This window comes from Acrocarpospora phusangensis, from assembly GCF_016862995.1.
GTDB lineage: Bacteria > Actinomycetota > Actinomycetes > Streptosporangiales > Streptosporangiaceae > Acrocarpospora > Acrocarpospora phusangensis.
In genome coordinates, this window is sequence record NZ_BOOA01000030.1 from 1 (window position 1) to 56,986 (window position 56,986).

Here is a 56,986-nt window from a genome sequence, read left to right on the forward strand (position 1 = left end):
ACGGCATGGGGGCTGGGCGGTCAGGTGATTTCGGTGCGGATGGTTTTGGCGGCTTTGACCATGTTGCGGAGGGTGGTTGCGGTTTCGGGGTAGGTGCGGGTTTTGAGGCCGTAGTCGGGGTTGACCCAGAGGTGGTGGGGTTCGACTGCTGAGGCGGCCTGTCGGAGGGATGTGGTCAGTTCGGTGGTGGAGGGGATGCGGGGGGAGTGGATGTCCCAGACGCCGGGGCCGATGCCTCGGTTGAAGGCGGTGGCGCGCAGGTCGGTGAGGAGGGCCATGCATGAGCGGGCGGCTTCGACGCTGGTGACGTCGGCGTCGAGGTCGGCGATGGCGGTGATGATGTCGCCGAACTCGGCGTAGCACATGTGGGTGTGGATCTGGGTGGTGTCGGCGGCTCCGCCGGTGGCCAGGCGGAAGGCGTTCACGGCCCAGGCCAGGTAGGGGGGCCGGTCGGCGGCGCGGAGGGGCAGGAGTTCGCGCAGGGCGGGCTCGTCGACCTGGATGACGCGGATGCCTGCGGCCTCAAGGTCGCGGATCTCGTCGCGGAGGGCGAGGGCGACCTGGCGGGCGGTGTCGGCGAGCGGTTGGTCGTCGCGTACGAAGGACCAGGCGAGCATGGTGGTCGGGCCGGTGAGCATGCCCTTGACCGGCTTGCTGGTCAACGACTGCGCGTACGCGGTCCATTCGACCGTCATGGGGTGGGGGCGGGAGACGTCGCCGTACAGGATGGGCGGGCGGACGCAGCGGCTGCCGTAGGACTGGACCCAGCCGTTGCGGGTGGTGGCGTATCCGTCGAGGAGTTCGGCGAAATACTGCACCATGTCGTTGCGTTCCGGCTCGCCGTGGACCAGCACGTCCAGGCCGACCTCCTCCTGGAGGGCGACCACACGAGCGATCTCCGCCCGCATCCGGCGATCGTATTCGGGCTGGTCAATGGTCCCTGCACGCAGGGCCGCACGCGCCTGGCGCACCTCGGCCGTCTGCGGAAACGATCCGATGGTCGTGGTGGCCAGCGGAGGCAGGCCGAGCGTGGCCTGCTGGACTGCCTGCCGGTCGGCGTGAGGAGCACGACAAGAAGCGTCGCCGAGAGCGTCGAGCCGAGCCCGGACTCGGTCATCACGGAAGCTATGCGATGCACCGACCCATTCGCCCACGTCACCGCTGAAGTCCGCACGAGTCTTCTGCGGGCCGCCGCCCGTGTCGCCAGCGGCGGTCGGTGCGCCAGATGTTGCGGCCGTCGATCACGCCGGCGACCAGGGTTTCGCCGGGGAGGCCACCGATCGCGGACAGAGCGTCGAGGTTGCCGGGACCGGCGACGAAGTCGAGGGCGATGGCTTCGGCGCGGGTGGCGGCGAGGATCTCCAGCGCGGGGCCGATCTCGCCGAAGTAGGTGGCGACCAGGATCGAGGGACGGCAACTGAGGTCAGCGAGGCGCTGGTACGCCCGGGCGAGGGCCGCGAGTTCTTCGCCGGTACGGTCCCCCGCCGGCACCGGCTCATCCAGCTGAACCTCGGCGACCCCCGGCGGCGGCCAGCCTTTCGAGCAGTTCGGCGTACACCTCGACCAGGCCGTCGAGCAGGCGCAGCGGTACGAACCCCGAGACGACGGGCTTACCGAGCAGCAGGAACGAGAGCGGCCCGAGGAACACCGGCCGGGTCTCCAGGCCGAGCTCTTTCGCCTCCAGGTACTCGGAGAGCGGTTTGCTCCAGTCGAGCCGGAACCGGATGTCCGGCCCGAGTTCGGGCACCAGGTAGTGGTAAACCACTTGGTCATCTCCAGCGGCGCGACGTCGGCGGCGCCCCGGGCCATCGTGAAGTACGGATCCGGCGTCCCGCAGAACCGCCCGGGCACCGCGCCGACCATGACGATGGTGTCGAGTACGTGGTCGTACAGGGAGAAGGTGTTGGACGGGACGGTGCCGAGCCCGGCTGACGACAGGTCGCGCCAGACGTCGGCGCGCAGGCCGGCGCTGATCTAGCCGAGGCGCGCGGCGTCGATGCGCCCAGCCCAGAGGGCCTCGGTGGCGTGTTCGAGTTCGCGGTCGGGGCCGATTCTCCGGTAACCCAGGATGGTGGTGCTCACAGCGGAGTTCACGGTGGAGCTCATGGCGTCCTTCCCTCGGCTCGTGCCATGGACGGCCGCGGCCACGGAGAGAAGGAACGGCGAAGCCGGCCCCTGGCCCTCCCACGAGGCCGTGGACCACCGCACACCGGACGGCGTACGGGCGGAGGGCAGGTCTTCGGACTCGTGGGCGCCGTGCACGCTCCTACCGGCCGCCGCTTCCCAGATGCCAGGCATCCAGTGCTGTTGACGGCTTTCGTTCCCACTCACCGCTGCGGGGCAGTCCCGGATTTCCACCGGGTTCCCTCTTACGACGCCCATCCCCGGCAGGGACGGGCGAACCAACCGCGCCGGCAGCATACCCACAGCGCGAGCGGCCCCGCCCCGAAGCGGAGTTTTCCCTTCCCGTGGTCTTTCCGTTGACCGCATGGGGGGACGAGGAGCCCGGGGAGCGCGCGCTGCCCGGCACTGGCAGGGCACAGAGAAGAGCACAAAACGGGTAAACGACAGCGAAATCCCAAGGGGGTGCGTTTATTTGACCGCTCTTATCAGCAAATTTCCGACCTAGCCCCACTTCTATGAATATTTCCGAATTCGGGTGATGAGTAGGGCTATATGGACGTCAACGTCGTGTTGCTGGCGGTTGTGATCATTACCGCGTTGTGTTTTGACTTTACCAATGGGTTTCATGACACCGCGAACGCGATGGCGACGTCGATCGCGACGGAAGCGCTGCGGCCGAAGATAGCCGTCGGCCTGGCGGCGCTGCTGAACTTCGCCGGCGCGTTCCTCTCCCTGAAAGTCGCCGCGACGATCGCGACAGGCATCGTGGAAACAGGCGCGATCACGCTCACCGTCGTCTTCGCCGGCCTGATCGGCGGCCTCGCCTGGAACCTGGCCACCTGGTATTTCGGCATCCCGTCGAGCTCGTCCCACGCCCTGATCGGCGGCGTCGTCGGCGCGACCCTGATCGCCGCCGGCCCCTCCGCCGTCAAAGCCGGCCAGCTGGTCTCCCACGTCCTGATCCCCGCCGTCCTCGCCCCGCTGACCGCCATCCTGGTCGCCACCGCCGGCACCTTCCTCGTCTACACCATCACCAGAAAGGTCCCCGAAAACGTCCGCGGACGCGGCTTCAGGCTCGGCCAGATCGGCTCCGCGTCCCTCGTCTCACTCGCCCACGGCACCAACGACGCGCAGAAGACGATGGGCGTCATCACCCTGGCCCTCATCACCGGCGGCGTGATCGGCAAGGACGCCGGAGTCCCGTTCTGGGTGATCGTCACCAGCGCCACCGCGATCTCCCTGGGCACCTACATGGGCGGCTGGCGCGTGATCCGTACCATGGGCAAGGGCCTGACGGAGATCGAGACGCCGCAGGGGTTCGCGGCCGAGGGCTCCTCGGCGGCGGTGATCTTCTCCTCCTCGCACTTCGGCTTCCCCCTGTCCACGACCCACGTGTGCGCCGGCTCCGTGATCGGCTCCGGCCTCGGCAAACGGCTGGCCGAGGTCCGCTGGGGCGTCGCGGCCCGGATGGGCGTGGCCTGGCTCATCACCCTTCCGGCGGCGGCGCTGGCCGGCGCGCTGGCCTGGTTCGGCACCGACAGCATCGGCGGCGACCTGGGCGTGCTGACCGTCTTCGGCGTCGCCGCCGTCCTGTCCGGCGGCCTCTACCTGATCTCCCGCCGTACGCCGGTCAACGCCGGCAACGTCAACGACGAGTGGAAGACCCCGATACGGGAGCGAGCGTGAGATGAGCGACTGGCTGGATCTGACCGCGTTCGGGCAGGTGGTGCTCGGCTCCCTGGCGGCCGGGGTGGGCCTGGCCCTCTGCTTCTCCCTGGCATTGGCCGGCTTCGCCTCGCCCCGGCCGGTCGCGAAGGCCGCGGGCGTGCTCTGCCTGCTGGTCGTCGCGGCCGGCGCCGTCCTCAGCCTGTACGTGATGCTCCGCAAGTAAGACGGAAGTGACTCAGTCCTCGTAGAACACCCGCTCCACCACGAGCCTGGCCCGGCGGGTGGCGCGCCGGTAGTCGTCGATGAAGTCCTCGGACCCGTCCGGCGGGTAGCCCAGCGTGCGGGAGATGAGAGCGCGCTCCTTGACCAGCCCGGGGATGCTGTCGGCCGCCCGCCCCCTGACCAGCATGATGGCGTCCCTGACCCGGGAAGCGAAACGCCAGGCGTCCACCAGCGTGGCCTCGTCGCCGGCGTCCAGCAGGTCGGCGGCGACCGCGGCCCGCAGCGTGTCCAGCGTGGTCGTGGTGCGCAGCGCGGGAACCTTCCCGGCGTGCCGGAGCTGGATGAGCTGGGCGACCCATTCCACGTCGGAGAGCCCGCCCCGGCCGAGCTTGGTGTGCAGGGTCGGGTCGGCGCCGCGCGGCAGCCGCTCGGCCTCCATCCGGGCCTTGAGCTTGCGGATCTGCAGCACGGCCTCGCCGGAGATGCCGTCGGCGGGGTAGCGGATCGGGTCGACGAGGTCGCTGAACTCGGCGCCGAGGGCCGGGTCCCCGGCGCAGAACCGGGCGCGCAGCAGCGCCTGCGCCTCCCAGTGCGACGACCAGCGCTCGTAGTAGGCCCGGTACGAGGAGATCGTCCGGACCAGCGGACCTTGGCGGCCCTCGGGGCGCAGTCCGGCGTCGATGCCGAGGGGCGGGTCGGGGGCCGGGAGGGAGAGCATGCGGCGGAGTTCCTCGGCGACCGCGTGGGCGGCGTCGGTGGCGTCCTTCTCCTCGGCGCCGGGCAGCGGCGAGTGCACGAACATGACGTCGGCGTCGCTGCTGTAGGAGCATTCGAAGCCGCCCAGCCGGCCCATCGCGATCACCGCGATCCGGGTCGGGAACTCGCCCCGCCGCTCCACCGCGACCTTGTTGACGGCCGCGTCCAGCGCGCCCTGGATGGTGACGTCGTTGAGCGCCGACAGGGCCTGGCCGACGGTCTCGATGTCGATGTATCCGGCCAGGTCGGCGCAGGCCGTACGGAAGAGTTCGCGGCGGCGGAGGGCGCGGACGGAGGCGACGGCGGTCTCGGCGTCGGAGCCGTGGCGGGTGACGGCGGCGGCGGTCTCGGCCAGCAGCGCCTCGACGGGGCGGACGGCGAGGTCGGTGGCGGAGCCGAGCATGGCGACCGCGTCCGGGGCGTGCAGGAGCAGGCCGGTGATGTAGCGGCTGGTGCCGAGCAGGCGGGCCAGCTGTTCGGCGACGGCGGTCTCGTCCCGGAGCAGCCGCAGGTACCAGGGCGTGGTGCCGAGCTTGTCGCTGATCTGACGGAAGCCGAGCAGGCCCGCGTCGGGGTCGGGAGCGTTGGCGAACCAGCCGAGCATGACCGGGAGCAGCGTGCGCTGGATCGCGGCCCGGCGGGAGACGCCGCTGGTCAGCGCGCTGATGTGGCGCAGCGCGCCGGACGGGTCCGCGTAGCCGAGGGCTTCCAGGCGGGCGTGCGCGGCGGTGGTGGACAGGCGGGTCTCCTCGGAGGGCAGGCGCGCGGCGGCCTGCAGCAGCGGGCGGTAGAAGAGCTTCTCGTGCAGCCGCCGGACTTCGAGCGCGTGCCGCTTCCAGGTGGTGGTGAACTGGCCGACCGGGTCGGCGGTCATGCCGAGCCCGCGCCCGATCCGGCGCAGGTCCGCGACGTCGGACGGCACGACGTGGGTACGGCGCAGCCGGTGCAGCTGGATCAGATGCTCCACCTGCCGCAGGAACGTGTACGCCTCCGCCAGCGCCTTCGCGTCGTCCCTGCCGACGTATCCCCCGCGGGACAGGGCGGCCAGCGCCGACAGGGTGGCCCGGCGGCGCAGCAGCGGGTCCGAGCGCCCGTGCACGAGCTGCAGCAGCTGCACCGCGAACTCGATGTCGCGCAGCCCGCCCGGACCGAGCTTGATCTGGCGTTCCGCCTCGTCCACCCGGACGTGCGCCTCGACCCGGCGGCGCATGGCCTGCACGTCCTCGACGAAGTTCTCGCGGGCGGCGGCCTGCCACACCATCGCGTTGACCGACTCCACGTAGGCCCCGCCGAGCTCCAGGTCGCCCGCGACCGGGCGCGCCTTCAGCAGGGCCTGGAACTCCCAGGTCTTGGCCCAGCGGCGGTAGTAGGCGAGGTGGCTGTCGAGCGTACGGACCAGGGGGCCCAGCTTGCCTTCGGGGCGAAGGCCCGCGTCGACCTCCCAGAGGGTGCCCTCCGGGGTGGTGGTGGAGCAGGCCCGCATCATGGCCTGCGCGAGCTTGGTGGCGATCTGGATGGCGCGGTTCTCCTCGACGCCCTCCTTCGGTTCGGCCACGAAGATGACGTCGACGTCGGAGATGTAGTTGAGCTCGCGCGCCCCGCACTTGCCCATGCCGATCACCGCGAGCCGTACGTCGAGCGCGTCGGGCACCTCGGCCCTGGCGATGGCCAGGCCGGCTTCGAGGGCGGCCCCGGCCAGGTCGGCGAGGGCGGCGGCGGTCTCGGCGAGCGTGGTCTGGCCGGTGGCGTCCTGCCCGGCGAGGTGGAGCAGCCGGCCCCGGTAGCCGGCGCGCAGCGCGTCCATGGCGGCGGGCGCGGGCAGGCCGGCGACGGGTTCCGGGAGGTACGCGTCCGCGCCCACCGCGAACAGCAGCTCCTCGCGGGCGCCGGGGCGGTCGTCGAGTACGCGCAGGTGGTCGGGGTGGCGCGCCGCGTGGTCCCCGAGGGCGGCGCTGAGGCCGAAGACGGCGATCATCCGGTGGCGCAGGGCGGGGTCGGCGCGGAAGTCGCCGAGCACGCTCGGGTCCTGCTCGACCAGGCGGGTGAGGGAGGTCAGCGCGAGGTCGGGGTCGGCGGCGGCGATCAGGTCCGCGAGCAGGTCGAGATCACCGACCGCCTCGGGTCCGAGTTCGTCCAGCAGCCGCTCGGCCCTGGCCCCGTCGGCGAAGCCGAGCCGGGCCAGGCGCCCGGCCGTGGTCTGCATCCGGGACGCGGTGTTCACCGCCCCTTCTCCTACCTCGATGTCCGCGACGTCAACCTGCACCTATTTTTCCTTCTTGGAGAGGAACCACCGCAACATGGCGCGCCCCGTTTGGGCCATGTCGTTGACTTCGCACACGGTAACCCGCTGAGTTGTGCGCGTCGTTAGTGGTTTCTGTCCGTAATCAGGTCATCACGCGGTTTGGCCACGCACCCGTGCCGCGTGCTCGGTCACGACCGCGGCGAACGCCTCCGCGAGCGGGCGCCAGTTCGCCTCCAGCCGGGGTCCCGCGGCGTCGACCTGGGAATTCAACTCGCCGGCGGGATGGCCGGTCAAGCCGTTCGTCCATTCGCGGAAGATGTCCGGAGTGGCCTCCGGGTGGAACTGCACCGCCCAGGCGTTGCCGCCGAGGCGGTAGGCCTGGTTCGGGTAGTGGTCGCCGGTGGCCAGCGGCACCGCTCCCGGGGGCGGCGTGGCCATGACGTCGTAGTGGTACTGCACCGCGACCGGCTCGGCCTCGGGCACTCCCGCGAACAGCCGGTCGTCGCGGGCTTCGGGCAGCAGCCGTACCGTGCCCGCGCCGATCTCCAGGCCGTGGTCGCCCCGGCGTACCTCGCCGCCGCAGGCGAGGGTCATGAGCTGCGCGCCGAGGCAGATGCCGAGCACGGGCACGCCCTCCTCGACGGCGGCCTTGAGCAGGTCGCGGGTGGCGGGCAGCCACGGATACTGCTCGTCCTCCCACGCGGCGGCGGCCCCGCCGAGCACCAGCAGCCCGTCCCCGGCCCGATCCGGTACGGGTTCCCCCAGGTAAGGCCGGACGACCAGGACGTCCACCCCGGCCAGCCAGTCCGCGAAGTACCCCAGTCCCGCCTCGGCCTCATGCTCGATGACCACCACGCGCGCACCCATGGAGAGAGCATAAAGAATCCCGACATTCAGGCCGAGGGTGGCATCGAATCGCCCTGTCCCGCCCAGTAAGGTCGTCGCAGATCGAGCGTGAGGGAGACGGCCATGGAGTTCGACCACGTTTCCGTGCCCGGCGGCGACCTGCGGATCGCGCGGTTCGGGAAGGGGCCCCGGCTGATCATCGCGGTGCACGGAATCACGGCGTCGCTGATGGCCTGGCAGAAGATCGGCTCGTCGCTGCCGGAGGACTGGTCCATGGTCGCCATGGACCTGCGCGGGCGCGGCCACAGCGCGAACCTCCCCGGCCCGTACGGGCTGCGCCGCCACGCGGAGGACGTCGAGCGGGTGGCCGCCCACGTGGGGGCGGACGAGACGACGGTCCTGACCGGCCATTCCATGGGCGCCTACGTGGCGGTCCTGCACGCGACCGAGCGGCGGTACGCCCGTACGGTGCTGGTGGACGGCGGCCTGCCGTTGCCGGTGCCGCCGGGGATCACGGTGGACGACCTGCTGGAGCTGAGCCTGGGCCCGGCCATCGCGCGGCTCAGCCAGACCTTCACCGACGTGGAGGACTATGTCGGGTTCTTCCGGCAGCACCCGGCGCTGTCGGACTGGTCCCCGGCCATGGAGGAGTACGTCCGCTACGACGCGCTGGAGACCGCCGACGGGGTCCGCTCCCGCGTACGGGAGGACGCGGTCCGCACGGACGGCCGGGAGCTGCTCACCGAGGCGGACACGATCGGCGCGGCCCTGGCCGGCGTCAAGTCGCCGCTGCTCCTGCTGCGGGCTCCGCGCGGCCTGCTGAACCAGCCGATCGGCCTGCTGCCCGACGACCTCGCCGCGACCTGGACCGCGCGGGTGCCGGAGCTGCGCGACGAGGTGGTCCCGGACTGCAACCACTACACGATCGCGTTCGACGACCGCTGCGCCCGGATCGTGATTGATCGGCTGACTCTTTGACTTAACTACATAAGTCGGCAAACGATATTGTTTAGCTGATATAAGTCGGGATGTGGCGAGCGATCCGGAACTCATCAATGTGCTGCTCGATCATCTGGAGGATGTGCGCGCACGGGTGAGCGCGGCCCGGCGGACCCGGCTCGACGCCCTCGTCCGGGACCTGCGCGCGGCGGGCGGGGACACCGCGGCCATCAGCGACCTCGCCGTCGAACTGCGCATCGAGCTCCAGCTGGCCGGCCTCCCCCAGGACCATCCGGTCCGGCGCGCCCTTCCCACCGGCACGCGCCTGAACCCGGCGTTCCCCGTCGTGGACTGGGGCGACGTGATCGCGCGGCTCCAGCCCGAGGATCTGCGGCGGGTCATCCAGCGGCGGCTGCTGGGCGCCCCGGCGTACGGAGTGGACGAGGTGCCCGAACCGGACGAACCCGACCTAATCCGGCTGGAACGGGCGGACGGCGAGGTACGGCTGCCCGCCTTCCAGTTCCAGGAGTCGCGGCAGGCCCGGCCGCTGGTGCTGCGCATCAACCGTCTGCTGGAGGCGGACGAGGATCCGTGGGGGGTCGCGGGCTGGTGGCTCGGGCCCAACGCCTGGCTGGGGGCCGTACCGGCCGACCTGCTGGACCAGCCGAGGGAACTGGATCTGATGCCGGCCGCCCGCGCGATCTTCGAGGGAGCCTGATGCCGGTCCCGATGCCGCCGACACGCTGCCCGAACACGCCGCGGGCCCAGGTCGTGCCGGCCGGGACGCGCCTGTGGCGGGTGCACGACGCCGCGTACTCCAGCGCCGCCTTCAACCCGACCCAGACCGACCCGCACTGGGGCGGCGGCCGCTTCGACAGCACGAAGCTCTGCGAACCGCCCTACTCCTACCTGTACGCGGCGCACGATCGCGGCACCGCCCTGGCCGAGACGGTCATGCGGGCGATCCCCTTCTCGGACCGGGGCCACTGCCCGGTGCCGCGTAAGGCGATCAAGGGGCGGAAGCTGTCCCGGATCGAGCTGGTCCGGGACGTCACCGTGCTGGATCTGGTCAAACCCGAGGACTTCACCGGGGTGTGCGCGAAGATCTCCCTGATCCGCGCGGAGGCCGCCGAGTACGGGCAGACCCGCCGGTGGGCGGACTGGCTGCGCCGCCACCAGGCATGGGCGGAGGGCCTGCGCTGGCAGTCCAACCCCAGCATGACCAACCTGGTCCTGGTCCTCTTCGGCGACCGCTGCGACGCCGTACGGCCGGTGCCGGGCGAGGACGCCGCCCTGGACGATCCCGGCTTCCTGGATGAGCTCAACGACGCTCTGCGGCCGTACGGGGGTTATGTGCATCCGCCTAGGAGACGCCCTGGTGGGTGAAGGCGGCCCAGATCGCCGGGTCGGCGAAGTCGAGTTCGCCGAGCACGTCGGCGAGGTCCCCGCGTAGGTCCTCCGGGATACGCCGCCCCGGGTCCAGCATCCAGCGCTGGGTCCGGGCGAGTGCCGCGCCGGGCTCCGCCTCGCTCAGGAAACGGTGGAACATCAGCATCATCACCGCGGTGCGCACGTCGTCGCCGATGGCCCATCGCGACCCGACGACCCCGCGCGCGCCGGTCGCCTGGAAGGCCGTGGCCAGGGTCAGCGCCTCGTCGTGGTCGCCGTCGGACAGGTCGCTCGTACAGGCGGAGAGGACCACGAGGCCGCCGCCCTTCCCCGCCCTGCCCAGCAGCCGCTGGACGGGCAGTTTCTCGCCGTCCGCGACCACCAGCGCGGAGTCCGCCGAGACCACGGAGGAGGTGGCGTGCCCGGCGAAGTGCAGCACCGAGTAGCCGCCCGTGGCGACGCCCAGGACCGCCTCGGCGGACGCGGCCGGGACCTCGTCGCCGCCGAGCCACTTGCCCAGCCGTCTCGCGGCCGGGTAGCGGTGGCCGAACAGCTGGGCGCACTCCCAGATCGCCCACGCCAGGTCCGGGTTGGAGATCAGCACGGGCGCCTGCCCCGGGGGTGACCACTGCCGCTCCGCGGCGGCGGCGAACTGCCGGGCGGACGCCGCGTACGAGATGGTCGCCCGCTGGCAGGCACGCACCTGCCCGTCCCGGGACCCCAGGGTGGCGGGCACGTACGCGGCGTGCCAGGGCACGATGCCGAGGGTTCCGGCCGGGACCAGCACGATTGACGGCTCGGGCTCGCCGATCTCCGCCAGGATCGTGGTCAGCGCGGCCTCGCCGGCCCAGTCGCACAGCTCCTCCAGCGCGTGCCGCCAGCGGAGCTCGCCCAGCTCCACGCCGCTGACCAGCTCGTTCTGGGCGCGCTGGTAGCGGTCGAGGCGGCTGCCCCGGCCCACGTCGAGGCCGGGCAGGACGGTGGTCGTGACGGTCACGTCCGGGCGCACGATCAGGGCCAGGCCGGGACAGAACTCGCCGCGCGGGAGCAGGTAGACCAGAGCGTGGCGGCCGGCGCCGCGCAGGGCGCGGGCGATCTCGGCGGGAGTCGGCGGGGTGAGCAGCTCGGCGAGGGGGGTGCCCTCGATGGCGGCCAGGACGCGGTGGCGGAGGTCGCCGGGGATCATCAGGCCGGAGATGCGGACGCGGCCCTCCGGGCCCAACTCGACGGCGGCGCTCTCCCAGGGTGAGGCGGCCGTCTCCGTGGCCAGGTGGGTCTCCCACTCCAGGGCCAGGGCGTCGCGGCCCCGGGCGTGGAGCAGGGCGGGCAGGGCGTCGGCGGCCGTGGCGGCGTGCAGGACCATGGCGCGGCCGAGTTCGAGGGCTTCCACGGCCGCCTCGGGCCAGCCGTCGGCGAGCGCCCAGCCCATGGTCTCCAGCGCGTCGTCGCGTACGGCCTTGGACATGGCCAGGCCGCGTTCCGCGCCGGTCTGGAGGAGCACGTCGGCGAGGCGTTCGCGCAGGGCGCGCAGGCCGGTGTCCACGGCGCGCGGGTCCCCCTTGAGCCGGTACGCCTGCGCCAGGTCCACCAGGAGGATCGGGTAGACGCCGTCGAGGGGCCCGGTGGCGCGGTCGCGGATGACCGCCTCCAGGTGGGCGATGCCCCGGTCCAGGTCGTCCGGCCGGCCGCCGGTGCGGTGGCGCTGGATGAGCGCGCTGCCGAGGACGTAGCGGTGTGCCCCGGTCTCGCCCAGGTAGGTGTCGGGCGCGGCGACGACCTCGGTGAGGGTCTGGATGCCCTGGTCGAGCAGGTGGCGGTCGCCGGCCGTCAGGCCCTTCGTGACGGCCGCGAGACCGGCCTGGCCGCGCAGCGCCCTGCCGTACAGGTCGTCCGTCGTGACGCCGGCGCCGGCGGCCATCAGCTGGTCGAGCGCGCCCGACATGGCCCGGGGGTCGCCGCTGTGCAGCGCGCGCACGCCGTGCGCCCAGGCCCGCAGCGAGTGCACCAGGCGCAGGTCCGGATGGCCCGCGGGGGTGAGCGCGACGATCCGCTCCAGGTCGGCGAGGAGTCGGTCGGCGGTGACGGGGTCCTGCCGCTGGAGGTACTGGCCGAAGCGGACCATGACCCGCAGCAGCCAGACCGCCCGCCGGTCGAGCGTGCCGGGCGCGTACTCCGGCGCGCCGCTGGCCGCGAGTACGACGTCCACCTCGTCCAGGTAGTGCCCGGCCGCGTCGAGGAGCGCGAGGTCGCGGGTGGTGCCGTACCGGTCGGTCATGGCGGTGGCGGCGATGAAGAGCAGCGGGACGCGCAGGGGGTTCTCCCGGCCGTACGCGTCGACGGCGACGCGCAGGTGCTCGATGCCCCGGTCGTAGTCGGCGCCGGAGCTGTCCCTGGCCGCCCGCGCCACGTACGCGCTGCCGAACACCACGTGCGCGGCGGCGGCGTCGAGCCCGGGAGCCGGCACGGCCGGGTTCACCACGGCGGGCAGGTCGGTGAGGATGCGGTCCAGGTCGGCGCCCATCGGGTCCACCCGGAGCGCGGTGAGGACCGCGCCGGACAGGAACACGAACGTGCGGGCCCGGAGCGGGTCCCCCTCGGGCATCCCGGCCAGGGCCGCGACCAGCAGCTCGACGGCCTCCGCGCAGTCGGCCTTCGCGCCGAGGGCCCCGGCGCGCTGCCCGACGGACGCGCCGAGGCGGCTCAGCAGCCACGGCCGCAGCATGTGCCCGTCGGGCAGGTCCGCGAGGACGCCTCGCAGTTCGGCGATCCGCGCGTCCAGCTCGGGGCCCGCGCCCAGTACCGGGTCCGACTCCTCCTGGAGCACGGCGGACAGGCTGGACAGCTGCGCCCGCCGGGGGTCGCCGGCGGGCAGGCGGTCCGCCGCGGCGCGCACGGCCGCCGTCGTCCCGGAGGAGCTCCCGCCGTTGAGGCCGGACTCGGCGAGCGTGACCATCGACAGCAGCGCGGCGATGTCCTGGTCCTGGGGGGTCAGCTCGGCGGCGCGGGCCAGGTGCCGCCGCGCCTCGGTGATCCGGTCCAGGTTCGCGGCCAGGTCCGCCGACTGCGCGAACCGCAGCGCCGCGCCGAGATCCAGCTCCCCCGGCGGCGCGAAGCCGCGTAACAGCAGTTCGGCGATGAAGCCGTGGGCCCTGGCCTCCAGCGGGGTGCCCGCCACGGCAGGCTCGGCGATGGTCCGGCGCGCCCAGTCGGCCGCCGCCGCCACGTCCCCCCGGGCTTCGTGCAGCGAGGCCAGGTTACGGCTGAGATCGATCCGCAGCCCCTCGTCCTCGATCTGCCCGTGCGCCGAGGTCATCAGCTCGGCCGCCCGCCCGGTCTCCGCCGCGTACGCCGGGTCGGTGGCCGCCCGGAAGCCGAGCGCCAAGCCGAGCCGTGCCCTGACCTCGGGCTCGTCCTGGACGTCGAGCAGTTCCTCCAGGCAGGCGATGATCCGGCCGAGCGGCCCCGGCGCGGGATGCTCGCCCTCCTGGGTGAGGTACTCGATCGCGAGCTGGTACAGCAGCTCGGCCCGGCCGTCGTCGCCGGGAGGAAGCAGGGTGAGCGCCTCCTCCAGGTAGCCGGTGGCGTGCGCGCCGTCGGCGGGGTCGTGGGTGAGCGCGAACGAGCAGGAGCGGGCCAGCCCGGCCAGTTGGAGCGCTCCGGCGTCCCGGTCGCGCGCCAGGAGCCAGTCGGCGTGCTCCAGCAGCTCCCGTACGTCCTCGGGCTCCAGGTCCTCGGTCTCGGCGAGCAGGTCCACCAGCGCCCAGGCGAGGTCCCACCGCCACACCGCCTCGTCAGCGGTCCCGCGCCGGCTCCGCAGGGCCGCCACCCGCGCCGCGAATTCACTCACCGTCCGCCCCCTCACGATATAGAGCGAACTATAGTGCTTGATCCACACAAAGGCATGGGTAACTAAAATTGACTTATCCGCTATATGCGACTAATCCATATTGCGCGTGGTCGGGAAATTGCTGACACTTGCGCCGTGGTGTCCCCGAGGATCAGGACCCGGCATGCTGCCTGAGCAGGACCAGGAAGTTGATCTAGAGAACAGCCTGGCCCGGCTGGCCGAACAGGTCGCCCGCGAGCACGAGCGCGCCGCGCACCGCGAACAGATCATCGACCGCCTGCACGCGGAGAACCAGGACCTGCGCCGCGGCCTGCTCCAGGAGGCCCTCACCCCGGTCCGCTCCGGCCTCTACCGCCTGTACGACACCGTCACCCGCGAAGCCGCCCGCCGCGCCACGCTGGACCGGGGCGACGACGTGGTCCCGCTGCTGGAGGCCCTCGCCGAGGAGGTGGCCGAGGTGCTCGCCCGTACCGGGGCGGAGCGCCTGGAGGTCTCCCCCGGCGACCCGTACGACCCGGCCCTGCACCGCCCGCTGCGCACCGAGCCGGGCGAGGACGGCCGCGTCACGGCGGTGGTCTCGGACGGCTTCCGCCTGGCCGAACAGGACCGGGTGCTCCGCAAGGCGGCGGTGGCCATCGGCAAGGCGCCCGAGCAGACGGGCGAAAGCGACACCCCGGACAGCGAGGAGAACGCCTGATGGCCGTGCACGGGATAGACCTGGGCACCACCTACTCCTGCATCGCCAGCGTGGACGACGTGAGCCGCCCGACGGTGCACCGCAACCAGGAGGACACCGACACCACGCCCTCGGTGGTCTTCTTCGAGACGCCCGACAACGTGGTGGTCGGCCAGACGGCCAAGGACAGCGCGGTCATCGAGCCCGATCTGGTGGTGAGCCGGATCAAGCGCGACATGGGCCACGAGGTCACCAGGACCATGCACGGCAGGCCGTACACGCCGGAGGAGATCTCCGCGTTCGTGCTGCGCAAGCTGGCCGCGGACGCCCGGACGGCGACCGGGATCCCGGTGGACGACGTGGTCATCACCGTGCCGGCGTACTTCGGCGCGGCCGAGCGGGACGCCACCCGCAAGGCGGGGCGGATCGCCGGGCTGAACGTGATCGACATCATCTCCGAGCCGATCGCGGCGGCGATCACCTACGGCGTGCTCAACCCGGGCCAGGACGCCCGCATCCTCGTGTACGACCTGGGCGGCGGCACCTTCGACACCACGGTCATCACGCTCAGCGGCGGCGACATCGAGGTGGTCTGCACCGACGGCGACCACGAGCTCGGGGGCGCGGACTGGGACGACCGCCTGGTGGAGCATCTGGCCGAGCGGTTCCGCCAGGAGCACCCGGACGTGGCCGACCCGCTCGACGACAAGCAGACCGAGCAGCAGCTGCGCCGCGACAGCGAGGAGCTGAAGAAGACCCTCTCCACCCGGACCCGGCACGTGGTGCGGGTCATGCACGAGGGCCGGGTGGCCAAGGTGGAGATCACCCGGGAGGAGTTCGAGGCGCTCACCCGCGACCTGCTGGACCGCACGATCGACATCACCCGCAAGACGCTGAACACCGCGCGCGGCAAAGGCGTGGCGGGTTTCGACCATTTAGTCCTGGTCGGCGGCTCGGCCAAGATGCCCGCGGTGACCGAGGCGCTGACCAAGGAGCTCGGCGTCACGCCGCGCCTCCAGGACCCGGACCTGGCCGTGGCGAAGGGCGCCGCCCTGTACGCCTTCGAGGAGACCTACCGCCGCCTGCTGGACTCCGGCGACCGGGCCGGCGCGGAGGAGATGGCCGCCAGGGCGGGCCTGTCCGACGGCCAGCGGCAGGAGATCGCCGGGCGCACGATCAGGACGGTCGCCTCCCGCGCGTTCGGCATCAAGGCCACCGCCAGCAACACCCGCCGCGAGTACGTGGCGCACCTGGTCAACGCCAACGACCCGCTGCCCGCCGACGTCACCGAGGGCTTCGCCACCCTGGACGACTTCCAGACCCGGGTGGCCATCGAGGTGATGGAGCAGGCGGGCGCGGTCGCCTCCGACCTGATCGAGGACAACAACAAGATCGCCGAAGGGGACCTGAAGATCCCGCCGGACAAACCGGCCGGTTTCCCGATCGAGGTCACCTTCACCCTGGACACCTCGGGCCTGCTGCACGTCACCGCCAGGGAGAACGAGACCGGGGAGCGGCTGGAGCTGAGCGTGCAGATCGGCGGCATGTCCGAGGAGGAAGTGGCGGAGTCGCGGGCGGCGCTGTCCCGCGTCCAGGTGAGCTGAGCGATGCCCTTCGACGAGCGGCGCTATCTGCGGGAGGTGCTCGACCCGGCCCGCCAGGCCGGTTCGCCCCCCGAGGACCTGCGGGTTCGTTACCAGCTGCGCCAGGACATGACCCCGGCCCAGGTGGCGGAGACCGTCCGCGAGGTGCGCCAGTGCTGGCGCCGGCAGCGGCAGCTGCTCAAGTTCCGCAAGCTCGTCGACCGGCTGGAGGCCGACCACGCCGGGTACAGCCCGATCTTCGAGGCGGCCGCGAACGGCGACACCGGGCCGCTGCTCGCGGCTCTCCGCCAGGCCGGTGAGCAGGATCGGCGGCGTCTCTCGGACCTGCGGCGGCGGCTGGACGACGCGGCGGGCGCGCTGCGGCTGCTGGCGCCGGAGGTGGTGGCGGCGATCGCCCGGTCCGCGGGGGTCGGCCGGGAGGAGGCGGAGGCGCTGGCCGCCGGGCTCGGCATCGAGATCCGCGAGCCCGACCTGCTCCCCGGCCTGCCTCCCTATCCGGGGTACGGCCGCGCCCGCGAGGCCCTGGACACCCTGCGGAAACGGCACCTCGCGGAATTCGTCCAAGGCGACCGACAATTCCCGATATTTGCCCCGTCGGGGGATTTATCCGAGCAGGTTCGGGAGGTCGAGGCGGACTGGCAGCGGCGTACCCGGGGGCCGTGGACGATCTCGGCGGACACGGTGCTGGCCGCCCTGCGCGGCGTGGACGACCCCGCCGCCCTGCTCCGGTACGACCTGGTGGCCCGGGTGCGCGAACGCGTACGCGAGCACCCCGGCGACCAGACGCTGCTGCGCTACGCCGTGGAGGACCTCGGGCTCGACCCCGGCGAGGCGCGGCGGGTGGTCTTCGCGGTCCGGCAGGAGACCGGCGGACCCAGCGGCCCCCAGGCTCGGCTGCGCGAGCTGGTGGACGCCGGGGAGATCCAGGCCGCCGCCGACCTCGCGGCGACCCTGCCGGAGGCCGGCGACCTGGGCGAGGAGATCGCCGCCCGGCTCGCCGCGGCCGTCCGGCTGCGGGACCAGGCCCTGACCGCCACCGACCCGGACGAGGCGTGGCTCCTGCTGGCCGACGCGCTCCGCCGGGTCCCCGACCTGCCGGGCGCGGCCGGCCTCCTGGCCCGCCTGTCCCCCCACCCCGCCCGCGACACCCACGCCGAACCCCACGACGAGACAGTCGTGATCACCTGGTCCCCGTCCCCGTCCAAGGCGGGCGAAATCACCTACGAAATCCACCGCAACGGCGCCCCCCTCCGCGACCAGCCCGGCCCCAACTCCGGATCCAGCTCGGGCTCCGGATCCAGCTCGGGCTCCGGGTCCGGATCCAGCTCTGGTCCGGGCTCCGGTTCTGGGCCCGGCTCCGGATCTAGCTCTGGGTCCGGATCCGGCGCTGGGTCCGGATCTGGCTCGGGCTCAGGTTTTGGGTCCAGCTCGGGCTCCGGGTCCGGCTCAGGCTTTGGCCGCGTAGTGGACCGCGCGCCCCCCGTCAACGTCCCGCTGACCTACGCGGTGGTCGCCCGCCGTGGTGAGGCCACCGCCAACCCGGCCCCGGCCGCGCCCGTCGTCGTCCTGCCCGAGCCGCGCGACCTGCGGATCACCGCCGGGGACGGCGTCGTCACCGGCCGCTGGACCACCCCGCGCGGGGCGATCGGCGTGGTCGTGCTCCGCGACGGCCGGCCCGTGGCCGTGGACGGCTCCGGCTTCCGCGACCTGGCCGTGCGCAACGGCGCCGGCCACCACTACCTCGTCCGCGCGGTCTACCCCACCCCTGACGGAGCCGGCGTGAGCACGCCGGGACTGCACCGCACGGTCACCCCGCACGCGCGGCCCGAACCCGTGCCCGAGCTGGCGATCACCCCGGCCCCGGACGGACGGCTCCTGCTCAGCTGCCCCCAACCGGCCACTGGCCTGCTGGAGTTCCGGCTGTTCAAGGGCGCGCCGCCGTGGCCGTACGGGACGACGCTGGCGCTGGGCGAGATCCACCGGTCCGGGAGGGCGCTGGCGGCGACGCCGGTCAGGGAGGGGCACCTGATCAAGCCGGAGACCGGGGTGGTGCTGGCGCTGACCGTGGCGGGTGAGCTGGTCACCGTCGGGGCGTACCGGGAGTATGTCAACCTGACCGCGCCGAAGCGGGTCACGGCCGAGCGGCGGGGCGGCACCGTGCTGGTCGGGCTGGACTGGCCGCCCGACGTGCCCGAGGTGGAGATCGCCTGGGCGTCGCGGCGGGAGCTGGTGAGCGCCGCCGCGTACCGGGCGCAGGGCGGCGTGCGGCTGGACGCGCCCGAGGACGAGCCGCTCACGATCGAGGTGGTGCCCAGCGCGCTGCTGCGCGGGGAGCGGGCGCGCGGCCCGGCCGTCCGGGTGGAGCTGCCCGCCGCCGTGCCCGTCCGGTACGACCTGGCCACCGAGGGCCCGCTCTGGCGGCGGAACCTGGTCGTGGCGGTGAGCGCCGACCGCCCGGCCACCGTGGCGCGCCTGGTCCTTGTGCTCAAGCCGGGGCTCATCCAGCCGCTCGGCGCCGCCGACGGGCGGGTGCTCGGCGAGTGGACCGACCTGGCCACGCCCGCCCGCCTGACGCTGCCCGTGCCCCGCCAGGCCAAGCCCTACTGGCTGCGATGTTTCGCCGAGGGAGACGTCGCGCTGCTCGACCCGCCGGTCCGCCGCATGAAGATGGGGTGAATCTTGATCACCTGCCCGTACTGCTTCGCGCGCGTCGCGGAGAACCGCGTCGCCTTCCGGTGCTCCGGCGGCCGGGGCGGGTGCGAGGCGCGGGCGGACGAGGTGCTCGGCCGGCATCGGGGCGGCACGCCGCCGTCGCTGCCGCCGGTCTTCTCGGTGCGCAGGCCGGGACGGCGGGCGGCCTGCCCGGGGTGCGCCAGGGAGACCAGCCGCCGGGCCTGCCCGGAGTGCCACAGCAGGCTGGCCGCCGAGTACTGCGCCAACCCCGGCAGGATCGTGGCGCTGGTGGGGGCGAAGGGGTCGGGCAAGAGCACGTACATCGCGGTCCTGCTGCACGAGCTGATGAACCGGGTGGGCGCCGAGCTGGACGCCTCGCTGACCCCGTGCGACGACCGCACCATCGAACGCTACCGCCAGGAGTTCGCCCGCCCCCTGTACGGCGAGCACCGCCTGCTGCGCGCCACCCAGTCCGCCGTCACCGACCTCAACCGGGACCCCCTCGTCTACCTGCTCACCCGGACCATACGGGGACGGCTGCGCACCCGGGCCGAGTCACTCACGCTGGTGCTGTTCGACACGGCGGGCGAGGACCTGCGCAGCCGCGACGTGAGCGAGCTGCACCTGCGCTACCTGCGGGCGGCGGACGCGATCGTCTTCCTGGTGGACCCGCTGGAGCTGCCGGGCGCGCGGGCGGCGCTGAACGGGACCGCGCTGGCGCGCAGCGGCGGCCTGGACGACGACCCGGACAGCGACCCGCTGAACGTGATCGCCAGGGTGACCGAGCTGCTGCGCCGGACCGGCGGGCCGCTGAAGGTGCCGGTGGCGGTCGCGCTGAGCAAGATCGACGCGCTGCGGCCGTCGCTGGCCCGGCAGTCGGCGCTGCACCGGGCCAGGAGGCCGTCCGGGGCGCTCGACCTGGACGACCGCGAGGCCGTGCACGAGCAGGTGCTGGCGCTGCTGGAGGAGTGGCAGGCCGGGATGGTCGGCCGCTACCTGCGGCAGAACTACACCGACTTCGCGCTGTTCGGGCTGTCCGCGCTGGGCGCGGTCCCGGAGGCCGAGTCGGTCGGCGCGGGCGGGGTCCGGCCCTACCGGGTCGAGGATCCCCTGCTGTGGTTGCTCTACCGGTTCAAGATGCTCGACGGAGTCCGGGGGTAGTCGCATGGCCTGGCAGCTCCACTACACCTCGGCCGAGTCCGGGCCGACCGGCCGGTCGGGTTTCCAGTTCGTCGCGGAGACGCGGGACACCGGCCGGCCGGGCCTGCACGACCTGGCCGCCCCCCACATGACCTACCGCCCGCCGCCCAGCGCCCCCCTCGCCCCCACGCCAGCCGAGATCACGACATTTCCGGTCTCGCTGACGTACGAGCCCGGGCTGCTGTCCCGCTGCGTCTACCTGGGCCGGGACTACTCCGGCCGGTACGGCAACTTCCTGGGGCACGCGCTGGTGCTGGGCGAGGGCGACCTGGTCGGCTCCCGCCCGATCGAGTTCTGGGCCGCGCCGTTCTGGTCGGACGCGCCCGCGAACGGCGCGCTGGACGAGCTGACCGAGCTGACCCCCGGCTCCGCCGTCGACCCGGAGGCGCTCGGCGGCTGGCTGTCGGCCGGCGGCCCCGGCTCCTACGAACGCCTCGCCGAACTGCTGGAGACCGTGCGCAGGTCGCTCACCCGCGGGTACGGCCGGCTGGTCCTGGTCGCCGAGGACGTCGAGGAGGTGGTCCGCTGGATCGCGGTCATCTCGTTCTCGCTGCCCTGGGCGGCGGCGGCGCGGCTGTCGTTCGCCACCTACAGCGCCGACCCGGCCGCCTGCCGGCAGCTGATCGTCGGCACCACCCCGGACGTGTGGATCCCCTCCGACATCGACGCCAGCGTGATCCGCCTGGACGAACCCCCCGCGCCCGTACGGACCGGGCGGTTCGCGGCCACCGCGGTCGGGTTCTGGCGCCGTACGGACCTGGACGGGCTGGACGCGCTCGGCGAGCTCGGCGACGCGGAGCCGGAGACGGCGGCGGCGCTGATCGCGCTCTGCCGGGGGGACGGCACGGTGGGGCCGGAGGAGCAGCGGGCGGTCATCCCGCTGGTCGAGCGGGGGCTGCCCGACTGGGCCTGGCGCATGCTCGGGCGGTGGGCGGGGCTGCTCGGCCGGGAACTGGCCGCCGCCGTCGCCGAGCACGGTCCGCCGGAGGCCGCCGATCCGTGCGCGGCGCGCTGCGCGGCGTTGGCCATGCGCGATCCGGCGCTGCCGATTCCGTCGCGGCTGATGCGGGCGCCGTACCTGGCCGCGCTGACGACGGCGGCGGGTTCGGCGCTGGGCGAGGCGGACACGCCGCCGCTGGTGGTCGCGGTGCTCCGCGTCGCCGACGTGTACGGCCTGCGGCTCGACCCTCGGGCCGTGGAGGACGCGGCGACGGCCGCCATCCAGCCGGACTCCGCCGAACTGGCCGAAGCCATCGAACGCACTCCTTCCGACTGGCGAGAAACCCTTTTAGCCGGATTTATCGGTGGATTGGAGGAAGCATCCCCGGAGTTGCGCGAGCGGCTGCTCACGCCCGAGGTGAGCGCGCTGATCGCCGGCCGCGACTGGACGACCGCGCCCAGGACCGGCGCCCTCGTGCTCCGCCTGGAGGCCGCCGCCGGACGCCGCGACCGCGTGGACGCCACGATCGAGCTGCTCGGTTTCGCCGAGGACCGGGAGGAGACCCTCAAGGCGCTCTGGCGGGCGCAGCCCACCGCCGCCGAGTGCGCCCGCCTGATCGAGGCGCTCGGCCCGGAGATGGACGCCTCCCCGCAGCTCAGCGAACTCCCCGCGCGGGCGTTCCTGACCGGCGGCCTGAAGGGCCCGGACGTGCTGAAACTGGCCGAGAAGGTCAGGGACGGCCTGTCCGGCTACCCGGCCGACGACGCCGAGGCCACCCTGATCGCCGCCCGCCTCGCCCAGGCCCCCACCCCGGTTGAGGCCGCCCGCGCGGTAGACGCCCTGACCGAGCTGACCCGCGAGGGCCACCCCGACCTGATGCCGATGACCCGGACCACCGCCGCCAAGGCCCTCGCCGGGAAGGACCCCCGGTTCAGGACCACGGTGGTGAAATCGGTGACCGAGCACGCCCGCCGCTGGCTGATCGACGCCTGGCTCACCGCCAACCGCAACCGCGACCAGCAGATCGCCCTGCTGGAGGTGGCGATCCGGCTCCGGACGGCCGGGGTGATCATTCCCCGGCTGGACGAGTGGGCCCGCTCCCAGGTGAGCAACTGGTCGATGTTCGGCTCGGTCGAGGCCCACTTCAAACGGGACGCGGAACTCGCGGCGGGGCTGCGCGAGCTGACCGGCCAGAAACGCCGCCGCATCTTCGGCCGGGGCGACGGCTGATGCCGTTCCTCGCCTTCGTGGTGTGGGTCGCCGCGATGTGGCTCGGGTTCGTCGCGTTTCCCGTCGTGTTCGCGCTCGCCCTGGCGGCCACCGTGCTGGCGGCGGCCGGGATCTACTTCCGGCAGGCCGGCCGGGTGCTGCTGCCGGATGTGACCGACGGGCACTCCCCCATAGGACTTCCCGGCCAGGGCGGGGACCCCGCGTACCGGCACTATCTGGTGACCCAGGTCTGGCGGGACTGGTGGGCGATCACGCGCGGCGCGTACCCGAAGATCGTGATCACCGCCGCCGACGCGGTCAGGGCCACCACCAAGGCGCTCATCGGCGACGCGCGCGGGGTCTTCCTGTTCCCGATCTGGCTGGCCGTCTGCGCCGGCGTGATCCTCGCCGCGCTGCCGCTGGCCGCGCTCGGCCTGCTGATCACCGGTGTGTACGCGCTGACCGTCGCCGCGGGCATGCTGGCCTGGCTGGCCTGCGTCACCGTGCTGCGCGCCGTGGAGCAGGTCTTCACGCTGGTCCGGCGCATCCTGCAGGCCTGCCCGTACCCGGGCTGCTACGCGAGGATCACGCTGCCGGCGTACGCCTGCCCGGCCTGCGGCGAACGCCACCGCGCCCTCACCCCCAACCTCAACGGCGCCGTACGGCACGCCTGCCGGTGCGGGGCCCGGCTGCCCACCACGATCCTGCTGGGGCGGCACCGGCTGCAGGCGCACTGCCCGGAGTGCGACCGGCTCCTGCCCGCCAGGATCGGCCGCGTACGGGTGGAGCCGCTGCCCTTCGTGGGCGGGCCCGACGCGGGGAAGACCACCTTCATGGCGCTGGCCGTGGACGCGCTGCTGGGCGCCTCCGGCCTGCGCGCCGAGTTCGTGGACCAGGGCGACGAGCTCACCTTCCACCAGCTCAAACGGCAGCTCGCCGACGGGCGCATGATCAAGACGGGGACGCAGCTGCCGAAGGCGGTGATGCTGGACGTGACCCTGCCCCGGGAGGGGAGCCGGATCCTCTACCTGTTCGATCCGTCGGGGGAGCATTACACGGGGGCGAGCGAGGTGGAGGCGATGAGTTATCTGGCGCACGGGGAGGCGCTGCTCATTCTGGTGGATCCGTTCGCGCTGCCCGCCGTACAGGACAGTCTGGTGAGCGGGGATCGGGAGCTGCTGGCCGCGAACGGGCTGCGGCCGTCGCGGGAGGATCCCGCCGACACCGTGCACCGGGTGCGGAACGAGCTGGCCGGGCGGGCGGACGGCGGGCGGCAGCGGCGGATCGCGGTCGTGGTCACCAAGGCCGACCTGCTGCGGCAGACGGCGACCGGCGGGGGCGCACAGGATGATCCGGCCGGGTGGCTGGCCGGCATGGGCATGGGCAATCTGACGCGGGCGCTGGCGGCCTCCGGCGCCAAGGTCCGTTACTTCCTGTCCGGCATACCGGCGGACGCCGCCGAGATCCTGGACCTGCTCACCTGGCTGATCGGCCTGCGTCCCGGCGCCAAGCAGCCCGCCGGCGAGACCCGGCCGCGGCGGCCGTGGATTCCCCGGAGCCGGCCGCCGGAGCGTCCTCCGCTCAGTTACACAGTCGCCCGCCGCCTCATCTTCGGGGTCACCGTCGTGCTGTCGCTCGCGGCCGTGGTCCTGCTCGCGCTCGCCGGGTGGGCCTGGCTCAGATAGGCAATTCCCGTAATTCTGATTTATCGCGATTAATTGTGGCGGTATTCGCGCTGTTTGACCGGAGTGCGTTTTGCCTAATGCGCGCTCGGGCAGCATCGGGGCGGCGCGGAAATGGCAGGCGATTTCTCCCGCGTTCGCGCCCGACCATCACAATCTCAAGAGGAGACGAAATTGTCTCACTTTCTCAGGGTGCCGGGGCTCGTCGCGGGGGCGGCGGTCATGGCCCTGCCGCTGTCCCTGGCCGGTTCCGCCTGGGCCGGGGAGCGGCCCGTCGAAATCAGGCTGGCGGCCAAGCCGGAGTCGTCAGTCGTGAACGCGACCGCGGGCGGGCGGCTCACCATCGCGCTCGCCGACACGATCCGGAGCCGCTTCGTCAGCGCGATGGGGAGTTCGCTGCGTTTCACCGCGCCGCCGAACCTGACCTTCACCGGCGTCGCGGACGGCATGTTCACGGGGGGCTGGACCTGGTCGCAGTGGTACCGGTGCGCGCTCGACTCCGATACGCAGATCACCTGCGCCCGCGATTCCGGGTATTACGGCCTGCCGGTGCGCGACGAGACCATCTCGATTCCGGTCGCGGTCCGGAATGGGACCTCGCCGGGGACGTACACCGGCGGCCTCGCGGAATTCACCCCCGGCAAATTCCTGCCGGACCACGCCAAAGTGTCGATCCCATTCGCCTATTCGGTCACCGGTGAGCCGTCGCCGCCCACGGCGGTCCCTTCGGAACCCGCCAAGCCCCCTGCCGAGCCCGCCGTGGAGATTCCGCGTCCCAAGCCGGGCAAACCGGGCTACCTGCGGCTGTCCGGGGACGAGCAGATGGCGATCGAGGTCAAGGACGGCGACTCCGCCAACAACACCCCGGTCGTGCTGCGCGTGTACGACGGCGGCGCCGCCCAGCAGTGGGAGATCAACCCGATCAGGAACGACTCGATCATGCTGCGCAACCCGCAGACGCGGAAATGCCTGGACATCGGGGCCAAGAAGCCCGACGTACGGACGCCGGTCAACATCTGGCGGTGCAGCCTCGTCGACTATCCCGAGCAGGAGTGGAAGCTGCGCCACCACGACGACGAGTTCGAGATCTACTCGCCGTACGCCGACAAGTGCCTGGAGCAGTCGTCCGGGGCCGACGGCGTGCAGCTCATGGTCGCGTCGTGCGACAAGAGCGCCGCGCAGCGGTGGAAGTGGAACAGCTGACTCTCGGCGACGCCATGCGGCCGGGCTTTCCGCCCGGCCGCACCATCTGCCGGAATCACGGCCGGAATCACGGCCGGACGACCGTCACCGGCACGACTCCGCGTGCGCCGCCGGGACCGCGCACCCACACGACATCGGCGTACCCCTACTCGTCGGGCAGCAGGTAGCGCCAGCTGACCACGAAGACGGCTCCGGAGCCGGTCTTGAAGAGCGACTGCCCGGGCCCGCCGCCCTTGGGTCCGGTGGCGCCGCCCTGGGGGACCGCCTTGACGACGGCGGCCGACGCCGCCCCGTCGAGATCCGTCTTCCAGACCGGGTCCACCGAACCCGACGGCTCCTGCACCCCGGCCGGCCAGGGCTTCGCCTCGCCCTCCACGCCCGGGGCGTTCTCGGCCACCACGCGCACCCGCGCGGCCGTGTAGTCGGTGCCCTCGGACGCGGCCCTGGTGGCCAGGCCGTCCATCAGCTTCTTGGCCTCCGTCAGCTCCTTCGGGTAGAAGTCCGCGATCTGGTCCAACGCCGGCACCCGGACCTCGTGCATCCTGCCGTCCTTCGCGCGCACCCCCAGGACGGTGTCAGGCACGTCCGTCACCATCGGCGCGTCCGGCTTGGGCGCGGCCGTCGGCGGCTGCCCGTTCAGGAACTTCTCCATCGAGGCCACGGTCTCCCCCACCTCCGCCTCGGTCAGCCGGAAAGTCTTGACCGCGTCGGCGATCACCTGCCCGTCGCTGTAAACCACCACCCGCGGGGGCCGCAACGTGTTCGTCGTCGCCGTCACGAACCCGCCCTCGGCGCCCCAGAGCACGACCGCCTGCGCTGTCGCCTCCTCCGCCGGAGCCGCCGTCGTCTCTCCCCCACCGCAGGCCGTGGCCAGCGAAAACACCGCCAGAAGCAGCATCATTCTGAGTCTCATGCCCCAGAAACGTAAGCACCCCTCATGTGGTTCAGAGTTGCCCTCGCCATGCCCTTCCCGCATGATCCCTTCCACGGGGTACACGCGCCGAAGGGGCGACGATGAAGGCATTCCTGGCTGTCCTGGGCGTCGCCCTGGCCGGTTCGATGGTCGCGGTCTTCGTGATCCTGCTGAGCCCCGCGGACGGTCCGGGCGAGGCGCGCGTGATCGTGAGCGCCGCCGCCTCCACCGGAGCCCGCACGAACGTGCTCCTGGACGTCGAGGGCGCCGTCATCGAGGACTTCACCGGCGACTGCTGGCACAGCCGCCATCCCTACCTCTGCCAGTACGTCAAAGAGCGACTGCTCGCCGAGGATCCGCAACTGCTCACCCGCGGCGGCCTGACCATCCGTACGACGATCGACCAGCGGCTCCAGCAGGCCGCGCAGCGGGCCATCGACGCCCACGTCGGCCGCGACGACGCGCCCGTCGCCACCCAGGTCATAATCGTCCCAGATGAGGGCGCCATCCGGGCGATGGCCACCAGTCGCGCGACCTCCGGCGGGCCCGCCCTCCAGCAGGGCACGACGGCGATGCCGTACACGCTGGCCGCCGCGCTCGCCGCCGGCCTGCGGTACGACGACGGCTTCCGCGTCTCGGACGAGTACCGCATCCCGGCCGGGGCGTCGTTCCGGGACTGCGCGGGCAACGCGGCGGGCGCGGAGCACATCGTCGTCAACCGGGAGAGGGACGGGGAGCGGTTCGTCACCCTGCGATCGGGCGTCCAGGGCGCGGTGAACACGTTCTTCATGCTCCTGGAGGAGAAGGTGGGCCTGTGCGAGACCGTCACGGCGGCCGAGCGTCTCGGGCTCGGGCGCGCCGACGGCACACCGCTCCGGCAGGTGCCGACCTTCACTCTGGGCGTCAACGAGACCGACCCCGTCTCGGTGGCCAACTCGTACGCGACCCTCGCCGCCCGCGGCCGCTTCTGCGAACCAAGAGTGATCACCGAGATCCGCGACGCCTCCGGCGGCTCACACCCCGTCCCCGCCCGCTGCAGCCAGGTCCTGGACCCGGCGATCGCCGACGCCGTCACCGGAGCCCTCACGGACGCCCCCACGGACGCCCCCACGGACGCCCAAGACCTCGGCCGCGACGCGGCGGGCATGCCCGGCACCGCCGACGGCTACACCGCCGCCTGGTACGCCGGCTACACCCCTGCCCTGGCCTCCGCCGTCAGCCTCGGTCACCCGGACAGCCCGTTCCGGCATCCACTCATCGACGTCACCATCGGCGGCCGCCCGTACCCGCAGGTGGACGGCGCCTCGATCCCCGCCCGGATCTGGCAGGCGACGATGACCGAATCGGTCCAAGGCACCCCGGAAACCCGCTTCACCCCACCGGACCCCGGCCGCTTCGGCTCCTGCCGCGACGCCTGCCAGAACTGACCGCGTCTACAGCACGGGCAGGTAGCGGCCCAGTTCGTACTCGGTGACGTGGCGGCGGTATTCGCGCCATTCCGCGCGCTTGTTGCGCAGGAAGAAGTCGAAGACGTGTTCGCCGAGGGTTTCGGCGGCCAGTTCGCTGTGTTCCATGACGGTGATGGCCTCGTCGAGGGACTGCGGGAGGGGCTGGATGCCGAGGGCGCGGCGTTCGCCGCTGGTGAGGGCCCAGACGTCGTCCTCGGCGCCGGGGGGCATCTCGTAGCCGTGCTCGATGCCGCGAAGGCCGGCGGCGAGGATGAGGGCGTAGGCCAGGTACGGGTTGCAGGCCGAGTCCAGGGAGCGGAACTCGATGCGGGTCGAGCCGCCCTTGTGCGGCTTGTACATGGGGACGCGGACCAGCGCGGAGCGGTTGTTGTGGCCCCAGCAGATGTAGGAGGGGGCTTCGCCGCCGGCGCCGGCGATGGCCTCGGCGCCGCCCCAGAGGCGCTTGTAGGAGTTGACCCACTGGTTGCACACCGCGGTGATCTCGGCGGCGTGTTTGAGCAGGCCGCCGATGAAGGAGCGGCCGATCTTGGAGAGCTGGTAGTCGGAGCCGGGCTCGTAGAAGGCGTTGCGGTCGCCCTCGAACAGGGACATGTGGGTGTGCATGCCGGAGCCGGGGTACTCGGTGAACGGCTTGGGCATGAACGAGGCCCAGACGCCCTGCTCCAGCGCCACCTCCTTCATGACCAGGCGGAAGGTCATGATGTTGTCGGCGGTGCTGAGCGCGTCCGCGTAGCGGAGGTCGATCTCCTGCTGGCCGGGGGCGCCCTCGTGGTGGCTGAACTCGACGGAGATGCCCATCGACTCCAGCATCATGATCGCGTTGCGCCGGAAGTCGTGGCCGGCGCTGTGCGGGGTGTGGTCGAAGTAGCCGCCCTCGTCGATGGGCTCGGGCCGCGCGCCCTTCTCGGGCTTCTCCCTGAGCAGGAAGAACTCGATCTCGGGGTGGGTGTAGAAGGTGAACCCCATGTCGGCGCACTTGGCCAGGGCGCGCTTGAGCACCCAGCGGGGGTCGGCGTGGGACGGGGAGCCGTCCGGCATGAGGATGTCGCAGAACATCCGGGCCGCGCCGGGGGTCTCGCTGCGCCAGGGCAGGATCTGGAAGGTGGACGGGTCGGGCTTGGCGAGCATGTCCGACTCGTACACGCGGGAGAAGCCTTCGATGGCGGAGCCGTCGAAGCCGATGCCCTCGGCGAAGGCGCCCTCCAGCTCGGCGGGGGCGATGGCGACCGATTTGAGGAAGCCGAGGACGTCCGTAAACCAGAGTCGGATGAACCGAATATCGCGCTCTTCGAGCGTGCGGAGAACGAATTCCTGCTGGCGGTCCAAGGCGCTACCTCACGGAATGGACATCTCTGGGCATCTACCAGTGTGCCCTTTCTGTGTTTCACATGCGTTACGCGGCCGCGGTGCGGACTCTCCGTCGCGCCTCGCGGACAACGCGTGAACATTGTCCTAGCGTGTTATCACATGAGCGCTGAGCTGCGGATACCGTCCGCTGCGGCCATTCTTGTCCCGCTTGCCGAGCTGTTCCCGCCGTTGGGGTGTTCGTCCCGGCCGTGTGACGGGAACCTGCTCCGTGCCTGGGCCGCCCCGTACGGCCTGCCGACCGACGCCGGGTTCCACCGCCTGGCGGGCCGGCTGCTGCCCGAGGCCGGTCTGCTGGCCCGCTGGCTCACCTGGGCGTACGCGTTCGACGACTGGTGCGACGAGGGCACGGGCAGCCGGGACGGGCGGGTGGTCGAGCGCATGCTGGCGCGGCTGCGGGAGACCATGCGCACGGGGCACGCCTCCGGGGAGCCGCTGCTGGCCTCCTTCGCGGACCTGTGGCGCTCGACCGCGCCGGGGATGAGCCCGGCCTGGACGCGGAGGTTCGCCAACCGGCTGGTGCTGCACGCGGACGCCTGCAGGGTGCAGTCCGTCAACCGGGCGTACGGCCGGGTGCCGACGGCGGGCGAGTATCCGGCGCTGCGCCGCCACGCCTTCTGCGGCTTCGCCACCGACCTGCTGGAACCGTGCCTGCGGGTGGAGGTCCCCGGCCGCCTGTACGTCTCGCCGCCGTGGCGCACGCTGGTGGAGGCGTCCGCGGACGTGATCGCCTGGTGCAACGACATCGCCTCGCTCGGCAAGGAGCAGGGCGACCCGCACAACTACGTACGGGTGGCGGCCGAGCGCATCGGCGTGCTGGACCCGGCGGAGTGGGTGGCCGACCGGATCGCGGAGCGCGCGGAGGACCTGTGGGACGCGGCGCTCGCGCTCCCGGACGCCTGCGCGGAGCTGGGCGTCTCCGCCGAGGTGGCGCCGGTCGCGGAGGGGCTGCTGGCCGCGCCGAGGGCGTTCGCCGAGTGGCTGCTGGAGTCGGCGCGATACAGATCAACGTAACGTAATCACTCGATCGCGCTATGTACATGCGTGAGGCATGCGAAGCGCCGTGATCGGCGGAGGACTCTCATGGTGGGTGCCGTGGCGGCGGCGATGGCGGTCGCCGTGCAGGTGACCAGGACGGTGGCGTGCGCGGACGGGCCGGAGATCGGGCGGGCCTACTTCTACGACCCGCCGGACGACCAGGGCAACTGCTCGCTGCCCTCGGCCGGGCGCCTGTTCGTGTCGGTCTCCACCGGGGAGTACGCCGGATCGGCCGCCTGCGGGGGCTACCTCGACGTCACCGGCCCGCTCGGCACGGTCCGCGTCCAGGTGGTCGACCAGTGCACGACGTGCCGCGACGGCGAACTGGACCTGAGCCGTACGGCGTTCGCGAAGATCGCCAAGCCGGACGCGGGCGTGACCGGGATCGTCTACAGCCGCGTGCGTAACCCCCGCGTCGCCAAGCCCCTGGCGTTCCGCGTCAAGACGGGCTCCTCCACCGACTGGATGGCCGTCCAAATCATCGACCACGGCAACCCGCTGCGCAGCGTCCGGGTCCTGGACGGGCCGCACTGGCGGGACCTGCGCCGCTCCGGCGACAACTACTGGATCTTCGACCACCGGCCGGGCCCCGGCCCCTTCACCATCCGGGTCACCGACGTGTACGGCCACCGGGCCACGACCGGCGGCGTGGACCTGTCCCCCGGCGTCGTCCAGCGCGGCACCCGCCGCCTGTACGGCCAGAGCGCCGTCACCCCGGTCACCCCCCAGACCCTGCCGAGCCCGTTCCCCGCACGGGCCCCCGCGGCGGCCCCTTCGCCCGCCCCAACCGGCTCGGTATTCTGCTGAACCCACCCCCGCACCAGCGGCGTCATACGGTGAAAGCGTGGCAATCGGTCATTGATCGGGCGTCGACCCGAACGCGATACGGTCCGCGCGCGACCGATTGACCGACTGGGGGCGACGAGATGGCGGCGCGAGCCGGCACGACAGCACTCACCTCGCCTAGGAGGACGCCGCACGAGCCCGTGTGGTTGACAGGCGAAACCGAGCGCCCGGTGAAGGCGCACTGGATGCGTGTGCCGAAGGCGTGGGCGCGCTGCGCGGCCCTCACCGTCGCACTCGTCTCGATCGCGCTCGAACTCACCGACATCTGGATCACCGCGCAACTCCCCCAGGCGACCTACACCCCGCTCCCGTTCGCCCCCGAGGACATGGCCGGAACCGCGTTCCCCGTCTTCGGCGCCCTCCTCGTGCTGCGCCGCCCGCGCCTGGTCATCGGCTGGCTGCTCTGCCTGGGCGGCCTCGGCGCGGCCACCAACATCACCGTCTCCAACCTGGCCAAGCTGATCGTCCAGGAGGGCGGCCACCCGGCGGTCTTCCTGCTCTGGCTGTTCGCCTCGGCGGTCTGGAGCCTCACCACGTACGCGCTGGGCATCCTGCTGCCGATGCTCTACCCGACCGGCCGCCTGCTCTCCAACCGCTGGTGCGTGCCGGGCGGTCTCGCCGCGCTGGTCCTGATCGCCGACTGGGTGCGGGTGCTGATCGGCCCGTCCACCCTCAGGACCGGGCACAACCCGTTCGCGGTGGCGGCGTTCGCGCCGTACTACCAGGACACCCGGGAGGTGCTGTCCTGGCTGATCAAGCTGGCCCTGGTGCTGGCGTTCTCGTCGCTGGTGGTGCGGTTCCGGCAGGCGGGGCCGGCCGAGCGGCGGCAGATCCTGTGGCCGCTGCTGGCCATCTCGGCGCTGGTGGTGCCGTGGGCGGTCGGCGACCCGCTCTGGTGGACGGCCTCGCTGACGATCCCGCTGATCCCGGCGGCGATCACCGTGGCCGTGCTGCGCTACCGCCTGTTCGGCATCGACACCCTGGTCACCCGGGCGCTGGTCGGGGCCGGCCTGGTCGGCGTCATCGCGGGCGTGTACGTGCTGGCCGGCGCCGCCTCCAGCTTCTTCCTGGCCGGCGTGGACCAGCTGTTCGGCCTGGCCGCCGCGCTGGTAGCGGGCGCGTTCTTCCACCCGATGCGGCGCGCCCTCCAGCGCCTGGCCGACCGGATGCTGTACGGCACCCGCGGCGATCCCGTCGCCCTCGCCGACGGCCTCAAGGCCCGCCTCCAGCGCAGCGACCCCGTGCACGGGCTGCTGGCCGCCCTGGAGACCCTGCGGGAGGGCCTCGCGGTGACCGGCGCCGCGGTCGAGATCGACGGCGCCGCCACCGCCACGGGCGAGCTGCCCGAGGTGAGCCGCACGATCCCGCTGGTCTGGCACGGCCAGCCGGTCGGCACGCTGCTGATCGGCGCGCACGGCCGCCGCCGGTTCCCGCGCGCCCACGACGAGCGGGTGATCGCGGTGCTCTCGCCGTACGTGGCGGACGCGGCGCACACCATGCGCCTGACCACGGCCCTGCAGCGCTCCCGGGAGCGCATCCTGACCGCGCGCGAGGAGGAGCGCCGCCGCCTGCGCCGGGACCTGCACGACGGGCTCGGCCAGACGCTCACGGTGATGGCGATGACCCTCAACATGGCCAGGGTGAACCTGCCGCGCTCCCCCGACCTGGCCGACTCGCTGCTGAAGGAGCTCCGCACCGGCATGGACGCCGTCTCCGGCGACATCCGCGAACTCGTGTACGGCCTGCGCCCGCCCGCCCTGGACGATCTCGGCCTGGCCGAGGCCGTACGGCGGCTGGCGGCCGAAGGCCCGATCGTGGAGATCGACGGCGAGATGGAGGGCCTGCCCGCCGCCGTGGAGGTGGCCGCCTACCGGATCGTCCAGGAGGCGCTCACCAACATCCGCAAGCACGCCCAGGCGACCTGGGCGAAGGTGACGCTGCGCCGCGAGGACTGCCTGGTCGTGGAGGTCAGCGACGACGGCGTCGGCCTCCCGGAGTCGCTCAACCCGGGCGTCGGCCTCGGCTCGATGCGGGAGCGCGCGGCCGAACTCGGCGGCACCTGCACGGTCGCCTCCAGCCTGTCCGGCACCACGGTCACCGCCCGCCTGCCGCTCTGACACCCGATGAACCCCGTGAATCCCGGCGAGCCCGCGTGAGCCCGCGGTTGGTCCCCTGGTCGAGCGGTTACACGCCGGAGACCAGCGCGTCGCCCACCGCGGTGCGCTTGTAGAGCACCTCGCGGCCGATCCGCTGCCGGCTCACCAGCCCGCCGTCGGACAGCACGGTCAGATGCTGGCTGACCGCCCCCGCCGTCAGCTCCATCCGGCGCGCCAGCGCCGACGTGGACGCCGGATCCGCCAGCGCCGTCAGGATCTGCGCCCGGGTCCTCCCGATCAGCGCGGCGAGCGCCCCCGGCGTGCACGGCTGCCCCGACGACCACAGGTTCCCCGTCCCCCGCGCCGGATAGATCAGCATCGGCTGGTACGGCTCGCACATCACCCCCACGTCCGGCCACCGGAACACACTCGGCACCAGCACCAGGCCGCCCCCCGCGATGTCGCACGCGTGCTGCCACGGCCGCGCGGTCACCAGCCGGTCCCCGTGCCAGGTCACGGCCGGGTGCAGGTCCGCGAACAGCTCCCGCACCCCGCCGCTGGCCAGCCGCCGGGTACGCCACATGACGTCCGCTTCGAGCAGCCCGTGCACCCGGGGCCAGAACTCGGCCAGCGCCAGCGTCCAGTACGCGTCGAGCGTGTCCGCCACCCGCCGCACCCCCTCGGCCGGGTCGCGCAGGAACCGCTGGAGGGCGGCCGGGTCGAGCGGCTGCACCCAGCCGACCTCCTCGGCGGCCTTGTCCGGCGGCGTGAGCCGTACGCGCTGGAGTTCGGCCGCGAAGTCGGGCAGCGGGGTGTCCGGCGGCGGCGTCAGGAAGTCGGGGAAGAAGCCGTCGGGCGGGACCAGGGCCAGCAGTTCGGTGAGATCGAAGGAGCGCAGGCGGGGCCGTACGACCCGGAGCCAGGGCAGGTGCAGCGAGTGCCGGGCCGGGCTGCGCAGCACGCGCAGGCTCGACACCAGCTCCCAGAGCGGCGAGAACGCGAAGCGCAGCCGCGCCACGTCGTCCGGGCCGAATCGCCATTCGATGGCCATCTTTTAGCCTCCGCTAAAAGATTCGCATGCCTCCCGGCCTGTTGTCCAAGGTGGACGGGTGACCGTCACCGCGCCTCCCTCGCCGCCCTCGTCCTCCTTACTGCCGTCCTTCCTCCAGTCCAAGATCGGCGGACTGCCCCGGGCGTTCTGGGTGCTGTTCGGCGGAACCGTCGTGAACCGGCTCGGCACGATGGTGGAGCCGTTCTTCGGCATCTACCTGACCCAGGCGCGCGGCATGTCCCTCGCCGTGACCGGGCTGGTGCTGTCGGTCTTCGGCGCGGGCTCGCTGCTGTCGCAGCCGCTCGCGGGCTGGCTGGCGGACCGGGTCGGCCGGCGGGCCACGCTGACCGGCGGCATGCTGGCCTCCGCCGCCACCATGCTGGCGCTCGGCTACAGCACCAGCGTGCCGGGCATCGTCGCGGGCATGTTCGTGCTGGGCGTGGTGGTGGACGCCTACCGGCCGGCCTCCCAGGCGCTGGTGGCCGACCTGGTCTCCCCGGTGGACCGGCCGCGCGCCTTCGGCCTGCTGTTCTGGGGCCTCAACCTGGGCTTCTCGATCGCGATGATCACCGGCGGCTGGCTCGCCGAGGCCGGTTTCCTCTGGCTGTTCTGGATCAACGCGGTCACCTGCACGGTCTTCGGCGTGCTGGTCTGGCGGGCCATCCCGGAGACCCGCCCGGAGGCGTCGGCGCACGAGGGCGGCGGCTTCCGCGAGATGTTCAAGGACCGGCTGATGCTCGCCTTCGTGACCGTGAACCTCGCCTACACCTGCGTCTACCTCCAGGCCTTCTTCACCCTGCCGCTGGCCATGAAGGACCTGGGGACCAGCGCGTACGGGTGGGTGATGGCCGTCAACGGCCTCGTGATCGTCTTCGTGCAGCCGCTGACCAACGGCTGGCTGGCCAGGCGCGACCCCAGCACCGTGCTGGCGGCCGGTTTCGCCATCGTCGGCCTGGGTTTCGCCCTGACCGTATTCGCCAGTACGGCGCTCGGGTTCGGGCTCACCGTGGCCGTCTGGACGTCCGGCGAGATCCTCACCGCCGGCATGGGCGGCGCGATCGTGGCGTCCCTGGCCCCGCCGCACCTGCGCGGCCGCTACTCCGGTCTGTACGGTTTCTCCTGGTCCGTGGGCTCCCTGATCACCCCGCTGTTCGGCACCCGGCTCCTGGAGGCCGGCCCGGTGGTGCTCTGGTCCTGCGTCGGCGCGCTGGGCGTGGTGGCCGCCCTCGGGCAGCTGGCCCTGGGCCCGGCCATCCGCCGCAGGTCCCGGCTGGTGACCGCACCATAATCGGGCCATAATCTCCGCAGACGGATTTGCGGGGAGAACATGCGACGGGCGCGGCTGGCTGCTGGGCTGATGGCGGTCCCGGGGCTCGTGATCGTGCCGGCGGCGGTGGCGATCCAGCTCGGGCTGCCGCCGGCGTGGTCCCCCACCCTGCCCGCCACCCCCGACTACACCGCCGGCCTGGCCTTCCCCCTGGTGGGCGCGTTCCTCCTGGCGCACCAGCCGAAACTCAAGATCGCCTGGCTGATGTACGCGGGCGGCCTCTGCTCGGCCGCCTGCGTGCTGCTGTCGATCCTGATGTTCCGTACGGCCGCCGACGGCGACCTGGCCGCCGCGGGGGTCCTCCGCGACCTGTCCGGATTACCGTGGACGCTCGGCGGCTGCGTCCTGGCCGTCCTCGTCCCGCTCTACGCCCCCGACGGGCGGCTGCCGTCCCCGCGCTGGCGGCCCCTGGTGGCCCTCGCGGTGTTCACGGCCCTGCTCCAGGCGTTCCTGTTCACCGTCCGGCCCGTCCCGGTGCCGCTCGGGAGGCCGCGCCCGGCGGTGATCCCCAACCCGCTGGGCTGGGACCTGTTCGGCTCCTTCCACGACACCCTGTACAACGGGGTGTTCGTGGTCATGGAGCTGTGCATCGTGGCCGCGCTGGCCTCCTTCACGCTGCGGCTGCGCCGCTCCGACCCGGTGACCCGGCGGCAGATCGTGTGGCCGCTGGTCACCTTCGCGCTGTACGTGGTGTTCCTGCTGCTGGGCCCGGACTTCTGGGCGCTCGCCGCGTTCTGGACCACCCTCATCCCTGTCGCGATCATGGTGTCGGTGCTGCGCTACCGCCTGTTCGGCATCGACACCGTGATCAGCCACGCCATCGTGGCCGCCGGGCTGATCGGTGTGGTCAGCGCCGTCTACTTCGGCGTCGGCGCGGTGGCCGGCCTGCTGGTGTCCAGCTACCACCAGGTGGCCGGGCTGGCCGCCGCGCTGTTCGCCGGCGCGTTCTTCCAGCCGCTGCGGCAGTCCCTCCAGCGGCTGTCCGACCGTTTCCTCTACGGCCGGGTCGGCGACCCGCGCCTGCTCGCCGACCGCCTCATCCAGGAGGTGCGGCGGGCCGGCCCGGCCGAGGCGCTCGGCGCGGTGGTCTCCGTGGTCCGGGACGGCCTGGCCGTGTCCGGCGCGGCGGTCGAGGTGATCGACGGCCTGCGGGCGGAGAGCGGTTCCGTCGGGGAGCAGCCCCGGGCCATCGAGCTGGTCTGGCACGGCGAGCCCGTCGGCCGCCTGCTGCTCGGCCCCTGCGGCGCCCGCCGGTTCGCGGTCTCGCACGACGAGCGGGTGATCGCCACGCTCCTGCCGTACGTGGCGGACGTGGCGCACGCCGCGCGGATGGCCGCCGACCTGCAACGGTCCCGGGAGCGCATCCTGGCGGCCCGGGAGGAGGAGCGCCGCCGGCTGCGCCGGGACCTGCACGACGGGCTCGGCCAGACGCTCGGCGCGATGGCCATGACCATCAACATGGCCAGGATGAGCATCACCCGCTCCCCCGGCACCGCCGACGACCTGCTCCAGGACCTGCGCAGCGGCATGGACGCCGTGGCCGGCGACATCCGCGAACTCGTGTACGGCCTGCGCCCGCCCGCCCTGGACGACCTCGGCCTGACCGGCGCCGTGACCTCGCTCGCCACCGAGACGCTGCCCGGCGTGGTCAGGGTCGAGGTGGTGGCCGACGAGCTGGGCGACCTGCCGGCCGCCGTGGAGGTGGCCGCGTACCGGATCGTGCAGGAGGCGGTCACCAACGTGCGGCGGCACGCCCGCGCGGGCCGGGTGCTGATCCTGCTCGCCCGCGAGGACGACCAGCTGGTCGTACGGGTGGAGGACGACGGTGTGGGGCTGCCGGAGGGGCGTCGCGCCGGCGTGGGCACCTCCTCGATGCGGGAGCGGGCCGCCGAGCTGGGCGGCACCTGCGCGATCACCTCGCCCGCGACGGGCGGCACCCTGGTGGAGGCCCGGCTCCCGTCCGTCGTGACCCAGCCGGCGGGACGCCCCGGGGAGACGGGTGCCGAATCGGACAAGGAGAACGCCGCCGACCAGGCAGCACGCTCCTCCTGAACCGATCATTGTGTTCGCCGCCGGAGGCTTTACGCTTACCCATGCGATGGTGATATTTCGTGCGCTGGGCCCGTTCCAAGCGGTCTCGGCCGATCAGGTCCTCGATCTCGGGGGGCAGCGGCAGCAGGCCGTGCTCGCCCGGCTTCTCGTCGCGGGTGGCCGCGCGATCCCGGTGAGCATGCTCATCGACGAGCTCTGGCCGGGCGCGCCCCCCACCCAGGCGCTCTCCACGATCCAGGGGTACGTCTCGCGGCTGCGCCGGGCCCTGGAACCGGACCGGGCGCCACGCGAGGAGGCCGGCGTGCTGGTCTCCGCGCCGCCCGGCTACGCGCTGCGCGCCGGCGTCGAGCAGGTGGACGCCTGGCACTTCGAGAACCTGGTCAAGCAGGACAGCGAGGACCTCGACGAGGTCACCCGCCGGCTGGACACCGCGCTGGCGCTCTGGCGCGGCCCGGCGCTGGCCGAGTTCTCCGAGCTGCCCTGGGCCCAGGCCGAGTCGCTCCGCCTGGACGAGCTGCGGCTGATCGCCGTGGAACGCCGCGCCGACGCCGCCGTACGGCTCGGCCGCGCGGGCGCCCTCATCCCCGACCTGGAGGCGCACGCCTCCGGCTACCCGCTGCGCGAGGAGGCCTGGCGGCTGCTCGCGGTCGCGCTCTACCGGGCCGGCCGGCAGGCCGACGCACTGGGCGCGCTGCGCCGGGCCAGGCAGGTGCTCCGCGAGGAGCTGGGCCTGGACCTCGGCCCCACGCTCCAGCGCCTGGAGCAGGACATCCTCGCCCAGGCCGCGCACCTGGACGCCTCCCCCGCCGCCACGGTCACCGTGCGCTCGGCCGCGGACGCCGAGCCGGGCACGGCCCTGCGGGTGGTGGTGGCCGACGACCAGGCCCTGGTCAGGACCGGCCTGCGGGTGGTGCTGGACAGCGAGCCAGGGCTGGAGCTGGTGGCCGAGGCGGAGAACGGCGAGCAGGCCATCGCCGCCGTACGGCTGACCCGGCCGGACGTGGTGCTGATGGACATCCAGATGCCCCGGCTGGACGGGCTGGCGGCGGCCCGGCGGCTGCTGGCGGCGGAGGACCCGCCGAAGGTGATCATGATGACCACGTTCGGCACCGACGACAACCTGTACTCGGCGCTGCGGGCCGGGGTCAGCGGGTTCGTGCTCAAGACCTCCCCGCCGGAACAGCTGATCGCGGCCATCCGGGCGGCGGTGGCGGGCGACGCGCTGATCGACCCGGCGGTGACCACGCACCTGATCGCGGCCTTCACCGGCCGCGCCGACCCGGCCGCCCCCGCCGGGCTCTCCGATCCGGAGATCGACCTGGTCAGGCTGGTGGCGCGCGGCTTCACCAACCGCCAGATCGCGGTCAGCCTGGCGGTGTCCGAGCAGGCGGTCGCGGACGAGGTGAACGGCCTGCTGAAGCGCCTGGAACTGCTGGACCGGGCGCAGCTGGTGGTGCTCGCGTACGAGTCGGGTCTGGTCAGCCCCGGGTCCTGAACTTATCGTCAAGTTGACGACAAAGAATGGCGGGCCGTAGTCTGGTCGGGTGGCCCAACTGCGTATCGCCCTCGCCCAGACCAACCCCGTCGTCGGCGACCTGGCCGGGAACGCCGACCTGCTGATCTCGTGGACCCGCCGCGCCGCCGACCGCGGCGCGCACCTCGTCGTGTTCACCGAGATGTTCCTCACCGGATACCCGGTGGAGGACCTCGTGCTGCGGAGCTCCTTCGTGGAGGCCTCCATCGCCGGTCTCGAGGCCGCCGCCGCCCGCCTCGCCGCCGAAGGACTCGGCGACCTGCCGGTCGTGGTGGGGTACGTCGACCGGGCCGGCCTGACCCCCCGGGTGGGGCAGCCGAAGGGCGCGCCGCTGGACGCCGCCGCGGTCCTCCACCAGGGCCGGGTGGTGCTGCGGACCGCCAAGCACCACCTGCCCAACTACGGCGTCTTCGACGAGTACCGCTACTTCGTGCGCGGCGACCGGCTGCCCGTCTTCCGGCTGCACGGGGTGGACGTGGCCGTGGCCATCTGCGAGGACCTGTGGCAGGAGGGCGGTCCCGTCTCGGTGGCGCGGGCGGCGGGGGCGGGGCTGCTGGTGGTGCCGAACGCCTCGCCGTACGAGATGGACAAGGACGACGTGCGGTTCGCGCTGTGCGCGCGGCGGGCCAGGGAGGCGGGGTGCGTGCTCGCCTACGCCAACCAGGTCGGCGGGCAGGACGAGCTCATCTTCGACGGGGACTCGCTGGTCGTGTCCGCCGACGGCGAGCTGATCGCGCGGGCCGGGCAGTTCACCGAGGAGCTGCTGGTCACGGACCTGGAACTGCCGGAGGGCTCGGGCGAGCCCGGCGAGTTCCCGGTGGACGCCGGGGACGGGACGGCCATGACGGTCGAGCGGGTGGTGCTGTCGGCGGAGCCGCTGACGTTCCCCGCCGAGCCGCCGGTGGTCGCGGAACGGCTGGACGACCTGGCCGAGGTCTACCGGGCGCTGGTGCTCGGGGTGCGCGACTACGTGGCCAAGAACGGGTTCCGATCGGTCATCCTCGGGCTGTCCGGCGGCATCGACTCGGCGCTGACCGCCACCATCGCGGCGGACGCGATCGGCCCCGAGCGGGTGCACGTCGTGCTCATGCCGTCGCGCTACTCCTCCGACCACTCCATCGAGGACGCCGAGGAGCTGGTCCGCCGCCAGGGGCTGGTGTCGCGGGTGGCGCCCATCGCCGACGTGGTCAACGCCTTCGAGAAGGAGATCGAGCTGACCGGCCTGGCGGCCGAGAACCTCCAGGCGCGGGTGCGCGGCATGCTGCTGATGTCGCTGTCCAACCAGCACGGCCACCTGGTGCTCACCACCGGCAACAAGAGCGAGCTGGCCACCGGCTACTCCACCCTGTACGGCGACTCCGCCGGCGGCTTCGCCCCCATCAAGGACGTGCCCAAGAGCCTGGTGTGGGAGCTGTCCCGGTGGCGCAACACGCAGTCCACGCCGCCGCCCATCCCGGAGAACTCGATCACCAAGGAGCCGAGCGCGGAACTGCGGCCCGGCCAGCGCGACACCGACTCCCTCCCGCCGTACGAGGTGCTGGACCGGCTCCTGGACGACTACGTGGAGCGCGACCTGGGCCGGGAGGAGCTGATCGCGGCCGGGCACGACCCCGACCTGGTGACCCGGGTCATCCGCCTGGTGGACACCGCCGAGTACAAGCGCCGCCAGTACCCCCCGGGCCCCAAGATCAGCCCCAAGAACTTCGGCCGGGACCGCCGCCTCCCCATCACCAACCGGTGGCGGGAAGGGTAACGCGGCTACGCTTGCGCGGACCGGAAGCCGCGCAGGGCCTCGTCGACGATGCGGGAGGCCAGGTCGGGGCTGGGGAGGGCGCCGCCGTGGGAGGCGGCCTTGGTGTACCAGAGCATGGTGCCGGTGAGCATGCCCATCGCCAGTTCGACGTCCAGGTCGGCGCGGAGCTCGCCGGTGGCGACGCCGCGTTCGAGCACCGCGCGCATCGCGGCCCGGCGGGGCTCGATGGCCGTCTGGTGGAAACGTTCGTACAGACGGGGGTGGCGCTCCTGGTCGCTCATCGCGATGTTCATGATGCAGCGGGTGCGCACGTGCAGCGAGTCCTGCCGCATCACGTCCAGATAGGCGACCAGGTCCTCCCTGACCGTGCGGCCGGCGACCACCGGCAGCGGGGCCTTGAGGGTGGCCAGGGCGTCGCCGACCAGCTCCTCCTTGTTGGCCCAGCGCCGGTAGATGGTCGTCTTGCCGACTCCGGCGCGGGCCGCCACGGCCTCGATCGACAGCTCGGACACCGAGGCGCCCTCGCCGATCAGGTCGAGGGTGGCGTCCACGATCGCCTTCTCGGCCCGCTCACTCCGGGGACGCCCCGCGGGCCTGGTGCCCGTCACGCTCATCCGGAGCCTCCTCTCACGTTGTGAAGGTCAAACTACCGCCGATTCCCGCTCCACGTTCACGGGGTTGCCCGCGGCGTGCGACGGGACGTACTTCCCGTCCTTGCCGGGCATCCAGCGCGCCATCACGAACGCGCCGAACAGGGCGACCAGGGCGGAACCGGCCGCCGCCCACTGGATGCCGGTGACGAACGCGTCGTTGGCCGCATGCATCAGCGCCGCGCCCTGCGGGCCCAGGCGCTCGGCCACGGCGGCGGCCCCGGCGATGGACTCGGTCACCGCGTGCGCGGCCTCCGGCGGCAGGCCGGCCACCTGACTCTCCATGCTGCCCCGGTAGCTGGCCGAGAGCGCCGCGCCCAGCACGGCGATGCCGAGCGTGCCGCCGACCTGGCGCACCACGTTGCTCATGGACGAGCCGACCCCGGCCTTCTCCCTGGGCAGCGCGTTCATGATGGCGGTGGTCGCGGTGGGCATGATGTTGGCCATCGCCGCGCCCTGCACGAACCCGAGCACGAGCAGGATCCACAGCGGCGTGTCGGCCTCCACGAACACGTAGCCGGCCAGCGCGAGCGCGATCACCAGCATGGAGACCGAGCCGACGAGCTTGCCGCCGAACCGCTGCGCCACCCGGGCGCTCTGCGGCGCGAACATCAGCTGCGCCACCGCGAACGGCAGCACCAGCGCGCCCGACTCCAGCGGCGAGAAGCCCCGGACGATCTGCCAGTAGAACGCCATGAAGAACAGCACGCCCATGGCCGAGAAGAACACCAGGCCGACGCTGACGATGGCGGTGGTGAAGCCCGCGTCGCGGAAGTTGCGCACGTCGAAGGCCGGGTGGTCGGCACGGCTCTCGTACCAGACGAAACCGGCCAGGATGAGCAGGCCGGCCGCGGACGGGAGGATGACCGTGACGTCGGCGGCCGTGCCCAGTTCGGTGATCCTCACGATGCCGTAGACCAGGCTGACCAGGCCGACGATGGACAGCAGCACGCCGACCGGGTCCAGCGCGGTCTTGTTCGGGTCCTTCGAGTCGGGCACCAGCGTCGCGATGAGCACCACCGCGAGCAGCACGATCGGCACGTTGATCAGGAAGACCGAGCCCCACCAGAAGTGCTCGAGCAGCAGGCCGCCGGTGATCGGGCCGATCGCCACGGCGATGCCGACGCCGCCCGCCCAGATGCCGATGGCCTTGCCGCGCTCCCGGAGCGGGAAGACGTTGGAGATGATCGCCAGGGTGGCCGGCATGATCGCCGCGCCGCCGATGCCCATCAGCGACCTGGCCAGGATCAGCTGCATCGGATCCTGGGCGTACGCGCTGGCCAGCGAGGACAGGCCGAAAAGGATCATGCCGATGAGCAGCATGCGCTTGCGGCCGTAACGGTCGCCCAGCACGCCGAAGGTGAACAGCAGGCCGGCGAAGACGAGCGTGTAGGAGTTCATGGCCCACTCCAGCTCGCTCTGGGTGGCGCCCAACCCGTGGACCGGATCGGCGATCGTCTTGATCGCCACGTTCAGGATGGTGTTGTCGAGCACCACCGCGAGGAGGCTGAACACCATCACGCCGAGGATCTGCCAGCGGCGTGGATGTCCGGTATCGAGTTCCACAGGTTCCCCCAGATATCGAAACGACCTAGTTTCGCAACGACACCGTATCGTATGATCTTTACGATACGCAACGGTCTCGTAAAGCAATCCCCAACGCCCCGGTAATTCCCTCAGGCGAGAACCGGTTCCGGCGCCCGCCGCCAGACCGGCGTGGCCAGGGCGACGACCGCCAGGCCGATCAGACCGGCGCCCGCGAAGGCCCACGGCGGGCCGGCGCCGTCGATGATGGCTCCGGCGACCGGCGCGGCGACGGCGATGCCGATGGTCAGGAAGGTGCCGTGCAGGCCCATGACCTCGCCGCGCACCGCGGTGGGCGCCCACTTGTTGACCATGCTGACGGTGGCCGACTGGGCGGGCGCGCAGAGCAGCCCGCTGGGGATGAGCGCCAGGCAGAGCCACCACCAGCCGCCGCCCACCAGGCCGACGGGGACGGTCAGCGCACAGAGCAGGGCGATCATGACCAGCGGCGAGAACCCGCGCGACAGGCCGCCGTAGACGAACCCGCCGACCAGCGAGGCGAAGCACCAGAGGCTGATGACCGGCCCGATCCAGCCGGTGTCGCCGCTGTCGGTCAGGGTCGCCACGATGGCCAGGTCGGTGGCGGTCAGCACGAAGCAGAGCGTGGAGCCCATCACCAGCACGGAGATCAGCCGGGGCGTCAGCCACTGCCGCCGGGGCACGTGCTCGCCGGTCTCGGCCGCCAGTTCGGCCGCCGACCGGGTGGGCGGGTTCAGCGCGAACAGAGCCAGCCCGGAGCAGAGGAAGCCGACGCCGATCACCCCCATGGCCGTCGTGCCGGACAGCACGGTCACGCCGGTGGCGGCCACCGCCGGGCCGATCATGAACGACAGCTCGGTGGCCATCGAGTCGAGCGCGAACCCGGTCTGGTGGCTCGCCGGAGGCACCATCGCCGCCAGGCACTGCCGGATCACCCCGAACACCGGCAGCATGAGCAGCCCGTTCACCCCGGCCAGCACCAGCAGCGCCGGGTACGGCAACGCCCACGCCGTCACCCAGAACAGGAACTGCGCCAGCATGGTCACCACCACCACGGGCCGCACGCCCCGCTTGTCGATGAACCGGCCCGTGATCGGCGAGCCCACCGCCATGCCGATCGTGGCCGAGGCGCCGACCAGGCCCGCCTGGGTCCACGTCATGCCGAGTTCCTTCACCGTGTGCAACGTCAGCACCAGGCTGGTGGCGGTGTGGGGGAGCCGGGCGAAGAGCCCGACGAGCAGCAGATTCCGTACGCCGGGCTCCGCGAGCACCCGGCGGTAAGGTTCAATTTCCATTTTCGCGACTTACCTCCGCAGGGCATTGTGCCGTGCGGCCCCGGCTGGTCCGCCACCGGATTACCTGGGGTGTCCGGGGTGTTCTGACCTGCTGACGGCATGCAATGATCTGACTGTCCGGGGACGCCACTGGGGCGCCACGAGACCATGGAGGTAGCCATGTCCTCTGCAAACACGTCCGCTGCAAGCACGTCCGCTGCGAACACGGCGCTCTACGGCGGATCCGCCGGGCGCAGGGTCACCGTCCGCGACGTCGCCGCCGCCAAGGCGCGGCACGAGCGCTGGCCGATGGTCACCGCGTACGACGCGATGACCGCGCGGGTCTTCGACGAGGCGGGCATCCCCGTCATGCTCGTCGGCGACTCGGCCGCGATGGTGGTCTTCGGGTACGACTCGACGCTCCCCGTGACCGTCGAGGACCTGATCTCCCTCACCGCGGCCGTCGTCCGGGGTTCCTCCCGGGCCATGGTCGTGGCCGACCTGCCGTTCGGGTCGTACCAGGCCTCGCCCCAGCAGGCCCTGGAGTCGGCGACCCGCTTCATGAAGGAGGCCGGCGCGCACGCGGTCAAGCTGGAGGGCGGCTCCCGCGTCCTCCCGCAGATCGAGGCCCTCGTGTCCGCGGGCATCCCCGTCATGGGGCACCTCGGCCTCACCCCGCAGTCGGTGAACGTCTTCGGCGGCTACCGCGTGCAGGGCCGCGGCCAGTCCGGCGACGAGCTGATGGCCGACGCCAAGGCCCTGGAGCACGCGGGCGCCTTCTCCGTCGTGCTCGAATGCGTGCCCACCGACCTGGCCGACCGCGTCACGGCGGCCCTGTCCATCCCCACCATCGGCATCGGCGCCGGCCCCGGCACCGACGCCCAGGTGCTCGTCTGGCAGGACCTGATGGGCCTGACCGAGCACCCCGCCAAGTTCGTCAAGAAGTACGCCGACCTCGCGGGCGACATGAACCGCGCGGTCCGGGCCTTCGCCGACGACGTGGTGAACGGCGCGTTCCCCACCGCGGAGCACAGCTACAGCTGACCCCCGCGGAGTTCGCCTACAGGGTGGCCGGGTCCGTGTTCGAACCGCACACGACCACGGCCACCCGCTCCCCCGCGCCCGGGACGTAGGCCCCGGACCGGAGGGCCGCCAGGGCCGCCGCGCCCGCGTGCTCGGCGGCCACGTGGTGGTCGCGCCAGAGCGCGTGGCGGGCTTCGACGATGGCCTCGTCGGAGACCAGGACGCTGGTGACGCGCCCGGCCACGGTGTCGTACGCGATGCGGCCGAGCATGCTCGCGCCGAGGGCGTCCGCGCCCACGCCGCTGACGTCGACGCGGACCGGGCCGCCCGCGTCGAGGGCCCGGTGCAGGGTGGGGATACGTTCCGGCTCCACGGCGACCACCTTGGCCCGGCCGTCGAGACCGGCGACGATCCCGGCGGTCAGGCCGCCCCCGCCGACGGCCACCACGACCGTGTCCACGTCACCCGCCTGCGCGAGCAGTTCGATCGCCAGGGTGCCCTGGCCGGCGGCGACGTCGAGCTGGTCGTAGGCGTGGATCTCGGCCGCGCCCGTCTCGGCCGCCCGCTTCTGCGAGGCTTCGAGGGCCTCCTGGTAGATCGCGCCGCCGACCACGACCTCCGCGCCGAGGGCGCGCAGTCCCGCGATCTTCACGGGCGCGCACACCTCGGGCACGAAGATCTCCGCGCGGACGCCCAGGCGGCGGGCCGCGAAGGCGACCGCCAGCCCGTGGTTGCCGCCGCTGGCCGCGATGAAGCCGGCCGCGGGCGGGGTCGCGCCGAGCATGCGGTTGAAGGCGCCCCGGACCTTGAAGGAGCCCGAGTGCTGGAGGCACTCCAGCTTGAGCCATCTGCCGGGTTCGACCTCCAGGACGGGAGTGCGCAGCGCGTACGCCCCGATCCGGTCCGCCGCCCGCTCCACGTCCGCCCGCGTCAGCACCATCCGCGCACTCTAGCCGCTAGCCGAGGGCCTGCTCGAAGTCGGCCCACAGGTCCTCGGCGTGCTCGATGCCGATCGCGACCCGGACCGTGCCCGCGCCGATCCCGGCCTGGGCCAGCTGGGCGTCGTCCAGATGGCGGTGGGAGGTGCTGGCCGGGTGCAGGATCAGGGTCTCCACGCCGCCGAGGGAGGGGGCCAGGAGCGCCAGCCGTACCGCGCTCATGAAGCGCTCGCCGGCCGGGCGGCCGCCGGCCACGTCGAAGGAGAGCACGCCGCCGAAGTCGGGGAGGAGCTTGGCGGCCACGTCGTACGACGGGTGGCCCGGCAGGCCCGGCCAGTGCACCGCCACGACCGCCGGGTGGCCGGCCAGGCGATCGGCCAGCACGCGGGCGTTGGCGCAGTGGCGTTCCATGCGCAGGGCGAGGGTCTGCATGCCGCGCAGGGTCAGCCAGGCCGCGAACGGGTCCGGGGTGGTGCCGAGGGCGCAGGAGTAGGACCAGACCTTCCGGTAGAGGGCGTCGTCGGCGAAGACGGCGATGCCGCCGAGGATGTCGGCGTGGCCGCTCAGGTACTTGGTGGTGGAGTGCACGACGATGTCCGCGCCGTGCTCGATCGGACGGCACAGGATCGGCGAGGCGAAGGTGTTGTCCACCACGGTGGTCAGGCCCGCCTCCCGGGCGGCGGCGCACATCGCGGGCAGGTCGGCGACCTGGGTCATCGGGTTGGCGATGGTCTCCAGGTAGAGCAGCTTGGTCTCCGGCCGTACGGCCTCGCGGACCGCGGCGGGGTCGTCCTCGGCCACGTACGAGACCTGGATGCCGAAGCGCTCGGTGAGGTCGTCGAGCACGTGCGCGGTGCCGCCGTAGAGCGCGTGCTGCGCGATGACGTGGTCGCCGGGCTGGAGCAGGCCGAGCAGGACCGTGTTGATCGCGCCCATGCCGGAGGCCGCGGCCACCGCCGCCGTGCCGCCTTCGAGCCGGGCGACCGCCTCCTCCAGCGACCGGACGGTCGGGTTGGAGTAGCGCCCGTAGACGAACGCGCCGTCGGGGCGGGTCATCCCGTCCGCGAAGACCGCGGGGTCCTCGAACTGGAATCCCGACGTCTGGTAGATCGGCACTGAGATCGGGGAACTTCCGGTCAGCACCGGTTTCGGCTGATGCACAACCTGCGTTTCCGGTCGAAAAGCACTCATATCGCCAAGGATGACTTGAAACCCGGGTCATTGTCAGATCCAATGGCTCGAAATTGGTCTGTTTCCAGAGCCAATGCGATCGCTGAGGGAGCGCACCGGGTGGACGTCGAGCGGATCGTCGCGTGGCTGGGGCGGTGGGCGTCGGGCCGCGGGCCGCTGTATCTGCTGCTCGCCGTACGGCTGCGGGCGCTGATCGACGACGGGCTGCTGCCGCCCGGTTCCGCGCTGCCGCCCGACCGGGTGCTGGCCCGGCGGCTGGCGGTCGGGCGGGGCACCGTGGTCGCCGCGTACGACCTGCTCCAGCAGGAGGGCAGGCTGGTCCGGCGGCAGGGCAGCGGGACCCGGGTGGCCGACGCGGAACTGCCCGCCACCCGGCAGGCGGACGGGGTCGCCAACCCGCTGCTGCTGCACGTGCTCGACCCGCCGGACGGCGTGACCCTGCTGACCTGCGCCGCGCCGGTCGAGCCGCCGCCCGAGCTGATCGAGGCGTACCAGGCGGCGGTGCAGCGGCTGAGCCGGATACGGCACGACATCGGCTACCACCCGGCCGGCCATCCGGAGCTGCGGCGGGCGCTGGCGGCCCACCACCGGCGGCGCGGCCTGCCCACCGAGCCGGACCAGATCCTGGTCACCACGGGCGGGCAGCAGGCCCTCTCCCTGATCACGGCGCTGCTGGTGACCCCGGGCGGCACGGTCAGGACCGAGACCCCGACCTACCCGAGCGCCATCGAGATCTTCCGCGACGCGGGGGCCCTGGTCTCCCCGTGCGACCTCGCCGAGGCGCACGACCGGGGGGTGCTCTCCCCGCGCGAGCCCGAGGTGGGCCGGCCCGCGCTCGCGTACGTGATCCCGACCGCCCACAACCCGACCGGCCTGGTCATGCCCCCGGCGGCGCGGCGGCGGCTGGCCGGGTGGGCGGCCGAGTCCGACACCCCGCTGATCGACGACCAGGTCCCCGCCGACCTCTGCTTCGACGGCGACACCCCGCTCCCCCTCGCCGCGTACGCCAAGGGCGAGCAGCTCATCACCGTGGGCTCGCTCAGCAAACTGATCTGGGGCGGCCTGCGGGTCGGCTGGATCCGGGCCGCCGCCCCCGTGGTCTCCCGCCTGGCCCGCCTGCGCGCCATCCACGACCTGGGCGGGGAGGTGCTGGCCCAGCTCGCCGCCGTCGCCCTCCTGGACCGGGTCGAGGAGATCCGCCGGGACCGCATCGCCATCCTCCGCCGCCGCCACGACCACCTGCGCGCCGAACTCGCCCGCCGCCTCCCCACCTGGTCCTGCGACCCCGCCCACGGCGGCCAGACCCTCTGGGTACGGCTCCCGCGCGGCGACGCCAGCGCCTACAGCCAGCTGGCCGCCCGCCACGGCGTCGCCGTGCCGCCGGGACCGGCCTTCGATTCGGCCGGCGACCACGCGGACCGCCTCCGGCTGCCGTTCACGCACCCGGAGGCCGAGCTGACCCGGTCGGTGGCCCGGCTCGCCGCCGCCTGGGCCGAGTACGACGGCACCCGCCGCCGCGCCGCGCTCCACCCCATGGTCGTCTGAACGGCCGGCTGCGCCCGTTCGCGCTGAGAGGACTTACGCGCCAATTGGGCGATCTCGGGTAAATGCTGTGGGTTATGGACGCGACCTTCGTGCTGGTGCACAGTCCCTCCGTCGGACCCTCGACCTGGACGCCGGTGGCCGGCGCGCTCCGGGCGCGGGGGCGGGCGGCGGTCGTGCCCTCGCTGGTCGACATCGGGACGGGGGCTCCGCCGTACTGGCCGCGGGTGGTGGACGAGGTGACGGCCTCGGCCCCGGCCGGGGCGCTGGTGATCGTGGCGCACAGCAACGCGGGCCTGTTCGTGCCGCTGATCGTGGAGGCCCTGCGCGGCCAGATCGCGAGCTGCCTGTTCGTGGACGCGGCGCTGCCGCCCAGGACCGGCTCCACCCGGGCGGCCGAGCCGGAGCACCTGGCGTTCCTGAGCGCGATGGCCGACGCCGACGGCGTGCTCCCGCGCTGGACCGACTGGTGGCCCGAGGAGGCGGTGGCCGAGCTGGTGCCGGACGAGGCCGTCCGCCGGCAGGTGGTGGCGGAGCAGCCGCGGCTGCCGCTGGCGTACTACGACCAGGAGATCCCGGTGCCCGCGCGGTGGGACCACGTGCGGGGGGCTTACCTGTGGTTCGGGGAGCCGTACGCGCGGGCCGCCAAGGAGGCCGACGAGCGGGGGTGGCCGGTCACCCGCATCCCGGGCGACCACCTGCACCAGGTGGTCGCGCCGGAGCGGGTCGCGGAGTGGCTGATCGCCGCCTCGCTGTGACCGTCAGACGTCGGTGATCCGGAGCCCGGCGTGGGCCTTGTAGCGGCGGTTGATGGAGATCAGGTTGGCGGTCAGGGCCTCGATCTGGTGGGCGTTGCGGAGCCGTCCGCCGTAGATGCCGCGCACGCCGGGGATGCGGGCGGCGAGGGCCTGGACCAGGTCGGTGGCCTCCCGGTCGTCGCCGAGGACCAGGACGTCGAGGTCCACGGTGGCCACGGTGGGGTCGAGCAGCAGAACGGCGGAGACGTGGTGGAAGGCGGCCACCACCCGGCTGTCCGGCAGCAGCGCCGCCGCCTGCTGGGCCGCGCTGCCCTCCTCGACCGCCAGCGCGTACGCGCCCTGCTTGTCGAACCCGAGCGGGTTGACGCAGTCCACGACGATCTTCCCGGCCAGCTCGCCGGCCAGCGCGGACAGGGTGGCCGCGTGGCCGTCCCAGGGCACCGCCACGATCACCAGGTCGGCCTCCGCCGCGACGGCCGCGTTCTCGCCGCCCTCGACCTCCCCCGCGCCGCTCAGCTCGGCGGCGGCCGCGTGCGCCCGGTCGGCGTTCCGCGAACCGATCAGCACGCGGTGCCCGGCCAGCGCGAACCGGTGGGCCAGGCCCTTGCCCTGGTCGCCGGTGCCGCCGAGGATCGCGATGGTCAGGTGCGAAATATCGTTCTGCTCAGCCATAGGCCGATCATGCCAGGCGGCCCGGCGTCCCCCGCCGCCGGGCTCGCGTGGCTCCGGGGGTCAGCAGTTGCTGATCGCCGGCAGGCCGAGCACCCGGGAGGCCAGCCAGGCGATGGCGAGCGGCCCGCCCTCGACCGCGCCCAGCACGTGGCTCGGGGCGGGGACCGACGTCCAGAGCACGTTGGCGCCCCTGCCGCAGTAGTCGCCGCGGAGCCTGCGGCTGACGGCGATCGGGATGATCTCGTCGCCGGTGCCGTGGTAGACGAACATCGGCACCGACGGCCTGCTCCCGCCAAGGCGGTTCTCGGCCAGCCTGGCCTGCCAGTCCGGGCGGTTCATCACGTCCGCGGTGGTCAGTTCGGACAGGTGGCGGCCGGCCAGCTTCGTCCTGATGTCGTCCACGCAGTCGTCCCTGGCGTCGTCGAACAGGGCGGCTCCCTCGGGGGTGAGGTAGCTCTCCAGCGCGAGTTCGGGGTAGGCCGCGTCGAGTCCGACGCCCGCCGCCGCGGCCAGGCCGAAGTCGGGGCCGCCGTCCAGGTTGTCGGCCACCGCCTTCAGGTCCGCCGGTACGCCTCCGGCGGCGACGCCCTTGAGTTTGAGCTCGGGCGCGTACGAGGAGTGCAGCTGCGCCGCCCACCCGGCGGACGAGCCGCCCTGCGAGTAGCCCATGATCACGACAGGGCCGCCGGCCGCCACGTTCGCGCCGGGCGTCCTGGTCGCGGCCCGGATCGAGTCGAGCACGGCCTGGCCCTGCGAGCGGCCCGCCATGTACGTGTGGTCGCCCGGCGTGCCGAGCCCTTCGTAGTCGGTCACCGCGACCGCCCAGCCCTTGAGCAGCAGCAGGCTCATGAACGCCAGCTCCAGCTCGGTGCCCTGGGCCATCGCCCGGGAGGGGGCGCACTGGTCGCCGAGGCCGTGGGTGCCGACGGCGTACCCGACGACGGGGCGTTTCCCGAATAAGTAGGACGCCTTCGGGACGAGCAGGGTGCCGGACACCACGGTGGCGGCGCCGGTCGCGGAGGTGGAGCGGTAGCGCAGGTGCCACGCCTTGACGGGGACTTCGAGCAATCGTCCCGGCGCGAGGTAGACGGTGGTCGGCGTGGCCTCGACGATGTCGCCGGGCGCCGCCGCGGCCGCGGGTGCGGGGAACAGGTGTAACGACAGGAGGGCGCCGATGGCGAGCACGGCGGATCTGACGCGTACGTGCATGGTGAGGCCGCCCCTTCATGGCTGCATGCTCGGTGGGCTGCACTGCTCGGTGGACGGCGCCGTGAGCTTGATGGTTACCCGCCGGTAGGGAACGGTCAAGAGCAGCGGGCGGGAAAAATCTGACAGGCGTCGCCGGCAATGTCACGGAACCCCGCCGTACCCGGTCTGAGCTGGGGCACGATGGAACGCATGGACGCCGGCGCGGTCAGATTCCTGCGGGAGGCCCTCGCCTCCACCGACTGGGTGGCCCGTACCCGCGACTTCGGCCGCACGCTCCGCGCCACCCGCTCCCCCGGCGGCCTGCTGCTGGTCGGCACGCCCGAGCACGAGCCCTGGCACCTGACCGCCCACCTCGACGACGAGGCCCGGCTGTCCGGCCTGGACCAGCTGGCCCCGACCCTGCTCCGCTGGACGCCGCCCCGGGACGCGCCGCCGCACCTGCGGATCGGGCTGGACCGGCTGACCGCCGCCACCCGGGGCGAGACCCTGCTGATCGTCGCGGAGCGGCAGGCCCCCGTCCCGCTCCTGGAACGGGTCGAGGACGCCCGCAGGACCGGCGCGACCATCCTGGCCCTGGACGGCGGCGACCCCGACCTGGAGTCCCTGGCCCACGACGCCCTCACCGTGCCGGCGATCGGCGGCCCGCTCTCCTTCGACGGCGCCCAGCACCTGGTCAGCATGGCCGCCGCCGAGGTCCCCCACCGCGCCACCCTGCGCGAACGCCTGGCCCGCCTGGCCGACCGCGTGACCGGCCCCCGCACGCCGGACTAACTGAGTTCGGTCACCCGCTTCGTCAGCTCCTCCGCCGCCGCCCGCAGCGCCTCGATGACCACGCCCTGCACCGGATCCGGCTCCCCCGACTTCGTACGGCTCACGCGGGTCAGCGCCTCGATCCGCCGCGACCCCACCCCGTGGATGTCGGTGATCACCACATGCCCGAGCGGCACGTCCAGCAGCGCCAGCGTGGGCACGATCGCCACGCCGTGGCCCGCCGCGACCAGGTCCAGCGTCGGCGGGAACTCGGAGATCACGTGCACCCGGCGCGGGGTGAAGCCGTGGAACTGGGCGAGCCGGTCCAGGGCCTGCCCGCAGGACTGGTCCGGCACGCCCGCCACCCAGGGCAGCCCGGCGAGGTCGGCCACCTCGGTGAGCGGGTCGAGCCCCGGCGGCGCGACGATGCGGTACTCGTCGTCGTAGAGGCGGTGGCGGGACATGGACGGCAGCGCGGGCGCGGACTGGTGCATGTCGCGTTCGGTGACCATCAGGTCCACGCCGCCCAGGCGCAGTTCCTGGAGGGCGGGCCCGCCGTAGAGCTCGTGGATGACCGGGGTGACCATCGGATGCTCGGCCGCCAGCCGGGCCAGGGCGGGCACCAGCAGGTGCCGGATGACCGTGGGGAAGGCGGCGATCGTGACCGGTCCCGCCAGGCGTTCGGTGAAGCGGTTGAGCTCGTGTTTGGCCTCGGCCAGCTGCTCCTCGATGCGCTCGCCGTACGCGGAGAGCACGCGGCCGGCGGGGGTGACCGAGATCCGGCGCTGGGAGCGGTCGATCAGGGCGATGCCCACCTCGCGTTCCAGCTGGGCGAGCTGCTGGGAGATCGCGGAGGGGGTCAGGTGCAGGGCCTCGGCGGCCTTCATGACGCCGCCTCTGCGGGCGACCTCGTGCAGAATGCGCAACCGGCGGGGGTCGATCTCCATAAAGCAGAGCTTACGCTGGACTTTAGAATTCTTCACTTGTGCTACACCAGCGCACCCTCCCATGATTGACGCAAATGTCTACATTTATCACCGTTATTGGCATGATCGGGGCCGTCGCCCTGCTGATCGGGTACGGCTTGGTCACGACGTCGCGGCTGTCCGGCGACGGGGTCGCCTACCAGGCGATCAACCTGGGCGGGGCGCTCACCCTGGCGATCAACAGCGGCTATCACGGCGCCTGGCCCTCCGTGATCCTCAACGTCGTCTGGACCGGCATCGGCGCGCTGGCCATCGGAAAGTTCATCGCGAAGCGCGCGGGCGGCCGCGCGGCGAAGGGAGCCTGACATGGCCCTGGTCGAGCTGAGCCACCCCATCACGCCCGGCATGATCACCTACCCGGGCATCCCGGGGCCGGAACTGGGCGTGCACCTCAGCCGCGAGGAGTCCCGCGGCATGTACGCCCCGGGCACCGAGTTCTTCATCGGCACCATCACCCTGGCCGCCAACACCGGCACCTACCTGGACACCCCCTTCCACCGGTACGCCGAGGGCCCGGACCTGACCGGCGTGCCGCTGGACCGCATGGCGGACCTGGACGGCCTGGTCGTGGCCGCCGAGGGCCTCGACGCCGTGGACGTGGACCATCTCAAGGGCCTGGACGTGGCGGGCCGGGCGGTGCTGATCCACACCGGCTGGGACGTTCACTTCGGCACGGACGCCTACTTCTCGGGGCACCCGTACCTGACCGGGGAGGCCGCCGCCTGGCTGGCCGAGGAGGGCGCGGCCCTGGTCGGGATCGACTCGCTCAACATCGACAGCACGCCGCCGCGGGGTTCCCGGCCCGCGCACTCGGCGCTGCTGGCGGCGGGCATCCCGATCGTGGAGCACCTCACCAACCTGGGCGCGCTGCCCGCGGCAGGCTTCCGGTTCCACGCGGCACCGCCCATGATCGCCGGAATGGGCACCTTCCCGGTGCGCGCGTACGCGATCGTGACGTCGATCGTGACGTAGGGAACTAGACGCTGGGGGCGACGGCCATGGCGTTGATGTCGTAGCCGTCGCCGACCACGCGCCAGCCGCGCAGGTCCCGGCTGTGCGGGACGGCCCGGAAGCGGCGGATGCCGTCCTGGGCGGCGACGGCGGGCAGGCCCGAGCCGCGGGCGTCGATCACCGCCTGGTCGGCGTGGCGGGCCGCGCGGCTCAGGGCCATGGCGACGGCGGCGCTCGTGTCGCCCTCACCGAGCACCACGAAGTCGGTGGGCACACCGTCGACCAGGGCGTCGGGACGGTTGCCCAGGCGGCCGCGCGCTCCGGGGGACGTGCCCCCGACGGCGACCACCTCGTGCCCGGACGCGGCCAGGAACTCGGCCACGCGCCGTTCGGCGTCGGAAAAACGACGAGCCCGCTCGTCCACCCGGCTCAGCGCACTGTCCCCCACATCTCCAGCTTCGCAGTTACCAGACGGAAAAATCCCCTATTTCCGGTCAAGGATCAGTCGTCGTCCTCGTCCTGATCCTGGGCCCGCCAGGCCTTGTTCCGTTCGGCCGCCGTCTTCAGGGCGTTGGCCGCCTCGACCTCCGACCCGTACGGACCCATCCGGTCCTTGTTCGGGCAGCCCTTGTCGGGCTCGACGCGCATGTGCTTCAGGCAGAACCACCATTGCTCGTTCACGCCCTCATCCTGCCCCGTCAGGGCGCAACTAGACTTGCCGCATGACCACGCTGCTGCGCCCTGGGCGGATCTCGCCCACCCGGAAGGTTCCCGCCCACATCGAGCGCCCGGAGTATGTGGGGAAGCCGGAGCCCAAGCGCGGCGAATCCGACGTGCAGTCGGCGGAGACCATCGAGCTCATGCGGATCGCGGGCCGGATCGCGGCCCAGGCCCTGGAGGAGGTGGGCAAGCACGTCGCGCCCGGCGTCACCACCGACGAACTCGACCGCATCGGCCACGAGTTCCTGTGCGACCACGACGCCTACCCGTCCACGCTCGGCTACCGCGGCTACCCCAAGTCGCTGTGCACGTCGATCAACGAGGTCATCTGCCACGGCATCCCCGACGACACGGTGCTGAACGAGGGCGACATCGTCAACGTGGACATCACCGCGTACATCGGGGGTGTGCACGGCGACACCGACGCCACCTACCTGGTGGGCGAGGTGGACGAGGAGTCCCGCCTGCTGGTCGAGCGCACCCGGGAGGCCACCAACCGCGCCATCAAGGCCGTCGCGCCGGGCCGCCAGCTCAACATCGTGGGCCGCGTCATCGAGGCGTACGCGAAACGCTTCGGCTACGGGGTGGTCCGCGACTTCACCGGCCACGGCATCGCCCGCTCCTTCCACTCCGGCCTGATCGTCCCGCACTACGACGACCCCTCGCTGGCCGTCACGCTGGTGCCCGGCATGACCTTCACCATCGAGCCCATGCTGACGCTCGGCACGATCGACTACGAGATCTGGCCTGACCGCTGGACCGCCGTCACCCAGGACCGCAAGCGGACCGCCCAGTTCGAGCACACCATCCTGGTCACCGAGACCGGCCACGAAATCCTGACCCTGCCCTGATACACACTGCCCTGATTCAACAGCCGGGGGCCTCCGCGCGTATGTCATGTGACAGAGCGAGGAGGCCCGGCTGGTGAATGACGATCACCCTTTCGCGGAGTTCGTCGCGGAATGGGGCGACGCGCTGCTGCGCTACGGGTACGTGCTGAGCGGCAACCCGCACGACGCCGCCGACCTGACCCAGGAGGCGCTGATCCGGCTCCACCGGGCCTGGCCGCGCGTCCAGCGCTCGCGGGACCCGGTGAGCTACACCCGGACGATCATGTCGCGCCTGCACATCAGCACCTGGCGCAGGCTCCGGCGTGAGCAGCTGGCCTGGGACCCGCCGGACCGCGGCTGCCTCGACGACCTGCCCACCGGCTTCGAGCGCGGGCTGTGGCAGGCGCTCGCCGGACTGCCCCGCAAGCAGCGCGCCGTCCTGGTGCTGCGCTTCTACGAGGACCTGTCCGACGCGGAGATCGCCGAGGTGCTGGGCATCTCCCGGGGAACCGTTCGCAGCCACGCCTCCCATGGCCTGAGCAGGCTCCGCTCCGTCGCCGACCTCCGCATCGCCGTGAACGGGGACCGTCCATGACCGACGAACTGGAAACCGGGCTGCGCGCGACGCTCAGCCACGCGGCCCGCAGCGCGCCCGTACTGCCGGACGGCCTGGCGGCGCAGCTGATCACGCGTTCGCGGCGGCGCAGGGCGCGGGCCCGGTCGCTGGCGGCGGGGCTGGCGCTGGTGGCGATAGCCGTACCGGCGGGGCTGGTCGCGCGGGACCGGCCGGAGGGGGACGTCAGCACGGCGACGGCGGCGGAGACCCAGGCCAGGCGGGAGCCGGACCCCTACGTGCTGGCCATGGCGGGGCTGACGCCGCTGGGCCGGCGGCTGATCGTCCTGGACCCCTCGGAGGACGCGCCGATGCTGCTGTGGTTCGCCCGGGACGCGAAAGGAGCCACGCTCTTCTGCACGGCCAACCGGAACCGGGCCGGCGGCAGCTTCTACGGCTGCGACGAGGCGGCGCGCTCGTCGATCGGAGTCGGCTCGACCAGCGTGATCGCGGGCGAGGTGCTGTACTACGGCGCCACCGATGCCGACGTCACATCCATGGCCGCGGTCGCCGCCGACGGCAAGAAGATCCCCGGCACGGTGACCCGCGTCGACGGCACGCCGTGGCGCATCTGGACGGTGACCGTCCCGGGCCTGGCCGCGATCGGCTCCTTCGAGCTCACCGGCGCGCGGGGCCAGGTGGTGAACCGGAT

48 protein-coding genes, 1 pseudogene and 1 riboswitch (1 of these 50 cut by a window edge) are annotated in these 56,986 nt (G+C 72.6%); of the genes and pseudogenes, 29 read left to right on the top strand and 20 right to left on the bottom strand.

Features of this window, described 5'->3' with window-relative positions:
* Positions 1-20 precede the first annotated feature (20 nt).
* The 4 genes and pseudogenes from metE to Aph01nite_RS42480 all read right to left on the bottom strand — a co-directional run bounded on the left by metE (position 21) and on the right by Aph01nite_RS42480 (position 2,106).
* Positions 21-1,154, bottom strand: a complete 1,134-nt coding sequence (gene metE / locus Aph01nite_RS42465) for a 5-methyltetrahydropteroyltriglutamate--homocysteine S-methyltransferase (RefSeq protein WP_307836783.1) — start codon at positions 1,152-1,154, stop codon at positions 21-23.
* A gap of 1 nt (position 1,155) precedes the next feature.
* Positions 1,156-1,491 (bottom strand): hypothetical protein, encoded by a 336-nt coding sequence (locus Aph01nite_RS42470; protein WP_307836784.1) that lies wholly within the window; start codon positions 1,489-1,491, stop codon positions 1,156-1,158.
* A 4-nt stretch (positions 1,492-1,495) separates the two neighbouring features.
* Positions 1,496-1,974 (bottom strand): annotated as a pseudogene (locus Aph01nite_RS42475) (hypothetical protein).
* Positions 1,975-2,106, bottom strand: coding sequence for a hypothetical protein (locus Aph01nite_RS42480; RefSeq protein WP_307836785.1), 132 nt, complete (start codon positions 2,104-2,106; stop codon positions 1,975-1,977).
* A 107-nt stretch (positions 2,107-2,213) separates the two neighbouring features.
* Positions 2,214-2,422: riboswitch (cobalamin riboswitch) on the bottom strand.
* Positions 2,423-2,676: 254 nt separating this feature from the next.
* On the opposite strand from Aph01nite_RS42480, the gene Aph01nite_RS19060 reads away from it, so the two are divergent.
* Together Aph01nite_RS19060 and Aph01nite_RS19065 are read left to right on the top strand one after the other, a co-directional pair.
* Positions 2,677-3,810, top strand: coding sequence for an inorganic phosphate transporter (locus Aph01nite_RS19060; protein WP_204042263.1), 1,134 nt, complete (start codon positions 2,677-2,679; stop codon positions 3,808-3,810).
* A 1-nt stretch (position 3,811) separates the two neighbouring features.
* Positions 3,812-4,015, top strand: coding sequence for a hypothetical protein (locus tag Aph01nite_RS19065; protein WP_204042264.1), 204 nt, complete (start codon positions 3,812-3,814; stop codon positions 4,013-4,015).
* A gap of 12 nt (positions 4,016-4,027) precedes the next feature.
* Here the strand turns inward: Aph01nite_RS19065 and Aph01nite_RS19070 are convergent, their stop codons facing one another.
* Together Aph01nite_RS19070 and Aph01nite_RS19075 are read right to left on the bottom strand one after the other, a co-directional pair.
* Positions 4,028-6,973, bottom strand: a complete 2,946-nt coding sequence (locus Aph01nite_RS19070; RefSeq protein WP_204042329.1) for a bifunctional [glutamine synthetase] adenylyltransferase/[glutamine synthetase]-adenylyl-L-tyrosine phosphorylase — start codon at positions 6,971-6,973, stop codon at positions 4,028-4,030.
* Positions 6,974-7,162: 189 nt separating this feature from the next.
* Positions 7,163-7,879 (bottom strand): type 1 glutamine amidotransferase, encoded by a 717-nt coding sequence (locus Aph01nite_RS19075; protein ID WP_204042265.1) that lies wholly within the window; start codon positions 7,877-7,879, stop codon positions 7,163-7,165.
* A 102-nt stretch (positions 7,880-7,981) separates the two neighbouring features.
* On the opposite strand from Aph01nite_RS19075, the gene Aph01nite_RS19080 reads away from it, so the two are divergent.
* The 3 genes from Aph01nite_RS19080 to Aph01nite_RS19090 are packed head-to-tail and all read left to right on the top strand — an operon-like array spanning position 7,982 to position 10,183.
* A complete protein-coding gene (locus Aph01nite_RS19080; RefSeq protein WP_204042266.1) occupies positions 7,982-8,836 on the top strand; it encodes an alpha/beta hydrolase in 855 nt (284 codons plus the stop codon).
* A 52-nt stretch (positions 8,837-8,888) separates the two neighbouring features.
* The gene (locus tag Aph01nite_RS19085; RefSeq protein ID WP_204042267.1) at positions 8,889-9,515 is read left to right on the top strand and encodes a hypothetical protein; all 627 of its coding nucleotides are present in this window, start codon (positions 8,889-8,891) and stop codon (positions 9,513-9,515) included.
* Positions 9,515-10,183, top strand: coding sequence for an RES family NAD+ phosphorylase (locus Aph01nite_RS19090; RefSeq protein ID WP_204042268.1), 669 nt, complete (start codon positions 9,515-9,517; stop codon positions 10,181-10,183). The genes Aph01nite_RS19085 and Aph01nite_RS19090 overlap by 1 nt, the downstream gene beginning before the upstream one ends.
* On the opposite strand, the gene Aph01nite_RS19095 is transcribed toward Aph01nite_RS19090, so the two are convergent.
* The gene (locus Aph01nite_RS19095) at positions 10,161-14,033 is read right to left on the bottom strand and encodes a CHAT domain-containing protein (protein WP_204042269.1); all 3,873 of its coding nucleotides are present in this window, start codon (positions 14,031-14,033) and stop codon (positions 10,161-10,163) included. The two genes, Aph01nite_RS19090 and Aph01nite_RS19095, sit on opposite strands and share 23 nt — an antisense overlap.
* 163 nt (positions 14,034-14,196) lie before the next feature.
* On the opposite strand from Aph01nite_RS19095, the gene grpE reads away from it, so the two are divergent.
* The 7 genes from grpE to Aph01nite_RS19130 all read left to right on the top strand — a co-directional run bounded on the left by grpE (position 14,197) and on the right by Aph01nite_RS19130 (position 25,220).
* The gene (gene grpE, locus Aph01nite_RS19100; protein ID WP_204042270.1) at positions 14,197-14,730 is read left to right on the top strand and encodes a nucleotide exchange factor GrpE; all 534 of its coding nucleotides are present in this window, start codon (positions 14,197-14,199) and stop codon (positions 14,728-14,730) included.
* Positions 14,730-16,313 (top strand): Hsp70 family protein, encoded by a 1,584-nt coding sequence (locus tag Aph01nite_RS19105; protein WP_204042271.1) that lies wholly within the window; start codon positions 14,730-14,732, stop codon positions 16,311-16,313. Before grpE ends, Aph01nite_RS19105 begins: the two co-directional genes overlap by 1 nt.
* Positions 16,314-16,316: 3 nt before the next feature.
* A complete protein-coding gene (locus tag Aph01nite_RS19110) occupies positions 16,317-18,989 on the top strand; it encodes a hypothetical protein (RefSeq protein WP_204042272.1) in 2,673 nt (890 codons plus the stop codon).
* Positions 18,990-18,992: 3 nt separating this feature from the next.
* Entirely contained in the window at positions 18,993-20,147 is a 1,155-nt protein-coding gene (locus Aph01nite_RS19115) for a TRAFAC clade GTPase domain-containing protein (protein ID WP_239161807.1), read from the top strand.
* A gap of 4 nt (positions 20,148-20,151) precedes the next feature.
* Complete coding sequence (locus Aph01nite_RS19120; RefSeq protein WP_204042273.1) at positions 20,152-22,356, top strand: GAP1-N2 domain-containing protein; 2,205 nt, start codon at positions 20,152-20,154, stop codon at positions 22,354-22,356.
* Positions 22,356-24,020, top strand: coding sequence for a TRAFAC clade GTPase domain-containing protein (locus Aph01nite_RS19125; protein ID WP_204042274.1), 1,665 nt, complete (start codon positions 22,356-22,358; stop codon positions 24,018-24,020). The genes Aph01nite_RS19120 and Aph01nite_RS19125 overlap by 1 nt, the downstream gene beginning before the upstream one ends.
* A gap of 171 nt (positions 24,021-24,191) precedes the next feature.
* Positions 24,192-25,220: an RICIN domain-containing protein gene (locus Aph01nite_RS19130; RefSeq protein WP_204042275.1), complete on the top strand. Its 1,029-nt coding sequence runs from the start codon at positions 24,192-24,194 to the stop codon at positions 25,218-25,220.
* Positions 25,221-25,365: 145 nt separating this feature from the next.
* Here Aph01nite_RS19130 and Aph01nite_RS19135 read toward each other — a convergent pair whose 3' ends face one another.
* Complete coding sequence (locus Aph01nite_RS19135; RefSeq protein ID WP_204042276.1) at positions 25,366-26,133, bottom strand: hypothetical protein; 768 nt, start codon at positions 26,131-26,133, stop codon at positions 25,366-25,368.
* A gap of 101 nt (positions 26,134-26,234) precedes the next feature.
* Here Aph01nite_RS19135 and Aph01nite_RS19140 point away from each other — a divergent pair, with 101 nt between their 5' ends.
* The gene (locus tag Aph01nite_RS19140) at positions 26,235-27,560 is read left to right on the top strand and encodes a penicillin-binding transpeptidase domain-containing protein (RefSeq protein ID WP_204042277.1); all 1,326 of its coding nucleotides are present in this window, start codon (positions 26,235-26,237) and stop codon (positions 27,558-27,560) included.
* 6 nt (positions 27,561-27,566) lie between these two features.
* On the opposite strand, the gene glnA2 is transcribed toward Aph01nite_RS19140, so the two are convergent.
* On the bottom strand, positions 27,567-28,928 hold the full coding sequence (gene glnA2 / locus Aph01nite_RS19145) for a gamma-glutamylpolyamine synthetase GlnA2 (protein ID WP_204042278.1): 1,362 nt from the start codon (positions 28,926-28,928) through the stop codon (positions 27,567-27,569).
* 141 nt (positions 28,929-29,069) lie between these two features.
* Between glnA2 and Aph01nite_RS19150 the strand changes: the two genes are divergently transcribed.
* The 3 genes from Aph01nite_RS19150 to Aph01nite_RS19160 all read left to right on the top strand — a co-directional run bounded on the left by Aph01nite_RS19150 (position 29,070) and on the right by Aph01nite_RS19160 (position 32,968).
* Positions 29,070-29,981: a terpene synthase family protein gene (locus Aph01nite_RS19150; protein WP_204042279.1), complete on the top strand. Its 912-nt coding sequence runs from the start codon at positions 29,070-29,072 to the stop codon at positions 29,979-29,981.
* A gap of 69 nt (positions 29,982-30,050) precedes the next feature.
* On the top strand, positions 30,051-30,812 hold the full coding sequence (locus tag Aph01nite_RS19155; RefSeq protein WP_204042280.1) for an expansin EXLX1 family cellulose-binding protein: 762 nt from the start codon (positions 30,051-30,053) through the stop codon (positions 30,810-30,812).
* A 224-nt stretch (positions 30,813-31,036) separates the two neighbouring features.
* Positions 31,037-32,968, top strand: coding sequence for a sensor histidine kinase (locus Aph01nite_RS19160; RefSeq protein ID WP_204042281.1), 1,932 nt, complete (start codon positions 31,037-31,039; stop codon positions 32,966-32,968).
* 67 nt (positions 32,969-33,035) lie between these two features.
* Here the strand turns inward: Aph01nite_RS19160 and Aph01nite_RS19165 are convergent, their stop codons facing one another.
* On the bottom strand, positions 33,036-33,998 hold the full coding sequence (locus Aph01nite_RS19165; RefSeq protein ID WP_204042282.1) for a DUF5937 family protein: 963 nt from the start codon (positions 33,996-33,998) through the stop codon (positions 33,036-33,038).
* Positions 33,999-34,056: 58 nt separating this feature from the next.
* On the opposite strand from Aph01nite_RS19165, the gene Aph01nite_RS19170 reads away from it, so the two are divergent.
* From Aph01nite_RS19170 to Aph01nite_RS19185, 4 genes are read left to right on the top strand one after another with little or no spacing between them, the layout of a single operon-like run.
* The gene (locus tag Aph01nite_RS19170) at positions 34,057-35,286 is read left to right on the top strand and encodes an MDR family MFS transporter (protein WP_239161808.1); all 1,230 of its coding nucleotides are present in this window, start codon (positions 34,057-34,059) and stop codon (positions 35,284-35,286) included.
* Between the two features lie 39 nt (positions 35,287-35,325).
* Positions 35,326-37,377: a sensor histidine kinase gene (locus Aph01nite_RS19175; RefSeq protein WP_204042283.1), complete on the top strand. Its 2,052-nt coding sequence runs from the start codon at positions 35,326-35,328 to the stop codon at positions 37,375-37,377.
* A gap of 46 nt (positions 37,378-37,423) precedes the next feature.
* On the top strand, positions 37,424-38,872 hold the full coding sequence (locus Aph01nite_RS42485; RefSeq protein WP_204042284.1) for a BTAD domain-containing putative transcriptional regulator: 1,449 nt from the start codon (positions 37,424-37,426) through the stop codon (positions 38,870-38,872).
* 49 nt (positions 38,873-38,921) lie between these two features.
* A complete protein-coding gene (locus Aph01nite_RS19185; protein ID WP_204042285.1) occupies positions 38,922-40,664 on the top strand; it encodes an NAD+ synthase in 1,743 nt (580 codons plus the stop codon).
* Positions 40,665-40,669: 5 nt separating this feature from the next.
* Here the strand turns inward: Aph01nite_RS19185 and Aph01nite_RS19190 are convergent, their stop codons facing one another.
* The 3 genes from Aph01nite_RS19190 to Aph01nite_RS19200 form a co-directional block, all read right to left on the bottom strand.
* Entirely contained in the window at positions 40,670-41,278 is a 609-nt protein-coding gene (locus Aph01nite_RS19190) for a TetR/AcrR family transcriptional regulator (RefSeq protein ID WP_204042286.1), read from the bottom strand.
* 27 nt (positions 41,279-41,305) lie between these two features.
* Complete coding sequence (locus tag Aph01nite_RS19195) at positions 41,306-42,880, bottom strand: DHA2 family efflux MFS transporter permease subunit (RefSeq protein WP_204042287.1); 1,575 nt, start codon at positions 42,878-42,880, stop codon at positions 41,306-41,308.
* 110 nt (positions 42,881-42,990) lie between these two features.
* Positions 42,991-44,172: an MFS transporter gene (locus Aph01nite_RS19200; protein WP_204042288.1), complete on the bottom strand. Its 1,182-nt coding sequence runs from the start codon at positions 44,170-44,172 to the stop codon at positions 42,991-42,993.
* Positions 44,173-44,331: 159 nt separating this feature from the next.
* On the opposite strand from Aph01nite_RS19200, the gene panB reads away from it, so the two are divergent.
* Positions 44,332-45,195, top strand: a complete 864-nt coding sequence (panB, locus tag Aph01nite_RS19205) for a 3-methyl-2-oxobutanoate hydroxymethyltransferase (RefSeq protein WP_204042289.1) — start codon at positions 44,332-44,334, stop codon at positions 45,193-45,195.
* 16 nt (positions 45,196-45,211) lie between these two features.
* On the opposite strand, the gene Aph01nite_RS19210 is transcribed toward panB, so the two are convergent.
* On the bottom strand, positions 45,212-46,114 hold the full coding sequence (locus Aph01nite_RS19210; protein WP_204042290.1) for a serine/threonine dehydratase: 903 nt from the start codon (positions 46,112-46,114) through the stop codon (positions 45,212-45,214).
* Between the two features lie 16 nt (positions 46,115-46,130).
* Positions 46,131-47,303 carry a trans-sulfuration enzyme family protein gene (locus tag Aph01nite_RS19215; protein WP_204042291.1) on the bottom strand — a complete coding sequence of 391 codons (1,173 nt, stop codon included), beginning with the start codon at positions 47,301-47,303 and terminating at the stop codon, positions 46,131-46,133.
* A gap of 99 nt (positions 47,304-47,402) precedes the next feature.
* On the opposite strand from Aph01nite_RS19215, the gene Aph01nite_RS19220 reads away from it, so the two are divergent.
* Both Aph01nite_RS19220 and Aph01nite_RS19225 read left to right on the top strand, forming a co-directional pair.
* Positions 47,403-48,848 (top strand): aminotransferase-like domain-containing protein, encoded by a 1,446-nt coding sequence (locus tag Aph01nite_RS19220; protein ID WP_239161809.1) that lies wholly within the window; start codon positions 47,403-47,405, stop codon positions 48,846-48,848.
* Positions 48,849-48,922: 74 nt separating this feature from the next.
* Positions 48,923-49,603: an alpha/beta hydrolase gene (locus tag Aph01nite_RS19225; protein WP_239161810.1), complete on the top strand. Its 681-nt coding sequence runs from the start codon at positions 48,923-48,925 to the stop codon at positions 49,601-49,603.
* Between the two features lie 3 nt (positions 49,604-49,606).
* Here Aph01nite_RS19225 and npdG read toward each other — a convergent pair whose 3' ends face one another.
* Positions 49,607-50,275 (bottom strand): NADPH-dependent F420 reductase, encoded by a 669-nt coding sequence (npdG, locus tag Aph01nite_RS19230; RefSeq protein WP_204042293.1) that lies wholly within the window; start codon positions 50,273-50,275, stop codon positions 49,607-49,609.
* A 60-nt stretch (positions 50,276-50,335) separates the two neighbouring features.
* Positions 50,336-51,484 carry a lipase family protein gene (locus Aph01nite_RS19235; RefSeq protein WP_204042294.1) on the bottom strand — a complete coding sequence of 383 codons (1,149 nt, stop codon included), beginning with the start codon at positions 51,482-51,484 and terminating at the stop codon, positions 50,336-50,338.
* A gap of 189 nt (positions 51,485-51,673) precedes the next feature.
* Here Aph01nite_RS19235 and Aph01nite_RS19240 point away from each other — a divergent pair, with 189 nt between their 5' ends.
* Positions 51,674-52,255, top strand: a complete 582-nt coding sequence (locus tag Aph01nite_RS19240; protein WP_204042333.1) for a hypothetical protein — start codon at positions 51,674-51,676, stop codon at positions 52,253-52,255.
* Here the strand turns inward: Aph01nite_RS19240 and Aph01nite_RS19245 are convergent.
* Positions 52,252-53,181 carry a LysR family transcriptional regulator gene (locus tag Aph01nite_RS19245; RefSeq protein WP_204042295.1) on the bottom strand — a complete coding sequence of 310 codons (930 nt, stop codon included), beginning with the start codon at positions 53,179-53,181 and terminating at the stop codon, positions 52,252-52,254. The two genes, Aph01nite_RS19240 and Aph01nite_RS19245, sit on opposite strands and share 4 nt — an antisense overlap.
* A gap of 101 nt (positions 53,182-53,282) precedes the next feature.
* On the opposite strand from Aph01nite_RS19245, the gene Aph01nite_RS19250 reads away from it, so the two are divergent.
* Complete coding sequence (locus tag Aph01nite_RS19250) at positions 53,283-53,525, top strand: CBU_0592 family membrane protein (protein WP_239161811.1); 243 nt, start codon at positions 53,283-53,285, stop codon at positions 53,523-53,525.
* 1 nt (position 53,526) lies between these two features.
* Entirely contained in the window at positions 53,527-54,192 is a 666-nt protein-coding gene (locus tag Aph01nite_RS19255) for a cyclase family protein (RefSeq protein ID WP_204042297.1), read from the top strand.
* Between the two features lie 4 nt (positions 54,193-54,196).
* Here the strand turns inward: Aph01nite_RS19255 and Aph01nite_RS19260 are convergent, their stop codons facing one another.
* Together Aph01nite_RS19260 and Aph01nite_RS19265 are read right to left on the bottom strand one after the other, a co-directional pair.
* The gene (locus Aph01nite_RS19260; protein ID WP_204042298.1) at positions 54,197-54,619 is read right to left on the bottom strand and encodes a CdiA C-terminal domain-containing protein; all 423 of its coding nucleotides are present in this window, start codon (positions 54,617-54,619) and stop codon (positions 54,197-54,199) included.
* 53 nt (positions 54,620-54,672) lie between these two features.
* A complete protein-coding gene (locus Aph01nite_RS19265) occupies positions 54,673-54,852 on the bottom strand; it encodes a hypothetical protein (protein WP_204042335.1) in 180 nt (59 codons plus the stop codon).
* Between the two features lie 41 nt (positions 54,853-54,893).
* Here Aph01nite_RS19265 and map point away from each other — a divergent pair, with 41 nt between their 5' ends.
* The 3 genes from map to Aph01nite_RS19280 all read left to right on the top strand — a co-directional run.
* Positions 54,894-55,742 carry a type I methionyl aminopeptidase gene (gene map / locus Aph01nite_RS19270; RefSeq protein ID WP_204042299.1) on the top strand — a complete coding sequence of 283 codons (849 nt, stop codon included), beginning with the start codon at positions 54,894-54,896 and terminating at the stop codon, positions 55,740-55,742.
* A 73-nt stretch (positions 55,743-55,815) separates the two neighbouring features.
* A complete protein-coding gene (locus Aph01nite_RS19275; RefSeq protein WP_204042300.1) occupies positions 55,816-56,316 on the top strand; it encodes a SigE family RNA polymerase sigma factor in 501 nt (166 codons plus the stop codon).
* A protein-coding gene (locus Aph01nite_RS19280) for a hypothetical protein (protein ID WP_204042301.1) crosses the window boundary here: on the top strand, positions 56,313-56,986 show its 5' portion. 463 nt of this gene lie beyond the right edge of the window; the window shows 674 of its 1,137 coding nt (coding positions 1-674); it begins with the start codon at positions 56,313-56,315; its stop codon lies beyond the right edge, outside the window. The genes Aph01nite_RS19275 and Aph01nite_RS19280 overlap by 4 nt, the downstream gene beginning before the upstream one ends.

Bases quoted from the DNA above. Each gene is read 5' to 3' on its own strand.
- Aph01nite_RS19240 (WP_204042333.1), top strand. From the start codon at position 51,674: ATGGACGCCGGCGCGGTCAGATTCCTGCGGGAGGCCCTCGCCTCCACC.
- Aph01nite_RS19070 (WP_204042329.1), bottom strand. From the start codon at position 6,973: ATGCAGACCACGGCCGGGCGCCTGGCCCGGCTCGGCTTCGCCGACGGG.
- Aph01nite_RS19155 (WP_204042280.1), top strand. From the start codon at position 30,051: ATGGTGGGTGCCGTGGCGGCGGCGATGGCGGTCGCCGTGCAGGTGACC.
- Aph01nite_RS19235 (WP_204042294.1), bottom strand. From the start codon at position 51,484: ATGCACGTACGCGTCAGATCCGCCGTGCTCGCCATCGGCGCCCTCCTG.
- map (WP_204042299.1), top strand. From the start codon at position 54,894: ATGACCACGCTGCTGCGCCCTGGGCGGATCTCGCCCACCCGGAAGGTT.
- Aph01nite_RS19150 (WP_204042279.1), top strand. From the start codon at position 29,070: ATGAGCGCTGAGCTGCGGATACCGTCCGCTGCGGCCATTCTTGTCCCG.
- Aph01nite_RS19140 (WP_204042277.1), top strand. From the start codon at position 26,235: ATGAAGGCATTCCTGGCTGTCCTGGGCGTCGCCCTGGCCGGTTCGATG.
- Aph01nite_RS19250 (WP_239161811.1), top strand. From the start codon at position 53,283: ATGATCGGGGCCGTCGCCCTGCTGATCGGGTACGGCTTGGTCACGACG.
- grpE (WP_204042270.1), top strand. From the start codon at position 14,197: ATGCTGCCTGAGCAGGACCAGGAAGTTGATCTAGAGAACAGCCTGGCC.
- Aph01nite_RS19120 (WP_204042273.1), top strand. From the start codon at position 20,152: ATGGCCTGGCAGCTCCACTACACCTCGGCCGAGTCCGGGCCGACCGGC.
- Aph01nite_RS19210 (WP_204042290.1), bottom strand. From the start codon at position 46,114: ATGGTGCTGACGCGGGCGGACGTGGAGCGGGCGGCGGACCGGATCGGG.
- Aph01nite_RS42485 (WP_204042284.1), top strand. From the start codon at position 37,424: ATGGTGATATTTCGTGCGCTGGGCCCGTTCCAAGCGGTCTCGGCCGAT.
- Aph01nite_RS19245 (WP_204042295.1), bottom strand. From the start codon at position 53,181: ATGGAGATCGACCCCCGCCGGTTGCGCATTCTGCACGAGGTCGCCCGC.
- Aph01nite_RS19160 (WP_204042281.1), top strand. From the start codon at position 31,037: ATGCGTGTGCCGAAGGCGTGGGCGCGCTGCGCGGCCCTCACCGTCGCA.
- Aph01nite_RS19090 (WP_204042268.1), top strand. From the start codon at position 9,515: ATGCCGGTCCCGATGCCGCCGACACGCTGCCCGAACACGCCGCGGGCC.
- Aph01nite_RS19255 (WP_204042297.1), top strand. From the start codon at position 53,527: ATGGCCCTGGTCGAGCTGAGCCACCCCATCACGCCCGGCATGATCACC.
- Aph01nite_RS19135 (WP_204042276.1), bottom strand. From the start codon at position 26,133: ATGAGACTCAGAATGATGCTGCTTCTGGCGGTGTTTTCGCTGGCCACG.
- Aph01nite_RS19080 (WP_204042266.1), top strand. From the start codon at position 7,982: ATGGAGTTCGACCACGTTTCCGTGCCCGGCGGCGACCTGCGGATCGCG.
- panB (WP_204042289.1), top strand. From the start codon at position 44,332: ATGTCCTCTGCAAACACGTCCGCTGCAAGCACGTCCGCTGCGAACACG.
- npdG (WP_204042293.1), bottom strand. From the start codon at position 50,275: ATGGCTGAGCAGAACGATATTTCGCACCTGACCATCGCGATCCTCGGC.
- Aph01nite_RS19110 (WP_204042272.1), top strand. From the start codon at position 16,317: ATGCCCTTCGACGAGCGGCGCTATCTGCGGGAGGTGCTCGACCCGGCC.
- Aph01nite_RS19175 (WP_204042283.1), top strand. From the start codon at position 35,326: ATGCGACGGGCGCGGCTGGCTGCTGGGCTGATGGCGGTCCCGGGGCTC.
- Aph01nite_RS19190 (WP_204042286.1), bottom strand. From the start codon at position 41,278: ATGAGCGTGACGGGCACCAGGCCCGCGGGGCGTCCCCGGAGTGAGCGG.
- Aph01nite_RS19165 (WP_204042282.1), bottom strand. From the start codon at position 33,998: ATGGCCATCGAATGGCGATTCGGCCCGGACGACGTGGCGCGGCTGCGC.
- Aph01nite_RS19075 (WP_204042265.1), bottom strand. From the start codon at position 7,879: ATGGGTGCGCGCGTGGTGGTCATCGAGCATGAGGCCGAGGCGGGACTG.
- Aph01nite_RS19060 (WP_204042263.1), top strand. From the start codon at position 2,677: ATGGACGTCAACGTCGTGTTGCTGGCGGTTGTGATCATTACCGCGTTG.
- Aph01nite_RS19200 (WP_204042288.1), bottom strand. From the start codon at position 44,172: ATGGAAATTGAACCTTACCGCCGGGTGCTCGCGGAGCCCGGCGTACGG.
- Aph01nite_RS19065 (WP_204042264.1), top strand. From the start codon at position 3,812: ATGAGCGACTGGCTGGATCTGACCGCGTTCGGGCAGGTGGTGCTCGGC.
- Aph01nite_RS19105 (WP_204042271.1), top strand. From the start codon at position 14,730: ATGGCCGTGCACGGGATAGACCTGGGCACCACCTACTCCTGCATCGCC.
- Aph01nite_RS19225 (WP_239161810.1), top strand. From the start codon at position 48,923: ATGGACGCGACCTTCGTGCTGGTGCACAGTCCCTCCGTCGGACCCTCG.
- Aph01nite_RS42480 (WP_307836785.1), bottom strand. From the start codon at position 2,106: ATGAGCTCCACCGTGAACTCCGCTGTGAGCACCACCATCCTGGGTTAC.
- Aph01nite_RS19125 (WP_204042274.1), top strand. From the start codon at position 22,356: ATGCCGTTCCTCGCCTTCGTGGTGTGGGTCGCCGCGATGTGGCTCGGG.
- Aph01nite_RS19215 (WP_204042291.1), bottom strand. From the start codon at position 47,303: ATGAGTGCTTTTCGACCGGAAACGCAGGTTGTGCATCAGCCGAAACCG.